This is a genomic window from Streptomyces sp. NPDC126503, from assembly GCF_040302405.1.
GTDB lineage: Bacteria > Actinomycetota > Actinomycetes > Streptomycetales > Streptomycetaceae > Streptomyces > Streptomyces gulbargensis.
Map to the genome: position 1 here is coordinate 336566 of NZ_JBEORS010000002.1, position 57531 is coordinate 394096.

A 57531-nucleotide genomic window follows, 5' to 3' on the forward strand; every position below is an offset into this window, starting at 1 on the left:
ACGAGCGAGCAGGGGTACGCCACCGACCGCGAGAAGATCAACGCCGAGATCGGCGTCCTGATCAAGGAGCGTCTCGCCCCGCGCGGCATCGACGTGACCACGGTCAACCTGCGGAACGTGAAGCCGTCCGACGCCCTGCAGAACCAGATCGACCGCAAGATCCAGCAGCAGCAGGCCACCGAGCGGGCCACCGAGGCGGCCCGTACCGCCAAGGCCGAGGCCGACCGGCGCCGGATCGAGGCCGAGGGCATCGCCCGCGCCAACAAGATCCTCAACGACTCGCTGACGGACAAGGTCCTGCTGAACCAGTGCATCGACGCCTACAAGGAGGCCGCGGCGAAGAACCCGGTGTACGCGGTGCCCTGCGGGAACGCCGGCTCCGCCCCGGTGATCGTGGACGGCACCAAGCGCTGACCGTCCTCCCCGCGGATGACGGAAGGCCGCCCCGGTCCTCGGACCGGGGCGGCCTTCTCGTGCGTGCGAGGCGTACGGCGCCGGGGCGCCGCGGCCGGTTACCGCGAGCGCTTCGCGAGGCGCTCCACGTCGAGCAGGATCACGGCGCGGGCCTCCAGGCGCAGCCAGCCGCGCTGGGCGAAGTCGGCGAGGGCCTTGTTGACCGTCTCGCGCGAGGCGCCGACGAGCTGGGCCAGCTCCTCCTGCGTGAGGTCGTGGACGACGTGGATGCCCTCCTCCGACTGCACGCCGAAGCGGCGCGACAGGTCGAGGAGCGCACGGGCGACACGGCCCGGAACGTCGGAGAAGACCAGGTCGGACATCTGGTCGTTGGTCTTGCGCAGCCGGCGGGCGACCGCGCGCAGCAGGGCGCTGGCGACCTCGGGCCGGGCGTTCAGCCAGGGCTGGAGGTCGTTGTGGCCGAGGCCGAGCAGCTTGACCTCGGTGAGCGCGGTCGCGGTGGCGGTGCGCGGGCCCGGGTCGAAGAGGGACAGCTCGCCGATGAGCTCGCCGGGGCCGAGGACCGCCAGCATGTTCTCGCGGCCGTCGGGGGAAGTGCGGTGGAGCTTCACCTTGCCCTCGGTGACCACGTACAGGCGGTCACCGGGGTCGCCCTCGTGGAAAAGCGCGTCGCCACGGGCGAGCGTCGCCTCACTCATCGAGGCACGCAGCTCGGCGGCCTGCTCGTCGTCGAGCGCCGCGAAGAGGGGGGCGCGCCGCAGAACGTCGTCCACGAGTTCTCTCCTACTTGTCGACCTGCTCCTGGGACCTCGTCCCATGATGCCGGACGTACAAAACAGTGCGATCAATCACAACAAGTTTGACGCACCGGACGGCCTTTCCGTACGTCAGGGGCCCGATTGGGGTCTGATCGGCCGTGCCCGGGGCGGATGTCGGCAGTGGCCCCTAGGCTGGCCGGGTGTCCAACTCGCCGGTGAGAGCGCAGGCCAAGGGGGCTGGAAGAGTGTCGGGCGAAGGTAATTCCGCTGTGGGCGAACGCGGCGTGTCGAAGCAGGCGAAAGCCGCGAAAGGTACGGAACGGGAGGCGGGTGCGGCGCAGGCGGAGCCGGCCAAGGCCGCCACGTCGGGCAAGACGGCCAAGGTCGCCAAGACAGCCAAGTCGGCCAAGGCGTCCGTGAAGCCGGTGGGCGGGCCCGCCGGGGCCGCCAAGCCCGAGTCGCGGCTCGCGATGGTGCGCCGGGCGCGGAAGATCAACCGGGAGCTCGCCGAGGTCTTCCCGTACGCCCATCCGGAGCTCGACTTCCGCAACCCGTTCGAGCTCCTCGTCGCCACGGTCCTCTCCGCCCAGACCACCGACCTGCGGGTGAACCAGACCACCCCCGCCCTCTTCGCGCGCTACCCGACGCCCGAGGACCTGGCCGCCGCCGTCCCCGAGGAGGTCGAGGAGCTCATCCGCCCCACCGGCTTCTTCCGCGCCAAGACCAAGTCGATCATGGGCCTGGCCGCCGCCCTGCGGGACGACTTCGGCGGTGAGGTCCCGGGCCGCCTGGAGGACCTGGTCAAGCTCCCCGGGGTCGGCCGAAAGACCGCGTTCGTCGTCCTCGGCAACGCCTTCGGCGTCCCCGGCATCACCGTCGACACCCACTTCATGCGGCTGGCCCGCCGCTGGCGGTGGACCGAGTCCGACGACCCCGTGAAGATCGAGGCCGAGGTCGCCGAGATCTTCCCGAAGAGCGAATGGACGATGCTCTCGCACCGGGTGATCTTCCACGGCCGCCGGATCTGCCACGCCCGCAAGCCCGCCTGCGGCGCCTGCCCCATCACCCACCTCTGTCCCTCCTACGGCGAGGGCGAGACCGACCCCGAGAAGGCGCGGAAGCTGCTCAAGTACGAGATGGGCGGCCTCCCCGGCCAGCGGCTCAACCCGCCCGCGGACTATCCCGGCCGCCCCGCCCCGCCCGCCCCGGGCGTCGCGCCCGGGGCCGGGGAATGACCACCCGCGAGCCGGGAACGAATCCGGGGAACGGAACCCGGCCGGGCGGGAAGCGGGCTCGCCACCGGGCATCCGGGCCGGTGACACGGCGGGCGAGACGGCTGGGAAGACGGCTGGGAACGATGGCGCACCGCGAGGGCGTTGGGAGACACGGGGGTGCCCATGACGCGCACTGACGAAGAGATCTACGGCCCCGGCACCGGCGGTCTGATCGACCGGGAAGGCCTGCCCGCCTGGCTCGACCCGGTGGACCGGGCCGCGCGCGCGGTCCGGCCCGAGCAGCTGAGCAGCTTCCTGCCGCCCGAGAGCGGCGCGGGCCGCCAGTCCGCCGTGCTCGTCCTCTTCGGTGAGGGGGAGCGCGGGCCCGAGCTGCTCCTCATGGAGCGCGCCGGAAGCCTCCGTTCCCACGCCGGCCAGCCGTCCTTCCCGGGCGGCGCCCTCGATCCGGAGGACGGGGCCCCGGCCGACGGCGGCCTGATCCGCGCCGCGCTGCGCGAGGCGGAGGAGGAGACCGGCCTCGACCCGGCCGGCGTCCAGATCTTCGGCGTACTGCCCCAGCTCTACATCCCGGTGAGCGGCTTCGTCGTCACCCCGGTCCTCGGCTGGTGGCGCGCCCCCAGCCCGGTCGGGGTCGTCGACCCCGCCGAGACGGCCCGGGTCTTCACCGTCCCCGTGGCGGATCTCACGGACCCGGCGAACCGGGCCACCGCCGTGCACCCGCGTGGCCACGCGGGCCCCGCCTTCCTCGTCGCATCCGCCCTGGTCTGGGGTTTTACCGCCGGAGTCATCGACCGGCTGCTCCACTACGCGGGCTGGGAGCGCCCCTGGGACCGCACGAGACAGGTCCCGCTCGACTGGCGCTCATGACAGGCTGACCCACGGGCGAGACAGGCCGATGACGGGCGACCGGCGACCGGAACGAATCTGCGAGGCTATTGACGGTGAACGTGCTGGACATCTTGTTGCTGCTCGCCGCCGTGTGGTTCGCGATCATCGGGTACCGCCAGGGCTTCGTGGTCGGCATCCTGTCGGTCATCGGTTTTCTCGGCGGCGGTCTGCTCGCCGTCCTGCTGCTTCCCGTCGTCTGGGACCAGCTGACGGACAACAGCGAGGTGTCGACCACGGCGACGGTCGTCTTCGTGATGGTCGTCATCATCTGCGCCTCCGTCGGCCAGGCCTTCACCACCCACCTCGGCAACGGACTCCGGCGGTACATCACCTGGTCACCGGCGCGCGCGCTCGACGCCACCGGCGGCGCGCTCGTGAACGTGGTCGCGATGCTGCTCGTGGCCTGGCTGCTCGGCTCCCTCCTCGCCCAGACCTCGCTGCCCACCGTGGGCAAGGAGGTGCGCGGCTCCAAGGTGCTGCTCGGGGTGAACGAGGTGATGCCGGATCAGGCCTCGCGCTGGTTCGACGACTTCAGCTCGACCCTCTCGCGCAACGGTTTCCCGCAGGTGTTCAGCCCGTTCGCCGACGAGCCCATCACCAAGGTCCTGCCGCCGGACCCGGCCCTCGCGGGCAGCCCCGTCGCCGCCCGCGCCAAGCGGTCCATCGTCAAGGTCGTCGGTACGGCCCAGAGCTGCGGCAAGGTCCTCGAAGGCACCGGGTTCGTCTTCGACGAGCGCAGGGTCATGACCAACGCCCACGTGGTCGGAGGCGTGGACGAGCCGACCGTCCAGATAGGCGGCGAGGGCAGGCTGTACGACGCCAAGGTCGTCCTCTACGACTGGCGGCGGGACATCGCCGTCCTGGACGTGCCCGACCTCGACGCGGCCCCGCTGCGGTTCGCCGAGGAGGACGCGCGCAGCGGTGACGGCGCGATCGTCGCCGGATTCCCCGAGAACGGCGCGTACGACGTGCGGTCGGCCCGCGTCCGGGGCCGGATCAGCCCGACGGGACCGGACATCTACCGGCGTGACGAGGTGCGCAGGGAGGTGTACTCGCTGTACGCGACGGTCCGCCAGGGCAATTCCGGGGGGCCGCTGCTCACCACGGACGGCGAGGTGTACGGCGTGATCTTCGCGCGCTCGCTCGACGACGTGAACACCGGTTACGCGCTGACCGTGGACGAGATCCGCGAGGACATCGAGCGTGGCCGCAGCGCCGTGCAGCAGGTCGACACGCAGGGCTGCGCCCTGTAGAGGTCCACCCCGGGCGGGGCGCCGCGCCAGGAGGGCCCGGCGTCCGAGTGGCCAGGTGGCCCGCGTCCGGTGGCTCGGTCTCAGTCGCGCGGATGCCTCAGCCGGGCCGACACCCAGCGGGCACGGCGGCGCAGCATGCGCGAGATACCGACGTCTTGCGCGGAGTACGCGGGACCCGGCTCCGGGGGCCCACCCCTCTCGCGGGAGCCCGGCGCCGTTGCCGAGCGGCGTTCGCGTGCCGTGTCACCGTAGTCGTGCGTCCAGCCCATACCTCGACGTGTGCCCGGGCCCCGAGGTCGGTAACCTCCCCGGCGCCCGCCAATTGGAGTATGCGCCGGGCACATGGCCGTTCGTCGCACGCGTGTGCGTGGCCGAAAGGTGACAGCCGGTCAGCGGTCCGGTTCGGGGTCCTTCAGCCAGTTGACGAGCTCGGCCGTGAACGCGACCGGGTCCTCCTCGTGGGGAAAGTGCCCGAGGCCGTCGAACAGCCGCCAGCGGTACGGCGCCTCCACGTACTGCCCCGAGCCCGCCGCGCTGCGGGTCCGCATCACGGGGTCCGTCGAACCGTGCAGGTGCAGCGTGGGAACCCGTACCGGCCGCTTCATCCGCCGGTTGAACTGGATGCCGTCCGGGCGGGCCAGCGAGCGCACCATCCAGCGGTACGGCTCGATGGAGCAGTGCGCCGTCGACGGCACCAGCATCGCCCGCCGGTAGGTCTCCACGGCCTCCTCGTCCACGGGCTTCGGCCCTGACCAGTCGCGGATCAGCTCGCCCACCAGGGCGGCGTCGTCCGCGACCAGCTGACGCTCCGGCAGCCACGGCCGCTGGAAGCCCCAGATGTGGGAGCCCGCCCGCGACTGCGCGAAGTCGGACAGCATCGCGGAGCGCCAGCGGCGCGGGTGCGGCATGGAGGAGACGACGAGCCGGCGCACCAGTTTCGGCCGCATGACCGCCGCCGTCCAGGCCAGATAACCGCCCATGTCGTGGCCGACGAGCGCCGCGTCCGGTTCGCCGAGCGAGCGGATGACACCGGTGACGTCCAGGGCCAGGTTGGCCGGGTCGTAACCCCGGGGCGTGCGGTCGCTGCCGCCGACCCCGCGCAGGTCCATCGCCACGGCCCGGAATCCGGCCTCGGCGAGCGCCGGCAGCTGGTGGCGCCAGGTCCACCAGAACTGCGGGAAACCGTGCAGCAGCAACACCAGCGGGCCGTCCCCCATCTCCGCGATGTGGAAACGCGCGCCGTTGGCGGCCACGTCGCGGTGGGTCCAGGGCCCGTCGAGCCGTACGGGCCCGCCGTTGCCGTTGCTCTCGGGAAGGGTCATACGGACGAGCGTGCCACAGACTCGGCCTTCTCCAGGGCGGTCCGGGGCGCGGGGCGCGGGTGCGGCTTCACGTTGCCCATGATCGCCGCCGTCTTCTTGGCGGAGGCGATGGACTTCTCCGGCGGCTTGACCTTGCGGAACTTCGCGTACGCGACCGTGCCGAGCAGCAGCGCCAGGAGCACGTTCGCGGCGAAGGACAGCAGGAAGCACACCGACAGGTGCCAGTGGCTCCAGGCCTGGATGCCGTACGCCAGCGCGAAGCTCAGCAGCGGCAGCGAGAACAGCAGCACCGCCGCGGCGGCGATGCCGGCCCCGCCGCCGATGGCCCCGCGCTTGACGTCCTGTCGGATCTCCGCCTTGGCCAGGGCGATCTCGTCGTGCACCAGCGCGGACATCTCGGCGGTCGCCGAGGCGACCAGCTGACCGAGGCTGCGCTCGGTTCCGTCGAACGGGTCGCTCATCGCTGATCCCTCTCCTCGTCCTCGTCTACGGTCCGACTCAGATCATGCCGGACGGTCGCCCTCATCGCGCGACGCCCCGCCAGTCGGGCGCGCTGCCGGTGTTCCGCGGCCTTCTTCTCGTAGATCTCGGCCATCCGGAGGTGGTACTCCGGGTTGTCCTGCTCGTACATGTCGGGGATGCCGTCCTGGTCGTCGTCGCGGGTCTCCTCGGCGTAGAGCGCCTGGTACTTCCGGACCCGCAGCTTCAGCAGGACCGAGGCGAGGACGGCCGCGATGAGCGAGCCGGCCAGGACCGCGGCCTTCACCTCGTCGGTGAGCTCCGCGTCGCCCGCGAAGGCGAGTTCGCCGATGAGCAGGGAGACGGTGAAGCCGATGCCGGCGAGGGAGGCGACGGCGAAGACGTCCGGCCAGGCCAGGTCCGAGTTGAGCTCGGCCCGGGTGAAGCGGGCGGCGAGCCAGGTGCCGCCGAAGATGCCGATCACCTTGCCGACGACGAGGCCGAGGACGACGCCGAGGGTGACGGGCTGGGTGAAGACGTCGCGCAGGGCCCCGCCGGACACGCTGACACCGGCGGAGAAGAGGGCGAACATCGGGACGGCGAAACCGGCGGAGAGCGGCCGGACCAGGTGCTCGATGTGCTGGCCGGGGGAGTCCGCCTCGCCGTCCCGGGTGGAGCAGCGCAGCATCAGCCCCATGGCGACACCGGCGATGGTGGCGTGGACGCCGCTGTTGTACATCAGGCCCCAGATGACCAGGGCGAGGGGGACGTACACGTACCAGCCGCGGACCTCCTTGCGGAGCAGCACCCAGAAGAGGACCAGTCCGGCGACGGCGCCGCCGAGCGCGGCGAAGTTCAGGTCGCCGGTGAAGAAGACGGCGATGATCAGGATCGCGAAGAGGTCGTCGACGACGGCGAGGGTGAGGAGGAAGGCGCGGAGCGCGGACGGCAGCGAGGTGCCGATCACGGCGAGGACGGCGAGCGCGAAGGCGATGTCGGTCGCGGTGGGCACGGCCCAGCCGTCGAGCGGGCCGCCGCCCGCGGTGTTGACCAGGACGTAGACGAGCGCGGGCGCGACCATGCCGCAGAGGGCGGCGATGACCGGCAGCAGAGCGGCCTTCGGGTCGCGGAGTTCGCCCGCGACGAGCTCGCGCTTGAGCTCGATGCCGGCGACGAAGAAGAAGACCGCGAGGAGTCCGTCGGCGGCCCAGTGCTGGACGGACAGGTCCAGGTGGAGGGAGGCGGGTCCGAAGTGGAAGTCCCGTACGGACGCGTAGCTGTCACCGGCCGGGCTGTTGGCCCAGACGAGCGCGACGACCGCGGCGAGGAGCAGCAGCACGCCGCCGACGGTCTCCGTGCGCAGGGCGTCGGCGAGGTAGCGGCTCTCGGGGAGCGGGAGACGGCCGAGGAAGGTGCGGCCGCCGGTGCCGCTGTCACCGGTCCGGGTGCTGCCGCCGGGGCGGTCGTCACGGTCGTCACGGTCGGTGGGTGAGGGCGCGGCCACGGGGGAGAACCTCCGGTCGGGTGGGCAGGGCGAAGCACATGCCGACCAGACTTCCCGGCGCACCTAGGTCTTGCGTCGCGCCGCGGACGATCTTCCGGTGTCGTCACGGGCGCGATCTTTACCCTACCTAACGAGCCCCGGGTGTGCCCGGCGAGGTTCACTTTAGGGAGATCTGCGGCGTTCGTCCCCTTGAGAGGGCAGGGGTACGGGGCGGTGGTGGACGCGCGGGGGCCCGCCCCGGTGGCCGTGCCAGGTCCGGGGCGGGCCCCACAGGGTGTGCCGGACTCAGTCCTCGGCGGCCGCCGACGGCAGCTGGTTCTGGATGAGGGCCATCACGGAGGAGTCGGTCAGGGTGGTGACGTCACCCAGCTCGCGGTTCTCCGCCACGTCCCGCAGCAGACGCCGCATGATCTTGCCCGAGCGGGTCTTCGGCAGCTCCGCCACCGGCAGGATCCGCTTCGGCTTGGCGATCGGGCCGAGCGTGGCACCCACGTGGTTGCGCAGCTCGGCGACGAGGTTCTCGCCCTCGCTCGCCGTCCCGCGCAGGATGACGAAGGCGACGATGGCCTGGCCGGTGGTCTCGTCGGCGGCGCCGACCACCGCCGCCTCGGCGACGGAGGGGTGGGAGACGAGCGCCGACTCGACCTCCGTGGTCGAGATGTTGTGGCCCGAGACGAGCATGACGTCGTCCACCCGGCCGAGGAGCCAGATGTCACCGTCCTCGTCCTTCTTGGCGCCGTCGCCCGCGAAGTACCTGCCCTCGAAGCGCGACCAGTACGTGTCGATGAAGCGCTGGTCGTCGCCCCAGATCGTGCGGAGCATCGACGGCCACGGCTCGGTCAGGACCAGGTAGCCGCCGCCCCCGTTCGGGACCTCGTTCGCCTCGTCGTCCACGACGGTCGCGGAGATGCCCGGCAGCGGACGCTGGGCGGAACCCGGCTTGGTCTCGGTGACGCCCGGCAGCGGCGAGATCATCATCGCGCCGGTCTCGGTCTGCCACCAGGTGTCCACGATCGGGGTCTTGCCGGCGCCGATGTGCTCCCGGTACCAGACCCAGGCCTCGGGGTTGATCGGCTCGCCGACCGAGCCCAGCACCCGGAGGCTGGAGAGGTCGAACTTCGCGGGGATGTCGTCGCCCCACTTCATGAACGTGCGGATGGCGGTCGGCGCCGTGTAGAGGATGGTGACGCCGTACTTCTGCACGATCTCCCAGAACCGGCCCTGGTGCGGGGTGTCGGGGGTGCCCTCGTACATGACCTGCGTCGCTCCGTTGGCGAGCGGGCCGTAGACGATGTACGAGTGGCCGGTGACCCAGCCGATGTCGGCGGTGCACCAGTAGACGTCGGTCTCCGGCTTCAGGTCGAAGACGGCGTGGTGGGTGTAGGCCGCCTGGGTGAGGTAGCCGCCGGAGGTGTGCAGGATGCCCTTCGGCTTCCCCGTGGTGCCGGAGGTGTAGAGGATGAACAGCGGGTGCTCGGCCGGGAAGGCCTCCGGGGTGTGCTCGGTGGACTGGCGGGCGACGAAGTCGTCCCACCACACGTCACGGCCCTCGGTGAAGGCGGTCTCCTGTCCGGTGCGGCGGACCACGAGGACGTGCTCGACGTCCGGGCACTTGGTGAGGGCCTCGTCGATGGCGGGCTTGAGCGCGCTCGGCTTGCCGCGCCGGTAGCCGCCGTCGGCGGTGACGACCAGCTTGGCGTCGGCGTCCTGGATGCGGGAGGCCACGGCGTCGGCGGAGAAGCCGCCGAAGACCACCGAGTGGGCGGCGCCGACGCGGGCGCAGGCCAGCATCGTGATGGCCGCCTCGGGGATCATCGGCAGGTAGACGGCGACCCGGTCGCCCTTGCGGACGCCCAGTTCCGTCAGCGCGTTGGCGGCCTTGGAGACCTCGTCCTTGAGCTCGGCGTAGGTGATCGCACGGCTGTCACCGGGCTCGCCCTCGAAGTGGAGGGCGACGCGGTCGCCGTGCCCGGCCTCGACGTGCCGGTCGACGCAGTTGTACGCCACGTTCAGCTCGCCGTCGGCGAACCACTTGGCGAAGGGCGGGTTCGACCAGTCGAGGATCTCGGTCGGTTCGGTGGCCCAGGTCAGGCGCTTGGCCTGCTCGGCCCAGAAGCCCAGCCTGTCCGCCGCGGCCTGCTCGTACGCCTCCGCCGTCACGTTGGCGTGCGCGGCCAGCTCGGCGGGCGGCGCGAATCGGCGTTCTTCCTTGAGCAGGTTGGCCAGGCTCTCGTTGCTCACGACATCTCCCTTTCCCAGGGCGTCCTCTGTGCGTATGTGTCCCGCGTCATAGCTCATCAGGCGGATGCCCGGGTGACAAGAGTCTCCAGCCAATTGGTTTAGACCTGTGAGCGTGCCGCGTGCGGTGGCCCCTTCGTCCCGAGCGGAGGGAGAAGGGGCCACACACTCTCACGGACGGCGTGACCGGCCGGTTCAGCCGCGCGGCGGCGAGGTGGGTGGGGGTGGGGGAGTCCTGGGTACGCGAGGGGGCCCGGGCGCGGGCGGGGCGCGGGCGCGGTGGCCCGCGCCGGTTCAGGAGGCTCGGGCCGGTTCCAGGACCGTCGGCGGGACCTGGACGAAGACGGCCTCACCGGGCCCGGACGTGCCGCCGGACTCCGTACCGTCCGGCTCCGTGGCTCTCGGTTCCGTACCGCGTGATCGCGTATCGCCCGACTCCGTGAGCAGGTAGGCCTGGGCCTCGCCCACGTGGAAGTACATGCCCTGCAGGGTGAGGCTGCCGTCGGCCAGGCGCCGCGCCACCGACTCGTACGCCCGCAGGTGCTCCAGCTGCTGGACCACGTTGGTCAGGCACAGTTGCTCGACCGCGTCGGCCGGCGGGCGGCCGGCGATCCGGGGCTCGACGGGATGGCGGCTCGCCATCCGCTCCAGGCTCGGCCGGCCGTGCCGCAGCCAGCGGTGCAGCGGGGACGGCGGGGCCGGAGGGTTCAGGGGGTCGTCGGGCGCGGCGCTCAGGAGGGCCTGCATCGCGCCGCAGCCGGAATGGCCGCAGACCGTGATCGACTCGACCCGCAGCACCTCCACCGCGTACTCGATCGCGGCGGCCACCGAGTCGTCCCCGCTCTCCTCGCCGGGGAGCGGGACGAGGTTCCCGACGTTCCGCACGGTGAAGAGGTCGCCCGGGCCGCTCGCGGTGATCATGCTGGTGACCAGGCGGGAGTCGGCGCAGGTGAGGAAGAGCTGCGACGGCCGCTGCCCCTCGCGGGCGAGCCGGGCGAGTTCGCCGCGGACCAGCGGGGCGGTGTTCCGCTGGAACGTGCCGATCCCGGTCGCCAGCTGATGCCGCGTCGGGGACGGTCGCGGACCCTTCGGGCCCTCCCGTTCGGCCGGCTCGGGCTGTCCGCACTGGTGGTTGTGCCAGGGGGTCCAGGGGCGGCAGCAGGGCTGCGTGGCGGCGGAACCCGGCTCACCGATCCGGCCGCCGGAACGCCCGGCCAGTTCCACGGTGCCGCCGTGCGCCTGGTGGCCGGAGATCCAGTCGTTCAGCGTCTCGTACGCGGCGTGGTCCATGAAGGAGCCGTCGAGCTCCACCACCACGTCGGAACCGGCCGGAACCTGGTGCAGCGCCCGGCTCAGCCGCGGAACGGCCAGGAAGGTCAACTGCCCGCGGACCCGCAGAAGCTGCTGCCCGTCCCGCTCCTCGCGCGTGATGCGCGTCCGGGCGAGGCGGTGCAGGGAGACCGCCACGGCCACGGCGATGCCGAGGGCCACGCCCTCCAGGATGCCGACGAGGACGACGCCGGTCAGCGTCACGGCGTACACGACCACCTCGCGGTGCCGGGTGACCGTGCGGATGTGCGTGATGCTCACCATCTGCACGCCGACCACCATGACCAGGGCGGCGAGGGCGGGCAGCGGGATGAGGTCGATCAGCGGCACGAGCAGGAGGGAGGCGAGCACCACCCACAGGCCGTGGAGCATGGTGGAGGCCCGGCTGACCGCGCCCGCCGAGACGTTGGCGACGCTGCGGACCGCGACACCGGCCACCGGCAGGCCACCGAGGGCGCCGGAGACGATGTTGGCCGCGCCCTGGCCCCGCAGTTCGCGGTCGAGGTCCGAGCGGGGGATGCCGAGCCCGCGGTCCTCGCGGGCGGCGATCAGCTTGTCGACCGCGACCGCCGACAGCAGCGACTGCACGCTGGTGACCAGGGTGATGGTGAGGACGCCGGCCGCGATGCCGAGGACGGGGCCCTCGGGCAGGCCGGGCAGGGCGTGGCTGCTCCACGACGGCAGGTCGACGCGGGGGACGGCGAGGCCGGCCACGACCGCGACGGCCGTCGCGCCGGCCACGGAGACCAGGGCGGCCGGAACGGCGCGGACGCGGCGGCCGATCCGGCCGGGCAGCCGGGGCCAGGCCAGCAGAACCGCCACCGTGAGGCCGCTGATCACGAGGGCCGCGGCGTCGGCGTTCGCCAACTGGGCGGGCAGCCCGGTCGCGTTGGCGACGGTGGAACTCTGCGGGGTGCCGCCCAGGACGATGTGGAGCTGGGCGAGGGCGATGGTGACACCGATGCCGCCGAGCATGCCGTGCACGATCGCGGGTGAGACGGCGAGCGCGGACCGGGCCACGCGCAGGGCGGAGAGGGCCAGTTGGCTCAGTCCGGCCAGGACCGTGATGGCGCAGGTGGTGCGCCAGCCGTACCGCTGGATGAGTTCGGCGGTGACGACGGTGAGGCCGGCGGCGGGGCCGCTGACCTGGAGCGGTGCGCCGCCGAACCGGCCGGCGACGATGCCTCCCACGGCGGCGGCGACCAGGCCCGCCTGGAGCGGGGCTCCGGTGGCGAGCGCGATGCCGAGGGAGAGCGGCAGGGCGATGAGGAAGACGGCCACCGACGCGGACAGGTCGGCGCCGGCGACGCGGAAGCGGCGCGGTCCGCCCGGCGGGCTGTGGGGCCGCTGGACTTCCGGGCGGGTCGTGGTGCGGGCAGGGGTGCAGAGGGTCATTCCCGTCTCCTCCGGGGCAGCGCTTTCGCGGCTCGTACGGGGTGTTGCGGCGGGATCGTCCGTGCGGGTCCTCCCGACGGAGGATCAACGCTGGGTAATGGAATCGTAATGGAGAGTAAAGACAGGAGCGGGATGTTCGGGGCAAATAGGGCAATGGTTCACCTGTTCCAGTGAACCGGTATGACTTCTCCGCTTGTCGTTTCATCTCTCTGGCCGCCGTGATGCGACGTTGACGCCGCTCGCAACAGGGGCTCCGTGCCCCGAGGCTCAGAGGAGAGGTGGGCGGATGTCAGCCGCCGGAAGAAGGTCTACGGCCCGAAGGACCACTGCCCGAAGGACGGCTGCCGGACGGACGGCCGCCGCGCGTACGACTGCCGGGGGTGCGGCCGTCGCCGTGCCCCGGAACACCGCCCCCGCCGCCCGCCGGGCCACGGTCCGGCGCAGGGCGCTCGCCGCCGGCGCCCTCGCCGCCGCGCTGGTCACCGGACTCGCCGGCTGCTCGGGCTCCGGCGACACCGGCGCCGGGCCCGCGCAGGGCGGCGCCGGTGCCAAGAAGGGCCCGGCCCCCGCTCCGCAGAGCCCGGTGCGCCTGATCGGCGACGGGTCCACCGCCTACACCGGCGCGCAGCCCCACCAGCCGGCGTGGCGGAAGCTCAAGCCCGGCGAGGCCCCGCCCCAGTTCGTGGTCTTCTCCTGGGACGGAGCGGGCGAGGACAGCCAGAAACTCTTCTCCCACTTCCGCAAGGTCGGCAAGAAGTACGACGCCACCATGACGTACTTCCTGAGCGGCGTGTACCTGCTGCCCGAGGACAAGCGGGCCCTCTACGAACCGCCCCGGCACGCCAGTGGCCGCTCCGACATCGGCTTCAACGACGTCGAGGGCATCCGCGCCACCGTCCGCGAGCTCCGCGGTGCCTGGCTCGAGGGCAACGAGATCGGCACCCACTTCAACGGCCACTTCTGCGGCAAGGAGGGCGGTGTCGGCACCTGGTCGGTGGAGGAGTGGAAGAGCGAGATCAACCAGGCCAAGTCCTTCGTCAAGAACTGGAAGACGAACGCCGGCCTGCGCGCCGAGCAGCCGCTCCCCTTCGACTACGACAAGGAACTCGTCGGCGCCCGCACCCCCTGCCTGGAAGGCCGCGAGAACTTCGTCCGGGCGGCGGCGCAGATGGGCTTCCGCTACGACACGAGCGGCGTCAACGACCAGATCTGGCCCGAGAAGGAGCAGGGCCTGTGGGACCTCTCCATGCATCTCGTGCCGGTCCCCGGCCGCGCCTTCCAGACCTTGTCCATGGACTACAACTTCCTGGTCAACCAGTCCCCCGGGACGACCCAGGGCGACCCCTCCATGCACCGGTACTGGGGCGACCAGATGCGGGACGGCCTCGTGCAGGCCTTCGAGCGGTCGTACCGGGGCAACAGGGCGCCGGTGATCATCGGCAACCACTTCGAGTCCTGGAACGGCGGCACGTACATGCGGGCCATCGAGGAGACCATCGCCACCGTGTGCGTGCAGAAGGACGTCGAGTGCGTCTCCTTCCGCCAGCTCGCGGACTGGCTGGACGCCCAGGACCCGGAGGTCATCGCCAAGATGCGGACGCTGAAGGTGGGTGAGGCCCCGCCCGGCGGCTGGAAGGCCTTCCTCGCCCCGCAGCCGGCGGCCCCCGTCGCCCCGGCGGCTCCCGCGGGCGCCCCTGCCGCCCAGCCGGCCGTACGGCCCTGATCCCGTACGGCCCTGATCCCGTACGGCCCTGATCCCGTACCGAGCGGGGCCCGGCTCCGGGCCCCGCTCGGCCGTGCGTCAGCTGGGCTGCGGAACGGCCAGGCGCTCGTCGAGGACGAAGCCGGGGTCGACCTGCGCCGCCAGGTCGGCCCCGGTCTTCGCGTTGCCCCAGCTCTCGGCGTTGCGCAGGTGGAAGTGGACCATCTGGCTCGTGTACCGCTTCCAGTCACGGTGGGCGTACGAGGCGTCCGCCGTCTCGCGCAGGGTCCGCAGGGCCGCCCGGTTCTCGGCCTCGAGGTGAGCGAACAGCGGCGGCCGGCCCTTCTCCATGGCCCGCACCCAGTCCGAGTGCCCCACCGTGACCAGCAGGTCGTCGCCGACCTCCTGGCGCAGGAAGTCGACGTCGTCGGGGCCCTGCACCTTGTTGCCGACGACCTTCAGGGCGACGCCGAAGTCCCGGGCGTACTCCTTGTACTGGCGGTACACGGACACGCCCTTCCGGGTCGGCTCGGCCACCAGGAAGGTCATGTCGAACCGGGTGAACATGCCGGAGGCGAAGGAGTCCGAGCCCGCCGTCATGTCGACGACCACGTACTCGTCGGGCCCGTCCACCAGGTGGTTCAGGCACAGCTCCACCGCGCCGACCTTCGAGTGGTAGCAGGCCACCCCGAGGTCCGACTCCGTGAACGGGCCGGTCGCCATCAGGCGGATCTCGCCGTCGTCGAGCCGTACGGGCCGGGCGCACGCCTCGTAGACGGGGTTGTCCTCGCGGACCCGCAGCAGGCGCGAGCCCTCCCCGGGCGGAGTCGTCTTGATCATCGTGTCGGCGGAGACGATCCGCGGGTTGGAACCCCTCAGGTACTCCTTGATGAGGGGCAGATGGGCGCCCATCGCGGGCAGCGCGGCCGCTTCCCCCTCGGAGAGGCCGAGCGCGGCGCCCAAGTGCTGGTTGATGTCGGCGTCGACGGCGACGACCGGGGAGGCGGAGGCGGCGAGATGGCGGATGAAGAGGGAGGACAGCGTCGTCTTGCCACTGCCGCCCTTCCCGACGAAAGCGATCTTCATGTTCACCTACGGTAGCGGTACGACTGCGCGGGGTGGTGGGAGCGCGTGAAGAAGACCACTCCTTCGTGGGGCGGGCCGCTCGGGCGCGTAGCCTCCCTACTTATGAGTACGCACGCCTCTGACCCCTTGGCCGCGCTCGGCTCCCTGCCCGGCGTCGCCGACGCGGTGGACTCCGTACGCAAGGCCGTCGACCGGGTCTACGGCCACCGCGTGATGCGGCGCCGCAGCAACGAGATCTCCTCCGAGGCGGCGCTGCGCGGGGCGCGCGGCTCGGCCGCCCTCTCGGGCGCGGACTGGGCTCTGGAGGAGGTCCGGCGGCGCACCGACTTCAGCGCCGACCCGGAGGCCCGCACGGTCGGTGCCGCGCTCCGGTTGAGTGCCGAGGCGGGGCAGCTTCTCTCCATCTGGCGCCAGTCGCCGCTGCGGGTGCTCGCCCGTCTCCACCTGGTCGCGGCGGGCGAACAGCTCGACTCGGTGGGCCGGCCCCGACTGGACGGCGAAGCGGTCGACGAGCCGCTCGTCGAGGCCCCGCTGCCGACGCCCGCCGAGGTCGCCGCCCGGCTCGACGGCCTGGCGGAACTGATCGTGGCGGGCGGCGACGCCCCCGCCCTGGTGACCTCCGCCGTGGTGCACGGTGAACTGCTGGCGCTGCGGCCGTTCACCTCGCACAACGGGCTCGTCGCGCGGGCGGCGGAGCGCATCGTCCTGGTCGGCAGCGGTCTCGACCCGAAGGCGATCTGCCCGGCCGAGGTCGGCCACGCGGAGCAGGGCCGGGCGGCGTACCTGGCCGCCTTCGAGGGGTATCTCTCGGGGACTCCCGAGGGCGTCGGAGCCTGGATCGCGCACTGCGGCCGCTCGGTGGAGCTGGGGGTCCGTGAGTCGACGGCGGTCTGCGAGGCGCTTCAGCGCGGCGCCGCCTGACGGCCCCCTGACAAGGGTTGCGGCGGTACCGAGGAGCGGTACCGCCGCTGGCACGTCCACCCAGTTACCAAGCGTCCTCGATATGTGCCCATCAGGCGGGGAACTTTGCCCTTCGCCTGGTGCGGCTGGCCCGTAATCGACGGGTCGACGTCGCGTGGGTGCCAGGTTTCTGTGCTCAGGTCCGTGGGGCCTTCATGCTCAACAGGTGATCCTCTCGGATGTCCCAGGTCTCGCGGGCCTGATTCCTTTCTACTCCTGTCCCGGTGGAAGCGAAAGTGCTGACTCCACTTCTTTGCCTCGGGGCCTTCGGGGGCCACATTTCCCCCGCCCGGCGGGTGCGTGCCGGCCCGGTCGGGCGCCGGGCGTGCCGGGCCGGCCGGCCCGTCGGTGGGGTGTCAGGGGGCGACGAGCGCCGCCGCCTGACGGCGGCGCGAGGCGTACCAGACGAGCCCGGCCGTCGCCGCCGCCGCACCGACGGCCGCCGCGGCGACCAGGGCGGGACGGGGAGGCATCCGGAACGCGGGAAGCCGCTGCTTGAGCCGTACCGGCTTCTCGAAGGCGAGCACCGGCCACTCCCGGGCGGCCGCCTCCCGGCGCAGCGTCCGGTCGGGGTTGACCGCGAACGGGTGCCCCACCGCCTCCAGCATGGGGATGTCGGTCGCGGAGTCGCTGTACGCGTAACAGCGGGAAAGGTCGTACCCCTCCGACTCCGCGAGCTCCCGGACGGCCTCCGCCTTCGTCGGGCCGTAGGCGTAGTACTCCACCTCGCCGGTGAAGCAGCCGTCCTCGCCGACGACCATCCGGGTGGCGACGACCCGGTCGGCGCCCAGCATCTCGCCGATCGGCTCGACCACCTCGGCGCCCGAGGTCGAGACGATCACGACATCACGGCCCGCGGCGTGATGCCCCTCGATGAGGGAGGCCGCCTCGTCGTAGATGATCGGGTCGATCAGATCGTGCAGGGTCTCGGCGACGAGCTCTTTGACCTGTGCGACGTTCCATCCTTTGCAGAGCACGGAAAGGTATTCGCGCATCCGCTCCATCTGGTCGTGATCGGCTCCGCCCGCGAGGAAGACGAACTGGATGTACGCCGTCCGCAGGGCGGCGCGGCGGCTGATCAGTCCGCCCCGGTAGAAGGACTTGCTGAAGGTAAGCGTCGATGACTTCGCAATGACCGTCTTGTCCAGGTCAAAGAAGGCGGCTGTGCGCGGCAAGGAGTGGTTTTCCACAAGCCCGAGCATAGGTGCCCGCCATTCGGCGTACCCTCCTGCGTGTGGGTTTGCCTGAGAGGGCTCTCGGGTACACCATGGAAGTCACGGATCGTTCGCGACCGTGCTAACCCGGACCGGCTCCTCCCCCCCCGAGTCGGCCGGAGAGACGACCCCCGCTCTCCCCCCCGGCGGGGGTCGTCGCATGTCCGGAGCCGTTTTGGCTCTCATTTTCATCCTCTTTCTCCCTTCGCCAGCGTGGCCGGCCGCCGCCCGCCCCTGCGGCAGTCGAACCCTTCGGTCGCTACACACGGTAATCGTCGGGTCGCGGTCCGGACAGCCCCCGAAGGGGTGGCCGAGATATTCACAGGCCTGTGGTTATCCACAGTTTTTTGGTGGGATCGGGAAGATTTTCCCCAGGGCCCCATGGTGATTCCAGCCGCGAAGTCCGCGGCGTCGGGAATCACCTGAGGGGTGTCGCGTCATGGAACAGACCAGGGCCGAGACGGCGGAGGCCGCCGCGCCGAGCGCGGTCGCGGCGAGCCGGGAAGAGCCACGCGGGACCGGGCCGCTGATCGTCACGGAGGACCTCGAGCTCCTCGACGACCTGTTGCGGCTGTGCGCGGCCGCCGGAGCGGACCCCGAGGTGCACCACGGGGTCCCGGAGCGCAGGACGGACTGGACCGACCCGCCGCTCGTCCTGGTCGGCGAGGACGCGGCCGTCCGCTGCCGGGGCGCGGTGCGCCGGCCCGGCGTCGTCCTCGTCGGCCGGGAGCCGGACGAGCCGGTGGTGTGGCGGCTGGCCGTCGAGATCGGGGCCGACAGCGTCCTGCGGCTTCCCGAGGCCGAGAACGTCCTCGTGGACCGCATCGCGGACGCTGCCGAGGGCGTGGTCCGCCAGGCACTGACGGTCGGGGTCGTCGGCGGGCGCGGCGGTGCCGGGGCGTCCACCCTCGCCTGCGGTCTCGCGCTCGCCGCCGCCCGCACCGGCCGCCGCACCCTCCTCGTGGACGCCGACCCGCTCGGCGGAGGGCTCGACGTACTGCTCGGCGGCGAGCGGGAGGGAGGCCGCAGGTGGCCCGACTTCGCCGCCTCGAAGGGGCGCCTGGCCGGCGGCGCCCTGGAGGAGTCGCTTCCGGCGGTCCGCGGGGTCCGGTTGCTCAGCTGGGGCCGGGAGCCGGCCGCCGCCGTGGCGCCGGAGGCCGTGCGGTCCGTCCTCGCCGCGGCCCGGCGGCGCGGCGGGGTCGTCGTGATCGACCTGCCGCGCGGCGCCGACGAGGCCACCGCCGAGGCGCTGGCCCAGCTCGACCTCGGTCTGCTGGTCGTCCCGGGCGAGTTGCGGGCCGTCGCCGCCGCGCACCGGGTCGCATCGACCCTCCGTTCCGTCGTCCGTGACCTGCGGGCCGTGGTCCGCGGCCCGTACGCGGTGGGACTCGACGACCGGTGGGTCTCCGAGGCCCTGCGGCTGCCACTCGCCGGGGAACTCCCCTACGACCCGGGAGTGGTGGCGGACCAGGACGTGGGCGCGCCACCCGGCGCCGAACCACGTGGCCCCCTCGCCCGGTTCTGCTCCGCCTTCTGGGACCGGGCGCTCACCCCCGGCGGTGCGCGATGACCGGGGCGGAAGGGCTCACCGGCGGGAGTCAGGGCGGCGGAGCAGGGCTGCTCGACGCCGTGCGGCAGCGTCTCGCCGCGAGCGGAGCGGAACCCACACCGGCCCGCGTGGCGGCGGCGCTCCGGGCCCAGGGCCGGCTCCTCGGCGACGCGGAAGTGCTCGGTGCGGCCGAACAGTTACGACGGGAGCTCATCGGCACGGGCCCGCTGGAACCCCTGCTCGCCGACCCCCGGGTCACCGACGTGCTGGTCTCGGCGCCCGACCGGGTCTGGGTGGACCGGGGCGCCGGGCTCGAACGGGCGCCGGTGTCCTTCCCCGACGCCGGTGCCGTCCGCAGGCTCGCCCAGCGGCTGGCGGCCGTCGCCGGGCGCAGGCTCGACGACGCACGGCCCTGGGTGGACGCGCGGTTGCCCGACGGGACGCGCATGCACGCCGTGCTGCCGCCCGTCGCGGTCGGCTCGACCTGCCTGTCGCTGCGGGTGATGCGGCCCCGCGCCTTCTCCCTGGAGGAGCTCGTCGAGGCGGGCACCGTGCCGCCCGGTGGCGCCGCGATCCTGCGCGCCTTGATCGAAGCGCGGGTCTCGTACCTGGTCAGCGGTGGTACGGGTACCGGCAAGACCACACTGCTCGCCACCCTGCTCGGGCTGGTGGGTGACCGGGAGCGGATCGTGCTCGCCGAGGACTCCGCCGAGCTGCGGCCCGACCACCCGCATGTGGTCCGCCTGGAGGCGCGACCGGCGAACCAGGAGGGCGCTGGACTCGTCACCTTGCGGGACCTGGTCCGGCAGGCGCTGCGGATGCGGCCCGACCGGCTGGTGGTCGGCGAGGTCCGCGGCGGTGAGGCCGTCGATCTGCTCGCGGCCCTCAACACCGGTCACGAGGGCGGCTGCGGAACGCTCCACGCCAATACGGCGGCGGACGTGCCGGCCCGCCTGGAGGCCCTGGGTACGGCCGCCGGGCTCGACCGGGCCGCTCTGCACAGCCAGTTGGGTGCCGGGCTGTCGGCCGTCCTGCACCTCGTACGGGACCGGGACGGGCGGCGGCGGATCGCCGAGGTCCACGTCCTGGAGCGGGACCGGGAAGGGCTCGTGCGCACGGTGCCCGCGCTGCGGTGGACCGCTACCGGTTTCGCGCGCGAGCGGGGCTGGACACGGTTGAGCGCGCTGATCGGAGGGGCCGGTGGTGACCGTGACGACCGGTGAGGCGGCCCGAGCGGGGCTGACCGTGGTGGCGGCCCTCTGCGTGGCGCTGGTCCTGTGGTGGGAGGTGGAGCGACGGCGCGGGCTGCGCAGGCTGCGCGGAGTGCTCGCCCTCGCCACGCCCGGTCCGCCGGGCGGCACGGTGGTCGGGGGAAGGGGCGCGCCGTGGGCGGCGGCCCTGCGGGACTGGGGCCGGGCGCGCGAGCACCGAGCATGGTTGTGCCTCCCCGTGGCCGTGGTCGTCGCCGTCCTGGGCGCGTCACCGTTGCCGCTGCTCCTCGGCGCCGTGGCCGTGCCGCTGTTGCGGCGCCGCCTGCGGACGGCCGCGCTCCGCAGGGAGAAGGAGGTGCGGGCGGGGCGTGTGGTGGACCTGTGTGCCGTGGCTGCGGGCGAGCTGAGAGCCGGATGGCAGCCGGTGCGGGCCCTGGAGTTCGCGGCCCGGCAGTCCGGCGCCCTGGGTGACCACGAGGCGAGCGTCCTGGCGGCGGCCCGGTTCGGCGGCGACGTGCCGGAGGCACTGCGCGGCGCGGCCCGCGCGGACGGTGCGGGAGGGCTCGCGGGACTCGCCGCCTGCTGGCAGGTGGCCGTGGACGGCGGCGCGGGTCTCGCCGCCGGCCTGGACCGGCTGGAAGGAGCGCTCCGCGACCACCACGAGCAGCGCGAACGGCTGCGGTCCGAACTCGCCGGCGCCTGGGCCACCGTGGCGGTCCTGGCCGTCCTCCCGGCGGCGGGGCTGGCCCTGGGCACCGCACTGGGCGCCGATCCCCTGTGGGTGCTGCTCCACACCCCGGCCGGGCTCGGCTGCCTCGCCGTGGGCGGCGCCCTGGAAGCGGCCGGTCTCTGGTGGGCCGCGCGGATCGTCCGGGGAGGTGAGCGGCCGTGACACCCACGACCACCCAGCAGGCCGGGGTGCTGGCCGTGCTGCTCCTCCTGGTCGGGGAGGCCCTGTACGAGATGGCGCGCGAGCGGCGGGCGCGCCGCGGCCGGCGGCGGCTCGGGTCCCTGCTCGGTGCACCGGCGGAGCGGCTGCGGCGCCCGGCGCGACCACCGCGCCCACGCGTGCCCTCGTGGGCGGCGGGAGGAGTGGTGGCGCTCCTGGCCGCGGCGGCGGGGTGGGCGCTTGCGGGTCCGCTCGCCGCCCTCGTCGCCGCGGGCCTGGCCCTGGGCGTGGCGCGGCTGCGCGCGGCGGGGCGCCGCAGGGCTCGAAGAGCGGCGGCCGACGAGGAGGTGGCCCGCCACCTCCCGCTGGCCGCCGACCTGCTGGCGGCCTGCGCGGCGGCCGGAGCGGGACCGGCCGAGGCGGCCCTGGCCGTGGGCCGGTCCATGGGCGGACCGCTGGGCGAACGCCTGACCAGAACCGCCGCCGAACTCCGCCTCGGTGGCGAACCGGCCGAGGTGTGGCGGAGGTTCGGCGCGACACCGGGCGCCGAGGGGCTCGCCCGCTGCATGGAGCGGGCGGGGGCGTCGGGAGCGCCCGCCGCCGAGGCCGTCGCCCGGCACGCGGCGGGCCTGCGGGCCGCCCGGGCCCGTACGGCGGCTGCCCGGGCCCGCCGGGCGCAGGTCCTGATCAGCGCGCCCGTGGGGCTCTGTTTCCTGCCCGCCTTCCTCGCGGTGGGAGTGGCGCCGGTGGTGATCGGCCTGGCGACGGAGCTCATGGCGCGGTGAACACGACGGCACGACACGCGGCACGACGACGAACCGCACGACCGCACGACACACGACACACGACGGGACAAGGAGAGCGGGATGACGAACGGCATGAGGGCACGGGTACGGCAGTGGGCGCGGGGATGGTGGCGTGCCCGGCGGGCGGCGGCGCGGTCCGACGCCGGCATGACGACGTCCGAGTACGCGATGGGGACGATCGCGGCCGCGGGGTTCGCGGCCGTGCTGTACAAGATCGTCACCAGTGGGGGAGTGTCCGGGGCCCTGGAATCGGTGATCGGGAAGGCGCTCGATGCGCCGTTCTGACCGGGGGTTCGTGACCGTGGAGGCGGCACTGGTCCTGCCGGTGCTGGCCCTCTTCACGGTGGCCCTTCTGTGGGGCCTGGCGGCCGCCGCCGCGCAGATCCGGTGCGTGGACGCGGCCCGAGCCGGGGCGCGGGCGGTGGCCCGCTCGGAACCGGTGGCCTCCGCCGAGGAGGCGGCACGGGCCGCCGCTCCCGGGGGCGCCCGGGTCACGGTCACTCGTGCGGGTGATCTGTGGCGGGTGTCGGTGGAGGCGGCGGCCCCCGGGCCGGGCGGCATGGGGCTCACCCTCCGCGCCGGCGCGGCGGCCCTCGCCGAGGACGCGCCCTACGGAGCCCCCTCATGAGGGCGCGCCGGGGCGACCGGGGTTCGGCGACGGTGTGGACGGCGTTCGCGGCCTGCGCGCTGTGCCTCGTGTTCGGGGCGGTGCTCGCGCTGGGGCAGGCGGTCACCGCCCGGCACCGGGCGGGCGCCGCGGCCGACCTGGCCGCCCTCGCCGCGGCCGACCGTGCCCTGTGGGGCGAGGCGGAGGCGTGCGCGGTGGCCACCCGGGTCGCCGAGGCCCAGGGTGCCGGGCTGGTGCGGTGCGAGGTGCGGGGCGAGGTCGCCGAGGTGACCGCCCGGGTGGCGGGTGGACCGTACGCGCCCGAGGTCAGGTCCCGTGCCGGCCCCGCCGGCCCTCCGCCGGGCCTTCCGGCTCCGCCGGGGCCGGGGGTTCCCGGCCCTCCTCCGGCGGGGACGCCGGAGGGTCCTGCGGGGCCGCGCGGAGGAGTTCCGTGAGGAGGCGGACGGCGCCCCGTTTGTGGAGCGGGTCGTTGCCGTTGCCGCACTTGGGGGACTGGATGCAGGAGGGGCAGCCGGCCTCGCACTCGCAGGCGGCGATGGCCTCGCGCGTGGCCGTGAGCCAGGCGCGGGCCGTGTGGAAAGCCCGCTCCGCGAAGCCCGCCCCGCCCGGGTGCCCGTCGTACACGAAGACGGTCGGCAGCAGCGTGTCGGGATGGAGGGGCACCGAGACCCCGCCGATGTCCCAGCGGTCGCAGGTGGCGAACAGCGGCAGCATGCCGATGGAGGCGTGCTCGGCGGCGTGCAGGGCGCCCCCGAGGATCTTCGGGGTGATCCGGGCGGCGTCGAGCTGGTCCTCGGTCACCGTCCACCACACGGCCCGGGTGCGCAGGGTGCGGGGCGGCAGGTCGAGTTTGGTCTCGCCGAGCACCTCGCCGGTGATCAGGCGGCGGCGCAGGAAGGAGACGACCTGGTTGGTGACCTCGACGGAGCCGTAGCAGAGCCGGCCGTCCCCCCACGGGATCTCCGTGTCGGTCTCCAGGACGGTGATGGAGGTGGTGTCGCGGGCGGTGGTGGAGTACGGCGGGACGGCCTCCTCGACGAGGGCGACGGAATCCTTGAGGTCCAGCTCCCGTACCAGGTAGGTGCGGCCCTGGTGGAGGTGGACGGCACCCTCGTGGACGGCGGCGTGCGAGGCCGCCTCGTCGACCGTTCCGAGGAGACGGCCGGTACCGGCCTCCACGATCCGTACGGGGCTGCCGCCGCCGCCCCGGATGTCGGTGAGGTCGGCGGCCCGCTCGCGGCGGGTCCAGTACCAGCCCGCGGACCGGCGGCGCAGCAGCCCGGCGGACTCCAGCTGCGGCAGCAGTCCGGGGGCCGCTGGGCCGAAGAGGGCCAGGTCTCCTTCGGTCAGCGGCAGCTCGGCCGCCGCCGCGCACAGATGGGGGGCGAGGACGTAGGGATTGTCGGGGTCCAGGACGGTCGACTCGACCGGCTGGTCGAAGATCGCCTCCGGGTGGTGGACCAGGAAGGTGTCCAGTGGGTCGTCCCGGGCCACGAGGATCGCGAGCGCGCCCTCGCCCGAGCGGCCGGCCCGGCCCGCCTGCTGCCACAGGGAGGCGCGGGTGCCGGGGTAGCCGGCGATCAGGACGGCGTCGAGGCCGGAGACGTCCACGCCCAGTTCCAGGGCGGTCGTGGCGGCCAGGCCGAGGAGCTCGCCGGAGTGCAGGGCCTGCTCCAGGGCGCGCCGCTCCTCGGGCAGGTAGCCACCGCGGTAGGCGGCGACCCGGCGGGCCAGGGCACGGTCGGTCTCGGCGAGCCGTTCCTGCGTGATCACCGAGATCAGCTCGGCGCCGCGCCGGGAGCGGACGAAGGCGACCGTGCGGACCCGCTGGCGGGTGAGGTCGGTCAGCAGGTCGGCGGTCTCGGCCGTGGCCGTGCGCCGGACCGGCGCGCCGCGCTCGCCGTGCAGCTCGGTGAGCGGCGGCTCCCACAGGGCGAAGACCATCTCGCCGCGCGGGGAGGCGTCGTCGGCGACCTCGACGACGTCCAGGCCGGTGAGCCGGTGGGCGGCGCGCGCGGGGTCGGCGGAGGTGGCGGAGGCGAGGAGGAAGACCGGCTCGGAGCCGTACCGGGCGCAGATCCGGCGCAGTCGCCGCAGGACCTGGGCGACGTGCGAGCCGAAGACGCCCCGGTAGGTGTGGCACTCGTCGACGACCACGTAGCGCAGGGCGCGCAGGAAGGAGGCCCACCGGGGGTGGGAGGGGAGTATGCCCCGGTGCAGCATGTCGGGGTTGGTGAGCACGTGATTGGCGTACTGCCGGACCCATTCGCGTTCCTCCACCGGCGTGTCCCCGTCGTAGACGGCGGGACGGATCCGGTTGCCGAGCGGGGCGGCCAGTTCCCGCACGGCGCGCCGCTGGTCGGCGGCGAGGGCCTTGGTGGGGGACAGGTACAGGGAGGTCGCGCCGCGTCCGTTGGGGGCTTCCGAGCCGTCCAGGAGGGTGGAGAGGACCGGGGCGAGGTAGGCCAGCGACTTGCCGGAGGCGGTTCCTGTGGCGATCACCACGGAACGGCCGTCCAGGGCGTGCTCGGCGGCCTCCGCCTGGTGGGCCCACGGATGGCCGATCCCGGCCTCTTGAATCGCGGCGATCACCTCGGGCCGGATCCGGTCCGGCCAGACGGCATGCCGGCCCTCCCGGGCGGGCATGTGCTCCGTATGAGTGATGCGCGAGGCCCGGCTCTCCCCCGAGGAGAGACGGCCGAGGACCGTGCCGGGGGAGGGGCGCTTGCCCGTGTCCCCGGCGGGACGACTGGGGCGGTGATTCTTGGCCATCGGCACCGAGTGTGTCACTGCCATGACGGACAATGCCTCCAAGGCGTCGTGCATGGCTGCTGGTAAGTGATTGAATGCCATCGCGGCTGGCGATCAGTCCTCTGGCTCCGACCGGGAGACCCGAGGGGGCAATCGCCCGATAGCAAGGTGCTGGAGGATCCGTGGACCTGTCCCTGTCGACTCGCACTGTGACCGGCGTTGGTGGCGACCGTACGGTCGTCGAGGTCGGTGGCGAGATTGATGTGTATACCGCGCCCAAGCTGCGCGAGCAGTTGGTCGAGTTGGTGAACGACGGCAGCTACCACCTGGTTGTCGACATGGAGGGCGTGGACTTCCTCGACTCCACCGGCCTCGGTGTGCTCGTCGGCGGCCTGAAGCGCGTCCGCGCGCACGAGGGGTCGCTGCGTCTGGTCTGCAACCAGGAGCGCATTCTGAAGATTTTCCGGATCACGGGTCTCACCAAGGTGTTCCCGATCCACACCTCGGTCGACGAGGCCGTCAACGCGGTCGACTGACCGGGGGGATCCCATGGCCACCGTTGAACTCCGCTTCAGCGCCCAGCCCGAGCACGTCCGTACGGCCCGCCTGGTGGCCGCCGCGGTCGCCCGTCGGGCCGGGGTGAACGAGGCGGTCCTCGACGAGGTGCGGCTCGCCGTCGGCGAGGCCTGTTCCCGCGCGGTGGGTCTGCACCGGAGCAACGGCGTCACCACGCCCATCCGGGTCGTGCTGACCGAGGAGGAGAAGGCGTTCTCCATCGAGGTCGGCGACGAGGTGCCCGGTGCGGGGGTGGCGGCGGCCGACGCCGTCGGTGTGCCCGGCGCGCGTTCCGCGGCTCCGGCCGAGGACTTCGACGACGCGGACGGCGAGGACGAGATGGGGCTCGCGGTCATCCGCGGTCTCGTCGACGACGTCGAGGTGTCCGCCGGCGAGGACGGCGGCACCATCCGGATGACCTGGCCGACGAGCCCGGCGGACATCCTGTCCTGACGAGCCCGACGCGACGCGCCCACGCGGCCGTCCCGTCGAGCGCGTGAAGAGGCCCTGCGTGCAGGGCCTCTTTCGCATGCCGCCGCGCCGGGGCGAGCCGCGCCCGTCACACCGATAGACCGTCCTCAGCCCGAGCCCGAGCCCGAGCCCGAGCCCGAGCCCGAGCCCGCGTCGCTCCCCAGCCGGCGGCCCGGAGCCTGCCGGGGCCCGTCTCCGCCCCCGTTGGTGCATCCGCGCGGGGCCGAGGGCAGATCCCGGTACGGCGGGGTTTGTCTCCCTATGATCCGTCCCCATGCACCCCACCTCTCTCGCCGCGGCGGTCCTCACGAGTGGGAACCGGACGATCGTGGTCGTCGTCGCGGCCGTCGCTCTCGCCGCGCTGGTCGTCGCGCAGCTGCTCGTCCGCCAGGTTCTCGCCGCCGGGCAGGGGACCGCGAAGATGCGGGAGATCGCCGCGGCCGTGCAGGAGGGGGCGAACGCCTATCTCGCGCGGCAGCTCCGCACGGTCGGAGTCTTCGCCGTCGTGGTGTTCTTCCTGCTGATGCTGCTGCCCGCCGACAGCTGGGCGCAGCGGGCCGGGCGATCGTTGTTCTTCCTGGTCGGCGCGTTGTTCTCGGCGGTCACCGGCTATGTGGGCATGCGGCTCGCCGTCCGGGCGAACGTGCGGGTCGCGGCGGCGGCGCGGGAGGCCACCCCGGGGCCGGGTGAGCCGGCGAAGAAGCTCTCGGAGGTCTCCCACCGGGCCATGAAGATCGCGTTCCGGACGGGCGGTGTGGTCGGCATGTTCACCGTCGGCCTCGGGCTGCTCGGCGCCGCGACCGTCGTGCTCGTCTACGCCGCCGACGCGCCGAAGGTCCTGGAGGGCTTCGGCCTCGGCGCCGCGCTCATCGCCATGTTCATGAGGGTCGGCGGCGGGATCTTCACCAAGGCCGCCGACGTCGGCGCGGACCTGGTCGGCAAGGTGGAGCAGGGGATCCCGGAGGACGACCCGCGCAACGCCGCCACCATCGCCGACAACGTGGGCGACAACGTCGGCGACTGCGCGGGCATGGCGGCCGACCTCTTCGAGTCCTACGCCGTGACCCTGGTCGCCGCGCTCATCCTCGGCAAGGCTGCCTTCGGGGACGTCGGCCTCGCCTTCCCGCTGATCGTTCCGGCGATCGGCGTCGTCACGGCCGTGATCGGCATCTTCGCGGTGTCCCCCCGGCGCACCGACGGCAGCGGCATGAGCGCCGTCAACCGCGGGTTCTTCGTCTCGGCGGTGGTCTCCCTCGTCCTCGTCGCCGTCGCCGCCTTCGTCCACCTGCCGTCCTCCTACGCCGACCTCCGCGGCGTCACCGAGCCCGGCATCCAGGACCAGGCGGGAGACCCCCGGGTTCTGGCCCTCGTCGCGGTCGCCATCGGCATCGTCCTCGCCGCGCTCATCCAGCAGCTCACCGGCTACTTCACCGAGCCGCGCCGCCGCCCGGTGCAGGACATCGGCCGGTCCGCGCTCACCGGCCCGGCCACCGTCGTCCTCGCCGGTGTCGCGATCGGTCTGGAGTCCGCCGTCTACACGGCGCTGCTCATCGGCCTGGCCGTGTACGGGGCGTTCCTGCTCGGCGGTGCCTCGATCATGCTGGCGCTGTTCGCGGTGGCCCTCGCGGGAACGGGCCTGCTCACCACCGTCGGGGTGATCGTCGCCATGGACACCTTCGGGCCGGTCGCCGACAACGCCCAGGGCATCGCCGAGATGTCCGGGGACGTCGAGGGCGCCGGGGCGCAGGTCCTCACCGATCTCGACGCCGTCGGCAACACGACGAAGGCCATCACCAAGGGCATCGCCATCGCCACCGCCGTCCTCGCCGCCGCGGCCCTCTTCGGTTCGTACCGGGACGCCATCGCCACCTCGGTCGCCGAAGTCGGGGCGAGAGCCGGGGAAGTGACGCTCTCGATGGACATCTCGCAGCCCAACAACCTCTTCGGCCTGATCCTCGGCGCCTCCGTCGTCTTCCTCTTCTCCGGGCTCGCCATCAACGCGGTCTCCCGGTCCGCCGGGGCCGTCGTCCACGAGGTGCGGCGGCAGTTCCGCGAGCATCCGGGAATCATGGACCGCACCGAGAAGCCGGAGTACGGGCGGGTCGTCGACATCTGCACCAAGGACGCCCTGCGTGAACTCGCCACGCCCGGCCTGCTCGCCGTGACCGCCCCGATCGCGGTCGGCTTCACCCTCGGGGTCGGCGCGCTCGGCGCGTACCTCGCCGGGGCGATCGGGACGGGCGCGCTGATGGCGGTCTTCCTCGCCAACTCGGGTGGGGCGTGGGACAACGCGAAGAAGCTGGTGGAGGACGGCCGGTACGGCGGCAAGGGCAGCGAGGCGCACGCGGCGACCGTCATCGGGGACACGGTCGGTGACCCGTTCAAGGACACCGCCGGACCGTCGATCAACCCGCTCCTGAAGGTGATGAACCTGGTCGCGCTGCTGATCGCCCCGGCCGTCGTCCGGTTCGGGTACGGGGACGACGCGAGCCCCTGGCTGCGGGCCCTGGTCGCGGGTCTCGCGCTGCTCGTCGTGGTGATCGCCGTCCGGGTCTCCAAGCGCCGTTCGGTGGCGGTCTCCTGACGTGGCGTCCGTCTCATTTCCGGGACCGTCCGGCCGTGTCGGCCTTGGTTCAAAAGGCTTCATTGTGGAATGAATCGGTCCCACGAACGGTGGATGCCGCCCGTGCGGCGTGTATGTTCCGGGGCCGAGAGCCTTGGAAGGGACCGATCCGGTGAACAAGAAGCTTGCGGCCGCACTGTCCGGCGGCGCGGTACTCATGCTCGTGCTGTCCGGCTGCAGCGACGACGAGGACAAGGTGGGCACCTGGGCGAAGACGTTCTGCGACCAGGCGAAGCCCCAGATCCAGAAGCGCGCCAACGCCCACCAGATCATCATTTCGACGGCCGCGGACAGCAAGCCCGCCGACATCCAGGCCGCCGACTCGAAGGCGTTCCAGGACATCGCCGACGCCGACCGGGCGCTCGCCAAGGCGGTCGAGAGCGCCGGGGTCCCGCCGGTGGAGAACGGTCAGAAGATCCAGCAGGACGCGGTACGGGAGCTCAACGCCACGGCCGTCTCCTACGAGGGCCTGAAGAAGCAGGTCGACGCGCTCGACCCGACGAACCAGCAGAAGTTCGCGGACGGCCTGCAGAGCGTCGCCGAGGGCCTGGAGAAGATCGAGAAGTCCGACCAGGCCGCCCTGGCCAAGCTGGAGAGCGGTGAGCTGGGCCGGGCCATGGCCAAGCAGCCGGGCTGCCAGAAGCCCACGGCGTCCACGCCGCCGGCCTCCGGCTCCGCCTCCCCCGAGCCGGGCGCCCCCGCGAGCACCCCGGCGCGCTCCACGAGCAGCGGGTCCCCGGCCACGCCGTCGGCGACGGCGAGCCGGGAGTAGTTCGGCGGGAGCACGGGCCTGGAGAGCGAAGGGGCCGAGTCCGGGGCCTGTCGGAAAGCGAGAAGCCGGCCATCACCGGCCGGGTGACCACGGGTCGGCGGCCCCGGCCGGGCGGCGGTGACCGGGTGACGTTCACCCGGGATGCGCCCGGGACCCGCCCGGCGCCCGTGCCCCGCCGCCCGGTGGCTGTCCGGCGCCCGGCACGTGCCCGTCCGGCAGCCGCCCGGCGTCCGTCCGGCGCCGTCCCGTGCCCGCCGACGGGCTCCGGTCCCCGCCGGTCTCCGCTGATCGGTCGTCACCGCCGGGTCGGCCGCCCCGATGTCGGTGGCGGCCGTCACAATGGGAAGCGTGAGTACGACCAGCCTGACCACCAGCCTCCCGGTGCCCGCGCACGCCGACCGACTGCGCGGGGCCCTGCTCGCCGCCGACTTCACCGCCGACGGCCTGCTCGACCTCCTCGGCGCCCCCGCGTACGCGGCGCTCGCCCGCAGCGAGACCGTGCCCGCCCTGCGCGCCACCCGCGGAGACTCCCCGCTGGAGACCCTCGTCCGGCTGTTCCTGCTCCAGGAGCCCGTCGCGTACGAACGGGCCGCCGCCGCGCTCCCGCTGACGGAGGCACTCGCCGACGGCTGGGCCGTCCGGGACGGCGACGCCGTGCGCGCGACCGTCGACGTGCGGCCCTATGGCGGCCCCGAGGGCGAGGACTGGTTCATCGTCTCCGACCTGGGCTGTGCCGTCGGCGGCGCGAGCGGCATCGGCACCAGGGACGAAGGGGTCGTCCTCGGCGTCGGCGGCGCCTCCACCACCCTCGCCGGCATCACCGTCCGTACGCCGGTGGGCGCGGCGCTCGACCTCGGCACCGGATCCGGCATCCAGGCCCTGCACGCCGCCCAGCACGCCACCCGGGTCACCGCCACCGATCTCAACCCGCGCGCCCTGGAGTTCACCCGGCTCACCCTCGCCCTGTCCGGTGCCCACGAGGCCGAGCTGCTCGAAGGTTCCCTCTTCGAGCCCGTCGGCGGCGCCTCGTACGGCCTGATCGTCTCCAACCCGCCGTTCGTGATTTCGCCCGGCAGCGGACTGACCTACCGGGACGGCGGGATGAGCGGGGACGACCTGTGCCGCACCCTCGTCCAGCAGGCGGGGGACCGTCTGGAGGACGGCGGGTACGCCCAGTTCCTCGCCAACTGGCAGCACGTCGAGGGCGAGGAGTGGCAGGACCGGCTGCGGTCCTGGGTGCCGCGCGGCTGCGACGCCTGGATCGTGCAGCGGGAGGTCCAGGACGTCACCCAGTACACCGAGCTGTGGCTCCGGGACAGCGGCGAGCACCGCGGCGACCCGGAGGAGTACCGGCGGGCGTACGACCGCTGGCTGGACGCGTTCGAGGCCAGTGGCACCAAGGCGATCGGCTTCGGCTGGATCACCCTCCGGCGCAGCGGGGCCGTGGCCTCCGGCGCCGTCGAGCCGTCCGTGGTGATCGAGGAGTGGCCGCACCCCGTCGAGCAGCCCCTCGGAGACACCGTACGCGCCCACTTCGAGCGCCAGGACTACCTGCGCGCACGGGACGACGCCGGCCTGCTCGCCGACCGGTTCACGCTCGCGCCCGAGGTCGTCCAGGAGCAGGTCGGCCTGCCGGGCGCCGAGGATCCCGAGCACGTCGTCCTCCGCCAGAACCGGGGCATGCGCCGCGCCACCCGGGTCGACCACGTGGGCGCCGGCTTCGCGGGCGTCTGCGACGGCACGCTCACCGCGGGCCGCATCCTCGACGCCATCGGGCAGCTCATGGGCGAGGACCCGGTCATGCTGCGGGACCGCACCCCGCAGGCGATCCGGCTGCTGGTCGAGGAAGGGTTCCTGATCCCCGAGTCGCTGCTGCCCCCCACCGAGGGCGGCACCGCCGTCTGACCGGACCGGCCGCGCCCGGCTCCACCCCGCCAGGCCCGACACGCCCCGGACAGCCGCTTCGGAAGGCCGCTCCGAAGGGCCGTTCCGAAGGTCGCCCGTGAGAGCCCGGGGACGTTCCGCTTCCGCTCCGCCGCCCGGTTCGTGCCCGGCGGCGGGACGGGGTTCCCCCAGGGGGCGTACGACCGGCGCGACCACCCCCGCGCCGTACGACGCCGCTGGTCGGGACGCTGTCGCGGGTGACCTCCGCCGTCCGCCCCGGCGCGGTACGGGGGGCCGCCGAGGGTCGGCGCCGCCCGGCAGGGAACCCGTGCCCGCGCCTTCCACCTCGGGGCCTGCGGCCGGGACCCGGCCGCAGGCCGCGCCGCCCCGGCGTGAGGTGACACACCCGTGCACCGGAGGAGCAGGTCCGCCCCTACCGGCCATCTTCGTGAAACCGCGCGCCCCCGTCCGCGTCGTTCACCCGGAATTCGCGTCCCTGACGCCCGGAGGTGCCAGCCTCGCCCGGGGAGACGAACGTCGCACGGGGAACGGAACGGGGTACGGGCATGGAGAGCGGGCCGGCGATCTTCGCGGGAGCGGCGTTCACGCTGTTCGGAGCGGCGCTGCTGCTGTGGACCACGGTGCGGCTGAGGCACCGGGAGCCCGTGGTGTACGGCGTCGGCCCGGGGGCCGCGGCGACCCTGACGACCTTCTCCGGCACCCTCTTCCTCCTGCTCGGCGTCTGGTGCTTCGGCCGCCTCTGAGACGGCCCCCACCCCTCTCCGGGCGCGCCCCGCGCGCCGCCCCCGGCACGGCCCCGCCCCGCCGGTACGGGAGTCCGGGCGGCAGGAATGCCTGGACTCGGGTTACCGTTCGAGTGGCCGTTGCGGGCTTTTGCCGTTTGACACGGGGGCGGGTTGTACCGTCACACTCCGCAGCGACGGGAGCGTCACCGTCCGTGCCGCTGTCGTGCCGTGCGTGCCGGCGCCGCGCGCCGAGCGTGCCCGCACGGGCCTAGAGAGTGCCGACCGGAGAGAAGAGCGAAGTTGTCCCCGACCAGCGAGACCGCACACGGCGGCCGCCGACTCGTCATCGTCGAGTCGCCTGCCAAGGCGAAGACGATCAAGGGTTACCTCGGCCCCGGCTACGTCGTCGAGGCGAGCGTCGGGCACATCCGCGACCTTCCCAGCGGTGCCGCCGAGGTGCCCGAGAAGTACACCGGTGAGGTGCGCCGCCTGGGTGTCGACGTCGAACACGACTTCCAGCCCATCTACGTCGTCAACGCCGACAAGAAGGCGCAGGTCAGGAAGCTCAAGGAGCTTCTCGCCGAGTCCGACGAACTCTTCCTCGCCACCGATGAGGACCGCGAGGGCGAGGCCATCGCGTGGCACCTTCAGGAAGTCCTGAAGCCCAAGGTCCCGGTCCACCGGATGGTCTTCCACGAGATCACCAAGGACGCCATCCAGCAGGCCGTGGCCAACCCGCGCGAGCTCAACAAGCGCATGGTCGACGCGCAGGAGACCCGCCGCATCCTCGACCGGCTCTACGGCTACGAGGTGTCGCCGGTCCTGTGGAAGAAGGTCATGCGCGGCCTCTCCGCGGGCCGCGTCCAGTCCGTGGCCACCCGGCTCGTCGTCGAGCGGGAGCGCGAGCGCATCGCCTTCCGTTCCGCCGAGTACTGGGACCTCACCGGCACCTTCGCCACCGGCCGGGCCGGCGACCCCTCCGACCCCTCGTCGCTGACCGCCCGCCTGGCCACCGTGGACGGCAAGCGCGTCGCGCAGGGCCGTGACTTCGGCGCCGACGGCCGGCTCAAGTCCGAGAGCGTCCTGCACCTGGACGAGGAGAAGGCGCGGGCGCTCGCCGCCTCGCTCGCCGACACCTCGTTCGCGGTCCGCTCGGTCGAGTCGAAGCCGTACCGCCGCTCCCCGTACGCACCCTTCCGGACGACCACCCTCCAGCAGGAGGCGAGCCGCAAGCTGGGCTTCGGCGCGAAGGCGACCATGCAGGTGGCGCAGAAGCTGTACGAGAACGGCTTCATCACCTACATGCGTACGGACTCCACCGTGCTCTCCGAGACCGCCGTCGCCGCCGCCCGGGCGCAGGTCACCCAGCTGTACGGCGCCGACTACCTGCCGGAGAAGCCGCGCGTCTACGCGGGCAAGGTGAAGAACGCGCAGGAGGCGCACGAGGCGATCCGCCCCTCGGGCGACCGTTTCCGCACCCCCGCCGAGACCGGTCTCACCGGCGACCAGTTCAAGCTGTACGAGCTGATCTGGAAGCGGACCGTCGCCTCCCAGATGAAGGACGCGACCGGCAACTCGGTCACCGTCAAGATCGCCGGCACCACCGCCGACGGCCGGGACGCCGAATTCTCGGCCTCCGGCAAGACGATCACCTTCCACGGCTTCATGAAGGCGTACGTCGAAGGCGCCGACGACCCGAACGCCGAGCTCGACGACCGCGAGCGGCGGCTGCCCCAGGTCGCCCAGGGCGACGCGCTCACCGCCGACGAGATCACCGCCGACGGCCACGCGACCAAGCCGCCGGCCCGCTACACCGAGGCCAGCCTGGTCAAGGAGCTGGAGGAGCGCGAGATCGGCCGCCCGTCGACGTACGCGTCGATCATCGGCACCATCCTCGACCGCGGCTACGTCTTCAAGAAGGGCACGGCCCTCGTGCCGTCCTTCCTCTCCTTCGCCGTGGTCAACCTCCTGGAGAAGCACTTCGGCCGGCTCGTCGACTACGACTTCACGGCCCGGATGGAGGACGACCTCGACCGCATCGCCCGCGGCGAGGCCCAGGCCGTGCCGTGGCTGAAGCGTTTCTACTTCGGCGAGGGCGCCTCCGCGGGCGCCGGGGCGGCGGGCGGCGCGGCCGACGCGGGCAACGGCGACGGCGACCACCTCGGCGGCCTCAAGGAGCTCGTCACCGACCTCGGCGCGATCGACGCCCGGGAGATCTCCTCCTTCCCCGTCGGCAACGACATCGTGCTGCGCGTCGGCCGCTACGGCCCGTACGTCGAGCGCGGCGAGAAGGACCAGGACGGCCACCAGCGGGCCGACGTGCCCGAGGACCTGGCCCCCGACGAGCTGACCGTGGAGTACGCGGAGGAGCTGCTCGCCAAGCCGAGCGGCGACTTCGAACTCGGCGTCGACCCGGCCACCGGCCACCAGATCGTCGCCAAGGACGGCCGCTACGGCCCGTACGTGACGGAGATCCTGCCCGAGGACACCCCGAAGACCGGCAAGAACGCGGTCAAGCCGCGCACCGCCTCCCTCTTCAAGTCGATGACCCTCGACACGGTCACCCTCGAGGACGCGCTGCGGCTCATGTCGCTGCCCCGCGTCGTCGGCACCGACCCCGAGGGTGTCGAGATCACCGCGCAGAACGGCCGCTACGGCCCGTACCTGAAGAAGGGCACGGACTCGCGGTCGCTGACGGACGAGGAGCAGCTGTTCTCCATCACCCTGGAGGAGGCGCTCGCGATCTACGCCCAGCCCAAGCAGCGCGGGCGGGCCGCGGCCAAGCCGCCGCTGAAGGAGCTCGGCACCGACCCGGTCAGCGAGAAGCCCGTCGTCGTCAAGGACGGCCGCTTCGGCCCGTACGTGACGGACGGCGAGACCAACGCCACCCTGCGGACCGGCGACAGCGTGGAGACGATCACGCCGGAGCGCGGCTACGAGCTGCTCGCCGAGAAGCGGGCCAAGGCCCCGGCGAAGAAGACCGCCAAGAAGGCCCCGGCGAAGAAGACGGCGGCCAAGAAGACCGCCACCAAGACCGCGGCGAAGAAGACCACGGCCGCCAAGAAGACCGCCGCGAAGAAGACGGCGACGGCCGGCACGGCGACCGCGAAGAAGACCGCGGCCAAGAAGACGGCGGCCCAGCCGGAGTAGACGACACCGCGCGGAAGCACGGTTCACGGGCCGGGGGAAGGGGCGGGAGCGGTGCTCCCGCCCCTTCCCCCAGCCCCCGTCCTCCCCGGATTCGGTCCGGCCACGACGTCCCGGGCCGTCCGGATAGGGTGGACGGATGACGCGAGCAGAGCAGCAGCCAGACCGCCTGGGCGACTCCGACGCCGCACTCGTCGCGGATTCCCGGGAACGTGCCGTACGGGCCCTCTTGCGCCATCAGCCGTTGCGCCGGCTGTGGGGCGCCCACGCCGCCGGTGGGACCGGGGACGCCCTCGCCCTGCTGGTCCTGGTCCTCCTCGGCCTCCAGGCGGCCGTGGCCGGGGACGCCCTCGGCGGCGGAGAGCGGGGCGCCGCCCTCGCCGTGGCCGCCGTCGTCGGCGCCCGGCTGCTGGCCTCGCTCCTCTTCGGCGCCGTCCTCCTCGGACCGCTCATCGCGCTCACCGCGCCCGGCGGTCCCCTGGACCGGCGCTGGACCATGATCGGTGCCGACGGGCTGCGGATCGCCCTGCTCGTCGTCGCGCCCCTGTGGATCGACTGGACCCCCGGCAGCGCCCTGTGGCTCCTGCTGGGCACCGTCTTCGTCATCGGGGCCGCCGAGCGCCTCTGGACCGTCTGCCGCGAGAGCGCCGCGCCCGCGCTGCTGCCCGCGCCGCCCGTGGAGGGCGACGCCGTGCGGCCCCTGCCCGACCACCTCGGTGCCCTGCGCCGGCTCTCCCAGCGCACCGGCTTCCTCGCGGTCCCGGCCGCCGCGGCCGCCCTGCTCCTCGCCACCCTCGTCGGCAACCTGCTGGGCGCCGGGATCGACTGGTTCTCCCGGCACCAGGCCGCGCTCGGCTCGTACGTCGCCGCCGGCCTCCTCGCCGCCTCCGCCGGCGTCCTGTACGCCATGACGCTGCCCGGCGGCCAGACCCCCCGGCCCCGTTCGCCCCTGGAGGGCCTGCGCCGCCCGGCCGCCGAGAAGGGCCGCACCGGAGCCGTACCGCTGCTCGTCCTGACCTGCGCCACCGTCGCCGGAGCCGTCGCCGCGGCCGCCTCCGTCGCCGCCCTCCACGCCTACGACCTCGGCGGCGGCCCCGTCACGTACGCCCTGCTCGTCCTCGCGCTCAGCGGCGCCACCGCCCTCGGCATCCGCACCGCCCGCTCGGTCCTGCCCGTGCTCTCCCGGCGCCGGCTGCTCGCCCTCGCGACCGCCGTCACCGGGGTCGCGCTCATCGCCATGGGCCTGGTGCCGGACACGGCGACCGTGCTGTTCCTCGCCGTCCTCACCGGGTACGCGGCCGGGGTCGCCGCCCACACCGGCCACGCCCTCGTCGACCAGGAGACCGAGGAACCCCGCCGGGACCGCACCACCGACCACCTCCAGGCCTCCGCCCGCGTCGGCGTCGCCCTCGGCGCACTGGCCGCCCCGCTGCTCGCCGCCGCGATCGGCCCGCACCGCCTCGCGTCCGGGAGCTTCGTCTTCGCGCACGGCGGCGCCGCCTTCACCCTGATCCTCGTCGGCGCCCTGCTCCTGCCGGTGGCCGCGCTCGTCCTCGCCAAGGCCGACGACCGGGCGGGCGTCCCGCTCCGCCGCGACCTGCGCGACGCGCTGCGCGGCGCCGACCCGGCCCAGGCCCCCTCCCCGACCGGCTTCTTCATCGCCGTGGAGGGAGGCGACGGCGCCGGGAAGTCCACGCAGGTCCAGGCCCTGGCGGAGTGGATCCGCGCCAAGGGCCACGAGGTCGTCGTCACCCGGGAGCCCGGCGCCACCCCGATCGGCAAGCGGCTCCGCTCGATCCTGCTCGACGTGTCCTCGGCCGGACTGTCCAACCGGGCCGAGGCCCTGCTGTACGCGGCCGACCGGGCCGAACACGTCGACTCCCTGGTCCGGCCGGCCCTGGAACGGGGCGCCGTCGTCATCTCCGACCGCTACATCGACTCCTCCGTCGCCTACCAGGGCGCGGGCCGCGACCTGTCCCCGACCGAGATCGCGCGCATCTCGCGCTGGGCGACCGACGGTCTCGTCCCGCACCTGACGGTGCTGCTCGACGTCTCCCCGGCCACCGCGCGGGAACGGTTCACCGAGGCGCCCGACCGCCTGGAGTCCGAGCCGCCCGAGTTCCACGCGCGCGTGCGGGCCGGTTTCCTCGCCCTCGCGGCCGCCGACCCGAGCCGCTACCTCGTCGTCGACGCCGGCCAGGAGCCGGAGGACGTCACCACCGTGGTGCGCCACCGTCTCGACCGGGTCCTGCCGCTCTCCGAGGCCGAGATGAGGGCCGCCGAGGAGGCCCGCCGCAAGGCCGAGGAGGAGGCCCGCAGGAAGGCCGAGGAGGAGGCCGCCCGCAAGGCCGAGGAGGAGCGCCTGGAGCGCGAGCGCCAGGAGCAGCTGGCCCGGCTGCGCGCCGAGGAGGAGGAGCGCAAGCGGCGCGAGGAGGAGGAAGCCCGCCGCCTGGAGGCCGAACGCCAGGCGGAGGAGGCCCGCCGGCGCGCCGAGGAGGCGCGGATCGCCGCCGAGGAGGAGCGCAGGCGGCGCGAGGCCGAGGAGAAGGCCCGCCGCGAGGAGCAGGAGCGCCTTCGCAAGCAGGCCGAGGAGGAGGCCCGGCTCCGTGCCGAGGCCGAGGCCCGCCGCCTGGAGAAGCAGCGCAAGGCCGAGGAGGCCCTGCTGCGCGCCGAGGAGGCCCGCCGGGAGGCGGAGGCCGCGGCGGCGGCGAAAGCGGCCGAGGAGGCTGCCGCGAGGGCGGCGGCGGAGGCGGTCGCCAGGGCGGCGGCGGAGAAGGCCGCCGCGGAACGGGCCGCGGCCGAGCGCCTCGCCGCCGAGCGGGAGCAGGCCCGGCGCGAGGCCGAGGCCCGCGCGGCCGAGGCGCGGGAGACCGAGGCGCGGCGTACGGCGGAGGCGGCGCGAGCCGCCGGTTCCGGCGGCCCGGCGGACGACGTCACCGTGGAGACCCCGGTCGTCCGGCCGGCCGCGTCCGGCACCCCGACCGTCTCGCCCGAGGAAGTCACCGTCGCCACGCCGATCGTGCGCCCCGAGGACGCCCGGCGCGACGCCGGACGGTCCGACGACGAGACGGCGGTGCTGCCGCAGATCCGGGACCCGCGTGCGGCGGACGAGACGGCGGTGCTGCCGCCCGTGCGCGACGAGCGGGCCGCGGACGAGACGGCGGTCCTGCCGCCGGTCCGCGACGAGCGGGCCGGCTCCCGGGACGTACGGGGCGGTGGCGTACGGGACCCGCGGACGGCGCCGGTCCCGGATCCGGTCGACCGGGTGCCGCCGGGCATCTTCCGCGACGAGCGGCCGGACACCGCCCGGCCCGACGACGCCACCCGCGAACTGCCCCAGCTCGACGAGCAGGGCCGGCCGCGCCGCCGCTCCGACTGGGCGGAGGAGACCCCGCTCGACGACCTGCCGACCCTCGCGGACGAGCTGCTCGGCCCGCACGAGGACGGCGACGCGGACGGGCCGGACGGCCGCCGGCGCCGCCGCTGACGGGGACTCCCTCCGGACGGGGGGTGGAGCTGGCTCCACCCCCGGTCGGGCAGCCAGCTCCATACCGTTGTGACCTGCGCTTTCCTAGCGTTGTTCCCATGATGAGGACAGCGGTGGCGGAGAGCGGGACCCCTACGGGGAGCGGCGGGGCGGCGCTCGCCCTGGAGGGGGTGGTCCGCGCGTACGGACGGCGGCGCGGGAGCGCGGAAGGCACGGTTCCGGCGCTCGGCGGGGTCAGCCTCGTCGTGCCGCGCGGCCGGTTCGTGGCGGTGATGGGGCGGTCGGGCTCCGGCAAGTCCACGCTGCTGCGGTGCGCGGCCGGGCTCGAACGGCCGACCTCGGGGACGGTACGGATCGGTGGCACCGACCTCGCCACCCTGAAGCCCGCCGCCCTCACCCGGCTGCGCCGCGACCGGGTCGGCTTCGTCTTCCAGTCGCTCAACCTGGTCTCCGCCCTGAACGTCCGCGAGAACGTCACCCTGCCGCTGCTCCTCGCCGGGGCCCGCGGCGGCCCGGAGCTCGACGCGCGCGCCCGCGCCGGCCTCGCGGCGGTGGGTCTCGCGGACCGCGCCGAGGAGCGGCCCGAGAACCTTTCCGGCGGTCAGCGGCAGCGCGTCGCCGTGGCCCGGGCGCTGCTCAACGATCCCGAGGTCGTCTTCGCCGACGAGCCGACCGCCGCGCTCGACCCCGTCACGGCGGCCGAGGTGCTCGCCCTGCTGCGGCGGGCGGTCGACGAGCGCGGCCGCACGGTCGTCCTCGTCACCCACGACCCGGTGGCCGCCGCCTGGACGGACGAGGCCGTCTTCCTCGACGGGGGCAGGATCACCGGCCGGCTCGACCGGCCGGACGAGGCCGCGGTCCGCGCGATGCTCACCGGCGGGATCACCGGCCGCGCGGCGGCGCACGCCGTGGCGGTGGCGCGATGAGCCGGGCGGTACGGCTCCTCGCCGCCCGCTCCCTGCGCGCCCACCGCTCGGCCTGGACGGCGGTCTTCGTGGCCGTCGCCGTCACCTCGGCCCTGCTCGGCGCGCTCGCCCTGGCCCTCGGCTCGGCCGGGCTCGGGCACGCGCGCGTGGACCGGTACGCGGCGGCCCCCGTCGTCGTCGCGGGCGACCAGGAGGTCCGCTGGACCACCACCCCCTGGGGCGACGGTCCGGCCACCGTTTCGACGGAGCTGACCGAACGGGTCCGGGTCCCCCGCACGGCCGTCGACGTGGTCCGGGAGGTGCCGGGCGTGCGCGCGGCGGTGCCGGACGAGACCTTCACCGTACGGCTCGCCGGCACCGCGGCCGTACACCCGGCGGACCGTACCGCCGACCGCCCGGACGGGGGCGTACGGACGTACCCCGGCCGCTCGTGGGAAGCGGCGGCTCTCGCCCCGTACGGCCTGCGCGAAGGCCGGGAGCCCCGCACGGCGGACGAGGCGGTCGTCGGGGCGGGCCTCGGGCTGCGGGTCGGCGGGACGGTACGGGAACCGGGCCGCGGGTCCGCCGGGTACCGGGTCGTCGGCGTGGCCGAGGGGCCCGCCGCGCTGTACGTCACCGGCGCGGAGGCGCGGGCACGCGCCGGGCGGCCCGGAGCCGTGGACGCCGTGGGGGTCCTGGCGGAACCGGGCGTCCCCGCGGACACCCTCCACGCGCGCGTGCGGGCCGCTCTCGACCGCGCGGGACTCAAGGACACCGCCTCCGGGCAGCCGCTGCGCGCGCTGACCGGGGACGGACGCGGCGGCGCCGAACACCTGGGCGCCGCACCCGCGCGGTCCGCGCTCCTGGAGATGCTCGCCGCCGTCTCCGGGACCGTCGTCCTCGTCGCCGTCCTCGTCCTCGCCTCCCTCGTGGCGCAGGCGCTCCGGCAGCGCGCCCCCGAGCGGGAACTGCTGCGGGCCGTCGGCGCGACCCCGCGCCAGGTGCGGGCCGCCGCGGGGCGGGAGGTGACGCGGGTCGCCGGTACCGCCGCGGTGCTCGGCGCGCTCGGCGCCGTACCCCTGTTCCTCGGCCTGTGGGAGGCCCTGGGGGCGCGTCCCGGGGTCGTACCGGACGGCCTCGAACTGCCCGTCCCGGCGTGGCTGTTCGCCGCCGTGCTCGCCGCCGCCGCGGTGACGGCCGGGGTGACCCGGCTCGTGGTGCCCTTCGCCGTGGGCCGGCCGGGTTCGGCCGGCGGCGACCGGTCCGGCCGGGGCAGGGTCCGGCCCACCGTGGGGATCGTGCTGCTCCTGGCCGGTCTGGCCTCGGCGGGCGCGGCCTCCCTGCAGGGCGGTGAGGCCGCCGCGGCGGCGGCCGGCACGGCCACGGTGACGCTCGTCGCCGGCTGCGCGGTCCTCGGACCGTGGCTCGCCCGGGCCGCCCTGTGGGTCCTGGCCCGGCCGATGCGCCGGCTCGGAGGCGCGCCGGGCCGGCTCACGGCCGCCGGCGCGGACGCCCACGCGCGCCGCCTCGGCGCCGCGCTCACCCCGGTCGTCCTCGTCACCGCGTTCGCGCTGGTACAGCTCACCGCGGGTACCACCGTGGGACGCGCCGCCGAGACGCAGGCCCGGGCCGCCACCACCGCGCGGCTGGAGTTCACCGGTACGACGGCCGAGGAGGTACGGACGCGGCCCGGGGTGGGCGCGGCCACCGACGTGCTGCGCTCGACGGTCGTCCTGGCCCGCCGCGCCGCCGGTGAACCGCGACTCGACCGGCTGCCGGTCCTCGGTGTCGACGCCGCGGGGCTCCGGGGCACGCTCGACCCCGGGGTCGTCGCGGGCGACCTCGCCGGTCTGGCGGCCCCCGGCACCGTGGCGGTCGGGGCCGCCACGGCCGACTCCCTGGACCTGAGGCCAGGTTCGGCGGTCGCCCTCCGGTACGGCGACGGGGCCGAGGCCGAGCTGCGCGTGGTCGCCGTGTACGAACGCTCCCTGGCCCTCGGCGACTTCCTGCTCCCGAAGGAGGCGCTCGCCCCCCACATGACCGACCCGGCCCCCTCCCGCGTGCTGGCGGCGGGGCTCCCCGGCGCCCTCCCCGGCCGGGCCGCGGTTCCCGCGCCGGAACGCGTGGAACTGCCCGGGGCCGAGCTGAACGGCATCGTGTCGGCCTCCGTGGTCTCCGCGATCGGCGGCCTCACCCTGCTCTCCGTCCTCAGCACGCTCGCCCTCATCGGCGCGGGCCGGCGCGGGGAACTGCGGCTGCTGCGGCAGGTGGGTGCCACGGCCGGCCAGCTGCGCCGGATGTTCGCCCTGGAGGCGGGCTTCCTGACCGGCACCGGTCTGCTCGTCGGCCTCGTGGTGGCGGCACTGCCCCTCACCGCCTTCGCCCGGTCCTTCACCGGCGGCCTGCCCTACCTGCCGCCGGCCTGGGCGGGACTGGTCGCCGGCACGGTGGCGGTCACGGTCACGGCGGGCGTGCTCCTCTCCCACCGGGCGCGCGGCACGAACGGGTGAGGGAGGTCAGGCGTTGAGGCAGGCGAACCCGGCGCGCCCGGCGGCAGGCTCGGCTCGGCTCGGCGAGGACGTACCCGCTGTGTCGGCGCACGGCCCGCTCGGTGCCCACCGGCGGTGGGCCCGACGGTCGGAGGTGGAGCAGGCTCCACCTCCGACCGGGGTGCGGGCCCCGCTGCGCGGGGGTGGCGGTGCGGCGGAGGATCGGACCGTCACCGATCCACGATCCCGGAGGTTCTTGATGCGATTCCTGTTCTGGCCGCTGCTCGCCGCGAGTGTCCTGGCCAACGTCTACGTGAACACCTTCTCGGGCTGGGATGACGGGGGGCGGATCGCGGGCGGGGTGGCGACCGGCGCGGTCCTCCTCGGCTCGGCGACGGGCCTGTGGCTCACCCGCGCGCGCCGGGACGCCTGACGGCCTGCCGGGCGGGACGCCGGGGCGGCTCCGGTCCGCGGGGGCCCGAAGGCCCGGCCCGTCGCCGCCGCCGTCCGGGATTGTCGGAGGGCTGCCCCACAATGGAGGACGTACCTGAGGAGGGGCACAGAGATGGCCGTATGGGACGACCTGGTCGGGCAGGCGAAGGTGGAGGAGCAGCTCGCCGCCGCGGCGCGCGACGCCGACGCCTTCGTGACCGCCCATGACGCGGGCGAGCCCGTACCTCCCTCCTCCAAGATGACCCACGCCTGGCTGTTCACCGGCCCGCCCGGGGCCGGCCGGGTGGACGCGGCGCGGGCGTTCGCCGCGGCCCTGCAGTGCGTGAGCCCGGACCGGGCGCTGGGCGGGACGCCCGGCTGCGGCTTCTGCACCGGCTGCCACACGACCCTGGTCGGGACCCACGCCGACATCACCACCATCAGCGCGGTCGGCACCGAGATCCTGGTCCGCGACATGCGGGACACCGTCCGGAAGTCCTTCACCGCCCCGGCTAACGGCCGCTGGCAGGTCATCCTCGTCACCGACGCCGAGCGGCTCAACGAGAAGTCGGGCAACGCCGTGCTGAAGGCCGTGGAGGAGCCCGCGCCGCGCACCGTCTGGCTGCTGTGCGCCCCGTCCATCGAGGACGTGCTGCCCACCATCCGTTCGCGCTGCCGCCACCTGAACCTGCGGACCCCGCCGGTCGAGGCGGTCGCCGACATGCTCGTACGGCGGGACGGCATCGAGCCGGAGGTCGCGGGGGCCGCCGCGCGCGCGGCCCAGGGCCACATCGCGCGGGCCCGGCGGCTCGCCACGGACGAGCGGGCGCGCGCCCGCCGGGCGGTCGTGCTCAAGCTCCCGCTGCGGGTGGCCGACATCGGAGGCTGCTTCAAGGCGGCCCAGGAGCTGGTCGACGCGGCGGCGGAGGACGCCAAGCAGGTCGCCGAGGAGGTCGACACCAAGGAGACCGAGGAGCTGAAGGCGGCGCTCGGCGCGTCGCAGGGCGGGCGGATGCCGCGCGGCACGGCCGGGCTGATGAAGGAGCTGGAGGAGAAGCAGAAGCGGCGCGGGCGGCGCACCCAGCTCGACAGTCTGAGCCTCGCCCTCACCGACCTGACGGGCTTCTACCGGGACGTCCTGGCGCTCCAGCTCGGCTCCCGCACCCCGATCACCAACGAGGACGTGCGGGACGCCCTGGAGCAGGTCGCCCGCGACAGCACCCCGGAGCGGACCCTGCGCCGCATCGAGGCCGTCCTCGCCTGCCGCGAGGCCCTCGACCGGAATGTGGCGCCGCTGCTGGCCGTGGAGGCGATGACCATGGCCCTCCGCGACTGACGGCCGGAACCGCCGTCCGGCGCTTCGGGTGATTGGACACGATACGTACCGGTGCGGATACGCTCCGGGGATGGACTCCAGGCGTTTGCTCCGTACGTCCGCCACGGCCCTCGCGGCCGCCGGACTGATCCTCTCCGGTTGCTCGGGCGGAAGCGACGCCGCCGCACCCGCCCCGCACGCGGCCGCTGCCGCGCCCTCCGCCTCCCCGGAGGCGCTGAAGAAGTTCTACGGCCAGAAACTGACCTGGCGGGACTGCGGGGCCCCCGGTTTCCAGTGCGCCACGCTCCGCGCCCCGCTGGACTACGCGAAGCCCGGGGCGGGCGATATCGACCTCGCCGTCTCCCGGGTGCGGGCCACCGGCCCCGGCAAGCGGCTCGGCTCGCTCCTGGTCAACCCGGGCGGGCCCGGCGGCTCGGCCGTCGGCTACCTCCAGGGATACGCGGGCATCGGCTACCCGGCGCCGGTCCGCGCCCGCTACGACATGGTGGCCGTCGACCCGCGCGGCGTGGCGCGCAGCGAGCCCGTCGAGTGCCTGACGGGCCCCGAGATGGACACGTACACCCAGGTCGACCAGACCCCCGACACGGCGGCCGAGACCGGCGCCCTCGCCACCGCCTTCCAGCGGTTCGCGGCCGGCTGCGCGAAGCGCTCGGGCGAGGTCCTTCCGCACGTCTCCACCGTCGATACGGCGCGTGACATGGACATCCTGCGCGCCGTCCTCGGCGACGAGAAGCTGACCTACGTCGGGGCGTCGTACGGCACCTTCCTCGGCGCCACCTACGCCGAGCTCTTCCCCGGCCGGGTGGGCCGCCTCGTCCTCGACGGGGCCATGGACCCGTCCCTGTCGGCCGTCGACCTCAACCGCGACCAGACCGCCGGCTTCGAGACGGCCTTCCGCGCCTTCGCCGCCGACTGCGTCCGCACCCCGGACTGCCCGCTCGGCACCGGGTCGGTCGAGGAGGCCGGCGAGGCGATGAGGAAGTTCTTCCGCGACGTGGACGCCGAGCCGGTGCCGACGGGCGAACGCCGCGCGCTCGGCGAGTCGCTCGCCACCACCGGGGTGATCGCGGCGATGTACGACGAGGGCGCCTGGCCCCAGCTCCGCGAGGCCCTGACCCGGGCGATGGGCGGCGAGGGATCGGCCCTGCTGGCCCTGGCCGACAGCTACTACGAGCGCGGGACCGACGGCAGCTACGCCAACCTCATGTCGGCGAACGCGGCCGTGAACTGCCTCGACCTCCCCGCGGCCTACGGCGGTCCCGCCGACGCCGCGAAGGCGGTGCCCTCCTTCGAGAAGGCCTCCCCGGTCTTCGGCAAGGGCCTGGCCTGGGCGGCCCTGAACTGCACCTACTGGCCCACCCCGCCGACCGGCCGCCCCCACCGCATCACCGCCGAGGGCGCCGCCCCGATCCTGGTCGTCGGCACCACCCGCGACCCGGCGACCCCCTACAAGTGGGCCCGGTCCCTCGCCGGCCAGCTGGCGTCCGGCAGCCTCCTCACCTACGACGGCGACGGCCACACCGCCTACGGCCGGGGCAGCGACTGCGTCGATACCGCGATCAACGCCTACCTCCTGGAGGGCACGGTCCCCCCGGACGGAAAGCGCTGCTCCTAGCCCCTCTCCGGGGGTGTGCGGAGCACCCCCGGAACCTGTGTAGACTTGGCGACGCTGCTGCACCCGCCATGGGTCCGCACGGCACGCCGCCTTAGCTCAGTTGGCCAGAGCAACGCACTCGTAATGCGTAGGTCTCGGGTTCGAATCCCGAAGGCGGCTCAGAGGAAGGCCCGGTCGGACATCGTCCCGACCGGGCCTTTTCTGTTGTGTTCCTTATCGGACAGCGACGACATAGACGCTGCCCCACTCCCGCTTCGGGTTGGCCATTGTCCGATCGAACTCCCACGGCTCGACACTCGCGAAGCCGGCCTCCGTGAACAGCTGGCGGAGCTTGTCCAGGTCATAGGCCCATAGGTGGGGGGTGTACGTCGGGTCATCGTCCTGGTCGCGGAAGACGTAATTGATCAGGTCGAGGTAGGTGTCGATGTCCTCGCGGCACGTCCGCTTCGCGTACCAGCGCTCGATCATCTCCTGGGCCTCCCCCGCATCCGCCGGGTAGGGAGTGAGAACGAACGCCGCGTCCGGCACGCCGGTGATGAGCCGGCCGCCGGGGGCCAGGACGCGGTGCGCTTCGCTGGCGTACCGCTTGGCGGACACCGGGTAGTCGACGTGCTCCAGGAAGTGCTCGGAGAACAACGTCTCCACCGAGCCGTCGTGCAACGGCAGCCCTTCGCGGACGTCCCACAGGACGTCGGCCGGCGGGACGAGGTCGATGTTGAAGAAGCCGTCGATGCGGTGGGCGCCCCCGCCGACCTGGACATGTTTCGGGGTGGAGTCGATCCGGCCGCTGGGGTATGTCTTCTGGCTGGCGCGGTGGTAGCGGCTGAGATCGATCTCTTTGGCCGCGGCGCGGAGAGTCCGGGCAAGACCGTGGGTGGTGGCGGGGTCAGCGAGGAGAGCGGTGACCTGCTCGCCGAGGTGGTCGACAGAAGTGCCGTTCGGGCGGGACTGGTTCATCGCGCGTTGGGTCCTCTCGGGTCAAACGGAGGCGGAGGCCGGGGCGGTCCACTGGTTGTTGCGCATGAGCGTGTACTTGATGTCGACCAGGCGTGGGGCGATCGTCAGGTCCAGCTGCTCGACAGGATGCAGGTGGCCCGCCTCGTCCTGCTCGGCCCTCCAGACCCGGTACTCAAGGTCGGGGTAGGCGGGGTTGATGCCGATCTCGCCCTTGGGGATCGTGCCGTTGAAGGGCGCGATGATGTCCATGTGGTTCCAGTAGTTCCACGCCTGGAGCGCCTTGTGCTGGTCGTAGTAGAAGTAGAAGTCCGGGTACCGGCCGAAGGTGCGGAGCTCTCGGTGGATGAGGTGGCCGAGGAGCGGTCCGAGCTGGGTGGAGAGGCCGTCGAACTCCCAGCGGGTGCGGTGCCAGGCTTCGGGGACCTGGCCGGGGGTGAAGAGGCGGGCCGCGACGAGGTGGCTGATCCGCTCGGTCAGGTAGGCGCGGGCGTGGCGCACGTCGAGGCTCGGGTCGATGCGGGCCAGGAGCGTGGCCAGGCCGGTGGGCGAGGGCCGGAACCTCGCGAGATCGAACTTCCCGGCCATGTCCGGGAAGGACGCGAACAGCATGTCCTTGTAGAGCCAGTTGTTGAACTCGCCGTGCTCGGCCCGCTCGCGGGTGTCGTCCGTGGTGGAGTGCAGCATCAGGTACTCGGCCAGGGCCTCGAAGTACACGTAGCCGAGGATCGGTAAGCGGGGGATGGTCTCGTCCAGGAGCCGGAGGAAGTTCTCCGGCGAGACCGTGGCGCCCTGGTGGGCGACGGCAGCCGCCGGGGCGAGGAAGGCCGCGGAGTTCTTGATCCGGCTGACGATCGTCTCGCGCAGCTGGTGGCGTTCGGCCTTGGAGAGCAGGTACTCCAGGCGGCTGTAGATCTGCAGGTGGATCGAGCCGAGACGGAGGTAGTCCACGCCGGCCAGGCCCCGATACGCCTGCGGCGGGAGGGAGACCTCGAAGATCAGCGGCGTCGGCTCCCGCCTCGGCGCCTCGGCCTTCGCCACGAAGGCCGGGGCCTCCTTGGTCAGGATGTACTCGCCGAGGTTGTGCATGCGGAAGCCGCGCTCGGAGGCCGTGAGGGGCGCGCAGTAGACGCTGCCGACCAGGCAGCCTCCAGAGGGGTAAAGCGCGCCGTGCTCGCTGATCTGCTCCAGGGCGTGCGTGACGTGGAGCAGGTGGAGCTTGTTGCCCGTCCCCAGGGCCCGGAACATCGCGTTGTCCCGCAGGAGCCGGCCGTTGGGCGTGTCGGCCAGGCGCTGGTCCCAGGCCGCGGTCTGCGCGGCGAGAGGGTCCTGGCTGTCGGTGGGGCTGGGGATGAGGGTGGTGTCGAAGAAGGAGTGGGCGTCGGCCCACTGCTCGTAGGCGTCGAGGAAGTCCATCAGCCGATCAGCTCCATGCTTGCCAGGCTGCTGAGGACGGCTTCCGCGCTGTCGGCTCCGGCCAGCCACTCGGACTCGGATCGGACGACGAGTTCGAAGGCGGTGGTGCGCAGGTCGGCGAACGCCTCGGAGCGGACACGGGTGGGGTCGGGCCACCAGGTGAGTTTGGGCAGGCGGTAGCGGTCCAGGGCGTCGGCGGCCTTGAGGAGGTCGGTGATCGTCCTCGTACGGGCGTGGTCGGCGTGGTCGTCCGGCGAGAAGTTCTCGTACGGCAGGTCGTGTAGCCGGACCGCCGTGCCGGCTGCGGTGACGCGGCTGGGCGTCGGGGTGAGGCCGAAGCGGTCCCAGACGTCGCTGGCGTTGTCCGTGAGCCAGATGGCGGCGCGGGCGCCGTGGCCGATGTCGTCCTTGTCGTGGAGCCGGCGGCAGTCGTGCACGGCCGCGGCCAGGACGAGGGTGGCGGTGTCGTCTTCGCCGAGACCGGTGGCCTCGGCGAGGAGGGCGGCCATGGCGGCGGTCCGTACGGCGTGCCGGATGCCGTGGAGCGAGTCGTGGCACCTGGCCTCGGCCAGCCAGTCGGCAGGCAGGGCCGCGCGGGCCACGAGCTGCCGTGAGCTCGGTCGCAGGGTGGGAGGAGGCGGGCCGTCAGGGAGGTCCGGCCGGTTGGCGGCGATCCAGCGGACGGTGGCGGTATCGGTGTACTGGTGGTGCGGAAGCTGCTTGCGCGCGGCCAGCTCGACCAGACTGTCGGTCGGCAGGGTCGTGCTCATCGGGCCCACCCCCTCATGGTGGTCTGCGACAGCGGATGCCTAGCTGGCGGTGGCGGCGGTCGCCGCCTCCTTCTCTTTGCGCTCCTGCTCGGCGGCCTCGAAGGCGGCCGTGAAGTCGGCGAGCTCCTGCTCGGTCATCAGGTGGATACCGAGCTCGTCGGCGACGCCGCGGATGCGGGCGGTGGCCTCCTCCTGAGCGGTGGCGCCGGCACCCTCGTCGAGGAGGACCTCGAACTCGGCGTGGTGCCCCCACGCCTCGCTCCACTTCACGGCGATCTCGACCCCACGGAAGCGGAAGTTGTGCCGCTGGTTGAACGCCTGGTGCATGGTGCCCTCGAAGCCGAGGGCGTTGAAGATCCGCACGGCGGCCGGCACGTCGTCCCGGGCGATGGTGAACTCCGTCTCGGGGAAGGCGGCGCCCTGGCCGATCTTGCTGGCCTTGAGCGTGATCTTCGCCGAGCCGGCGGCCGTGTTGTCGGTGACCTTCAGCAGCTGGTCGGGCAGCACGTAGAAGTAGATGTTCTTGTCGTCGCAGCCGAGGTCCTCGGCCTCCGCCGCGAGGCGGACGAGGAGCTTCTCGTACGTCTCCTCGTCGAACCGGGCACGCATCTCGATCTCGATGGCCACAGGGGCTCCTTTCCGGAATGAGGCATGGGTGGTCCGCCCGAGCCGTCCCGCGCATGGGGGCTAGCTCGGTTGGACGTGATGTGTGGTTGGTCAGCGGCCGGCGGGGTGCGGCCCGTCGCCGGGTGCCGCACCGTCGCCGGGGTCGTACGTCAGTCGAAGTCGCCGAAGCGGTCGCGCAGGACGCCTTCGTGCAGGTAGTTCGGCAGGAGGACGCCGCCGACCGCCACCCTCTTGGTGGCGACGTCGCCCTCGGTGTCGCTGGGGAAGCCGGCGAGCAGGGTCATGCACTGCCTGGCCCACTCGCGGGACTTGTCCCAGTCGCCGGCATCACGGCTCTGGATGGCGAGGGTGAAGGCGGTCTCCGCCGCGGCCCAGCGGTCGGTGGCCAGCTCCTGCTGGAAGACGCTCTCCAGCTCGGCTGCGGAGGCGACGCGGGTCGGGTTGGTCATGGGTCTTCTCTCCTACGTTGGTGCTGGGTGGTGTTCAACGCGTCGGCTTCCGAGAGGTGACCTCAGTGCGGGTCAGTACGTGAAGATCTCCGCGAGGGTGCGGTAGTCGTGGAGCTCGTCCTTGTCGAACCAGAGCGCCACCTCCTGGTCGGCCTCCTCCTTGTTGCCGGAGGCGTGCACGAGGTTCGCCACGGCCTTCCCGGAGGCGGTGCTGGCACCACGGCTGTAGTGCGAGAAGTCGCCTCGGATGGTGCCGGCCGGGGCCTCGTTCGGGTACGTGCTGCCGACGATCTTCCGTACGGTCGCGACCGCGTCGAAGCCCTCCAGGACGAGCGCGATGACGGGGCCCTGCTGCATGAAGGTCGCGGTGAGGTTGTAGACCTCCGGGCCGAGCCGCTCCTCCAGGTCGAAGTAGTGGCGCCGGGTGAACTCGGCGTCCATCTGCTTCATCTTCACGCCGACGATCTTCAGCGCGGCGTCCTCGAACCGGCTGATGATCTTCCCGCCGAAACCGCGGACCAGAGCGTCGGGCTTGAGAAGGACGAGCGTGCGCTCCACGGTGTTTTCCAGATCCTGGGCCATCGATTCCCTTTCAGCTTTCAGGCAGGCCAGATGGCGGGCGCTCGGCGCCTCGCCCGCCCGAGGTTACCGGCGGCGTAACCCCGTTCCGCGCAAGGCAGTTGAGCGATTGAAGGCTTATCGGCCAAGTGGCCGAGACCATCGCCTGATGGGGTCGGCCGGCCAGTGGTGAGTTCGGCTGTCGCCCCTCGTGCCAGGTCACGTCGCACGGGCATGGGCGGTATCAGCGAAGAGGAGGGTGGGTTCGGCAAGCACGTTGCGCCTGGTCGCGTTCAGGTAGACCTGCTCGACGCTCCCGGCTTGGGCATCGCCGAAGTCGAACCCGATCAAAGCCGCCGCCTGCCGGACGGACGCCTCATCGGGGCCGGCGACCGCGACGAGCACGGGGAGGTCGGGCCACGCCTCGATCGAGAACGCCGCTTCCCCCAGCCGCCACTCCTCGCGGAAGTGCTCCTGATAGCGGGTCTCGCGCAGGCCCAGCTTGCGAAGGATCTCCACCGCGGACACGCGGTCGGACACCACGGTCTCGACGACCGCACTGCCCTGCAGCGCCGAGGAGGCACAGGACGAACCCAGCGCGAGGCTGACGCGGGCGCCCTGTCCACAGAGGCGCAGACAGAGACCGGGGTCCAGAACCTCCCCCTCGAAGATCCAGCACGTACGCAGCGCCCAGGGGACCCTCTGGACGGCCCCAACCCGGCCGAGCCTGGTGCGGATGTCGGCGGCGTCGACATCCAGGAACCGGACTTCGCACTCGCGCTTCATGGCCCCCTTCTCCCCTCGTGAGGCCAGCGACCGTCCCTTCGGGCGATCGCTGACTTGCGATCCGTGCTGAGACAGATGATGGGGAAGGAGAAGGGGACATCGTCACCGCGTCTGCGGACGCCAGGCAGGACGTCCTGGGACGTTTCATCGCTGTGCGGCGCGCTCCAGCAGATCCAGCACCCGAGAGGTCTCGGACAGGTCCCTCAGGACCACGGAGGCTCCCGCCGCTCGCAACTCTTCTTCGCTGTGGATACCGGACGCGACCGCGATGATTTGCGAGCCGGTCGTGAGCGCGGCTTCGACGTCCCGAGGCGTGTCACCGACGAGCACCACCGGGACGTCCGCTCCAACGCCTCGGAGCCGACGGGCCCGCTCACGAGCCACTTCCACGAGGTCCGGTCGCAGATCCGCGTCGGCGCCGTACGCGCCCACGGACAGGTCGAGGAGCGTGTCCAGCCCGAAGGCGGAAAGCTTCACGACGGCGTTGGCCGCGATGTTCCCCGTCAGAACGGACGAGATCCAGCGATGCCGGTCAGCCGCTGCCGCGAGAGCCTCACGCACCCCAGGCAGGGCGCTTCCGCGACGGCGCAGATCCTCCGCACGCCCTTCCCCCGCCTTGGCGAGAGCCGCTTCCACGACGGTCCAGTCCGGCACGGGGACACCGTGCCGGACAATCAGCTCCCGCATGATCAGGCGATCCGTACGGCCCTCCGTCCGCGCCGGCCCATCCGGATCCCGCCCCGCGAGGAAGGAGAACGCGCTCGCGTAGATCTCCTTGCTCACCCCGGCGTTCTCGATGAGCGTGTGGTCGATGTCCCACAGAACAATGAGCTGCATGGCGCCAGCGTAGGGAGACGGCCGAGAGTGACCCGGTGAAGACGTCCCAATACGTCCTTGCCCCGCCTCCCCGTCCCACGCTTGCATGACCAGCGTGAACGAGCGACTGCATTCCGTACTCGCCCAGCGAGGCGTCTCGATCGAGTCGCTCGCCGAGATCTGCGAAGTGGACCCCAAGACCGTAGGCCGCTGGCTCGGCGGGCGCGTTCCCCACCGGCGCCACCGATTCGCCGCGGCCCAGCACCTGCGCGTCGAGGAGTCCTTCCTCTGGCCCCCGCAGCAGTCCCGCGCGACGCGGACAGCGCCGACTTCCGACGGTGAACTCGTCGGCACCTACGCGAACCGGGCGAGCGTGCCCCGGGAGATGTGGATCTCGCTGCTTCGAGGAGCGCAGAAGGAGATCAGCGTGCTCGTCTTCTCGGGCACCTTCTTCGCCCAGTCCAACCCCGACGTGGCCCGGATGCTCGCCGAGCGTGCGCAGGCCGGCGTCCGCGTACGGCTGTGCTTCGGCGACCCCACCGGCGGGGCGGTCGCCGTCCGGGGCCGGGAGGAAGGCATCGGCGACACGCTCGCGGCGAAGATCCGCGCCTCCCTGACCTACTACCGTCCCCTCCTGGGGAAGTCGGGGTGCGAGGTACGACTGCACGACACCACCCTGTACACCTCGCTCTTCCTCTACGACGAGAACCTGCTGGTCAACCCCCACGTGTGGGGACGCCCCGCCAGCGCCAACCCGGTGCTCCACCTCAAGCAGGGCACCGAAGGCGGCTGGTTCGACAACTACGCTCAGAGCTTCGACGCCGTCTGGGCCGGCGCACGGCCGTGGACACCCGATCAGGAGGGGACCGCCGCACGTGGGCAGGACTGAGTACTACAACGACCCCGACGCCCCCAAGGCCAACACCCTCATCCCCGCCAGCAACCTCCTGGTCGTCGACGACAGCGGCGCCATCCTGCTCCAGCGCCGCCGTGACACGGGCCAGTGGGCGCTACCCGGAGGCGCCCAGGACATCGGCGAGACCGCCGCCGAGTGCGCGGTACGCGAGTGCCTGGAGGAGACGGGGATCGTCGCCGAGATCACCGGCTTCCTCGGCGTCTACACCAACCCGAACCACATCGTGGCGTACACCGACGGCGAGATCCGCCAGCAGTACGAGAACACCTACATCGGCCGACCCGTCGGCGGCGAGCCCACGATCAACGACGAGGCCGACGGCGTCCGCTTCGTCCAGCCGGCCGACCTCGACCAGTACGACATCCACGCCAGCATGCGCCAGCAGATCGGCGACTACCTCGCCGGCACCTACCCCTACCTCGGCTGAGCCGCCAGCTCGGCTTCCACCCGCCCCACGGCGGCGAAGATGTCCGGCGCCGCCCGACGGATGAACCGCCCGACCACGCTGTCGTCCCCGTAGCGGCCAAGGATCTCCGCGACCCGTTCCTCAGTGGTGGTCCGGCCGCCGTCGGGTGTGGTCGTCATGTCGCAGTAGACGAGCGCGTCCACCAGCAGGGGTTCCTCCAGCAAGGGGAACTCGCCTGCGAGCTCCTCCCGCAGCCCCCGCTCCTCGGCCTCCAGGAGCGCGAACGAGTGGTTCGCGACCAGTCGCGTCAGCCGCTCGTCGGCCCCGTGCTCATCGCGGAGGAACCGGGCACCGTCCAGCGGATGGAACCCGGTCGTGGCCAGGCGCGGTACGTACCCGACGTCGTGCAGCGTGGCAGCGGCGACGAGTAGGCCGGCCTCCTGGCCGAGAACCTGACTTATTTCGACCGCGCGTCTGGCCACTCCCTGCGTATGCGCCCACCTGCGTGGAAGCGTGCTGCTGAGCGCGGCTTCCGCGACCTGCGTCGCCCACTCTTCGATCTGATCACCCATGCCAGCTCTCTGCCCCGGGCTTGGCTCGCACAAGCCTGACCAGATATGCGATTGGACTTGGCTTCGACTGGCACTGGCCATCCCCGTGTCACCACAGGTCAGTAGATCAATTTTCTACTTCCCGCTGCCCGTTCCGCTTCTAGACTTGTGCCGATTCGACACAGCAGGGACGCATCACGGCCGGTGCCACGAGGACGGAGTAGCTGGTGGGGGACATGGACGAGCGGCTGCAGAAACTGGCGAAGTCCTCTCCGAACTTCGGCATCCTCTACCCACTGAAGCCTCTGCTGTCCCTCTACGGCGCGCAGGCCGAGGCCACGGTCTTCACGAACCCGAACTCCTCGCTCGTCCAGGCGGGCCAGTTCGGCGAAGTCCTTGCAGAGGAGCTCATTACTCGGATCGGCATGCGGGTGGACGGCGATCGGCAGATCGACCGGTTGACCGCCCTGACACGGGCCGGCGTCCTGATTCCTGAGACGCGGCGGGATTTCGATCAGTTGCGGGTGGACCGCAACAAGGCTGCCCATGCCCACCTGTTCGATACGGCACGGGCGCTGGACGCCGTCCGGGTCTGCTACAAGCTCGGCCTGTGGTTCCACGACGCGATCTCCGGGCGTCGCACGGTCGTGGAGTTCGTGCCTCCTACAGATCCGCAGGCGGTTGAGCGCCTCTCGGATCCGGAGGAGGCCGCGGAACTGAATGAGGCCCTGGACGGGCACCGCCAGGCCCTGACCGACGCGCGCACGCGTCTCACGGAGTCCACGAGCGAGCTGGAGGCCGAGCGGAAGGCCCGGGCCGAGGCGGAGCGCCTCATCGCCAGTGCCAGCGCGAACAACGCGGAGCTCCTCGCGCGAATCGAGCAGCTGGCAGCACAGGTCGCAGAGATGCGCGTTGCTCAGACTTCCGCGTACGAAGAGGCCCGCCAGGCCCCGCGGAAGGTCGATCCGGCGGCTCGCGACGCGATTATCCATCGTGCGCAGCGGAAGGCTCCGCTGAACGAGATTGAAGCGCGTAAGGAGATCGACAAGCTGCTGCGCGCTGCCGGCTGGGTGGTGCAGGACCGCAGCGAGGTTAACCCCATGGCTGGTAGTGGCGTGGCCGTGCGAGAGTTCACGCTCGCCACGGGACGGGCCGACTACGTCTTGTACGTGGACGGACAGATCGCCGGCGTCATCGAGGCCAAGCGTGAGGGCACGCACCTGGCCAGTGCGGTCGCGCAGAACGACCGCTACGCAGGCGGAGTACTCAAGGAGCACCGGCTCGCCGTGTGGCGCGAGGAGGAGCCGTTCGCGTTCCGGTACGCGACCACAGGCACGGAGACGTACTTCATCAACCGGTTGGATCCCGAGGCGCGATCTCGTGAGGTGTTCGCGTTCCACAAGCCGGAGACCATCGCCGACTGGATGCGCCGCGCCGAGGAGCACCCGGCGGCCCCGACCTTCCGCGCCGCACTGCGTAGTGTTCCGGAGCTGCACCGTAACGCCCTGCGGCCGGCGCAGTTCGAGGCGATCAAGGAGCTGGAGAAGTCGCTTGCCCTGGACAAGCCGCGGGCCTTGATTCAGATGGCGACCGGCGCGGGCAAGACCTACACCGCCGTCTCCCAGACGTATCGGCTGCTCAAGCACGCTCGAGCTCGGCGCGTGCTGTTCCTGGTGGACCGAAACAACCTCGGTAAGCAGGCGCTGGACGAGTTCCGGAAGTTCACGACCCCGGACGACGGCCGCAAGTTCTCCGACATCTACAACGTCGAGCGCCTGGGTGCAGCGGGACTGCAGGACAGCAGCTCGGTAGTGATCTGCACGATCCAGAAGATGTACCGCCTGCTGACCGGCGAGCGGCTCATCGACGACGACCCGGTAGACGAGGCGAACGACGATACGGCGTACGAGGAGTCCTACGCCGCCGAGCGGCCCATTGAGGTGGGCTACAACCCGGCCGTGCCGATCGAGTCCTTCGACTTGATCATCGTGGACGAGTGCCACCGCTCGATCTACGGCCTCTGGCGCGCGGTGTTGGAGTACTTCGACGCTCACCTCGTGGGGCTGACCGCCACCCCGACCCTGCAGACCCTCGGCTTCTTCGGCCGGAACCTGGTCTCGGAGTACACCTATGCCCAGGCAGTAGCCGACAGTGTCAACGTCGACTTCGATGTCATCCGCATCCACACAGATTTGCGGGAGAACGGCGGCGCGACCATAGAAGAGGGCACGACGGTCAAGATCCGTGACCGGAAGACCCGCTACCAGCGCTACGAGCAGCTGGCCGACGACTTCACCTACACCACCCGCCAGATCGGACGCTCGGTGGTGGCCGTCGACGAGATCCGAGCCGTCCTCGCTGCCTATCGGGACAACTGGCAGCGGTGGTTCCCCGGCCGCAAGGAAGTCCCCAAGACGCTGATCTTCGCGGTCGGCGAGGACCACGCTGAGGACGTCTTGGCCCAGGCCAAGGAGGTCTTCGGACGGGGCGATGAATTTGCCAAGAAGATCACGTACAAGAGCCGCAAGGCCGGCGAGGACCCGGACGAGCTGATTCGTGCCCTGCGGACGTCCCCGCGCCTCCGGATTGCCGTGACCGTCGACATGATCGCGACCGGCACCGACGTCAAGGCGCTGGAGTGCGTGATCTTCCTGCGGGAGGTGCGCAGCGCGGTCCTCTTCGAGCAGATGAAGGGACGTGGCGCTCGCACCATCGACCCGACTGAGCTCCGCGAGGTGACCCCTGGCGGGGATGAGCGGGTGCGTAAGGAGCGCTTCGTTCTTGTGGACGCCGTGGGCGTCACCGACTCACCGCTCGTAGACGCCCGCCCGCTCGTCCCGGCTGGGGAACGCCAGGTCTCCTTGGCCAAGCTTCTCGACAAGGCTGGTACCAAGTCGATCAGTGCCTCCGAGGCGGAGATCCTCGCTGGCCGTCTGGCGCGTCTTAATCAGCAGCTCAACGACGGCGAGCGCGACCAGATCGCGAAGGCTGCAGGTGGCCGCTCCCTCTCGGAGATCGCGAGCGCCATCGTCAAGGCCGTCGACCCCGACAGGCAGGACCAGGCCAAAGCCGAGGGTGGCGAGAAAGCGGCCCACGCATTGGTCGTATCGGCAGTGGCTCCGCTCACGGGCAGCCCGGACCTGCGAAAGCTGATCATCGAGATCCGTCGGGACAAGGATTACGTAATGGACGAGACCACCGCGGTCTCGGTCACCGATGTCCACGCGAT

At 72.8% G+C, this 57531-nt stretch carries 47 protein-coding genes, 1 tRNA gene and 1 pseudogene (2 of these 49 only partly in view); 30 read left to right on the forward strand and 19 right to left on the reverse strand.

Annotated elements, in window-relative coordinates; all coding sequences use genetic code 11:
• Positions 1–414 carry the 3' portion of a prohibitin family protein gene (locus ABTY40_RS04385; protein WP_345279914.1) on the forward strand. Its footprint begins 471 nt before the window's first position, so 414 of the gene's 885 nt are visible here — the last part of the coding sequence; its start codon lies off the left edge, out of view; its stop codon occupies positions 412–414.
• Between the two features lie 98 nt (positions 415–512).
• Here ABTY40_RS04385 and ABTY40_RS04390 read toward each other — a convergent pair whose 3' ends face one another.
• Positions 513–1187, reverse strand: a complete 675-nt coding sequence (locus ABTY40_RS04390; protein WP_345279912.1) for a Crp/Fnr family transcriptional regulator — start codon at positions 1185–1187, stop codon at positions 513–515.
• A gap of 254 nt (positions 1188–1441) precedes the next feature.
• Here ABTY40_RS04390 and nth point away from each other — a divergent pair, with 254 nt between their 5' ends.
• From nth to ABTY40_RS04405, 3 genes are all read left to right on the forward strand, one after another.
• Positions 1442–2407 (forward strand): endonuclease III, encoded by a 966-nt coding sequence (gene nth / locus ABTY40_RS04395; protein WP_502990486.1) that lies wholly within the window; start codon positions 1442–1444, stop codon positions 2405–2407.
• A gap of 162 nt (positions 2408–2569) precedes the next feature.
• Positions 2570–3274: an NUDIX hydrolase gene (locus ABTY40_RS04400; protein WP_352058089.1), complete on the forward strand. Its 705-nt coding sequence runs from the start codon at positions 2570–2572 to the stop codon at positions 3272–3274.
• 74 nt (positions 3275–3348) lie between these two features.
• Positions 3349–4548 (forward strand): MarP family serine protease, encoded by a 1200-nt coding sequence (locus ABTY40_RS04405; RefSeq protein WP_352058090.1) that lies wholly within the window; start codon positions 3349–3351, stop codon positions 4546–4548.
• Between the two features lie 80 nt (positions 4549–4628).
• On the opposite strand, the gene ABTY40_RS04410 is transcribed toward ABTY40_RS04405, so the two are convergent.
• The 6 genes from ABTY40_RS04410 to ABTY40_RS04435 all read right to left on the reverse strand — a co-directional run bounded on the left by ABTY40_RS04410 (position 4629) and on the right by ABTY40_RS04435 (position 12795).
• On the reverse strand, positions 4629–4817 hold the full coding sequence (locus ABTY40_RS04410) for a hypothetical protein (protein ID WP_345279904.1): 189 nt from the start codon (positions 4815–4817) through the stop codon (positions 4629–4631).
• A 120-nt stretch (positions 4818–4937) separates the two neighbouring features.
• The gene (locus ABTY40_RS04415) at positions 4938–5870 is read right to left on the reverse strand and encodes an alpha/beta fold hydrolase (protein ID WP_352058091.1); all 933 of its coding nucleotides are present in this window, start codon (positions 5868–5870) and stop codon (positions 4938–4940) included.
• On the reverse strand, positions 5867–6331 hold the full coding sequence (locus ABTY40_RS04420) for a phage holin family protein (protein ID WP_352058092.1): 465 nt from the start codon (positions 6329–6331) through the stop codon (positions 5867–5869). Before ABTY40_RS04420 ends, ABTY40_RS04415 begins: the two co-directional genes overlap by 4 nt.
• Positions 6328–7833: a Na+/H+ antiporter NhaA gene (gene nhaA, locus ABTY40_RS04425; RefSeq protein WP_352058093.1), complete on the reverse strand. Its 1506-nt coding sequence runs from the start codon at positions 7831–7833 to the stop codon at positions 6328–6330. The genes ABTY40_RS04420 and nhaA overlap by 4 nt, the downstream gene beginning before the upstream one ends.
• A gap of 285 nt (positions 7834–8118) precedes the next feature.
• The gene (acs, locus tag ABTY40_RS04430) at positions 8119–10074 is read right to left on the reverse strand and encodes an acetate--CoA ligase (RefSeq protein ID WP_352058094.1); all 1956 of its coding nucleotides are present in this window, start codon (positions 10072–10074) and stop codon (positions 8119–8121) included.
• 291 nt (positions 10075–10365) lie between these two features.
• Positions 10366–12795: a SulP family inorganic anion transporter gene (locus ABTY40_RS04435; RefSeq protein WP_352058095.1), complete on the reverse strand. Its 2430-nt coding sequence runs from the start codon at positions 12793–12795 to the stop codon at positions 10366–10368.
• Positions 12796–13189: 394 nt separating this feature from the next.
• Here ABTY40_RS04435 and ABTY40_RS04440 point away from each other — a divergent pair, with 394 nt between their 5' ends.
• Positions 13190–14518 (forward strand): polysaccharide deacetylase family protein, encoded by a 1329-nt coding sequence (locus tag ABTY40_RS04440; RefSeq protein WP_352058096.1) that lies wholly within the window; start codon positions 13190–13192, stop codon positions 14516–14518.
• A gap of 78 nt (positions 14519–14596) precedes the next feature.
• Here ABTY40_RS04440 and ABTY40_RS04445 read toward each other — a convergent pair whose 3' ends face one another.
• Complete coding sequence (locus ABTY40_RS04445) at positions 14597–15583, reverse strand: ATP-binding protein (RefSeq protein WP_352058097.1); 987 nt, start codon at positions 15581–15583, stop codon at positions 14597–14599.
• A 102-nt stretch (positions 15584–15685) separates the two neighbouring features.
• Between ABTY40_RS04445 and ABTY40_RS04450 the strand changes: the two genes are divergently transcribed.
• Positions 15686–16504, forward strand: coding sequence for a Fic family protein (locus ABTY40_RS04450; protein ID WP_352058098.1), 819 nt, complete (start codon positions 15686–15688; stop codon positions 16502–16504).
• A gap of 395 nt (positions 16505–16899) precedes the next feature.
• Here the strand turns inward: ABTY40_RS04450 and ABTY40_RS04455 are convergent, their stop codons facing one another.
• The gene (locus tag ABTY40_RS04455; protein ID WP_352058099.1) at positions 16900–17745 is read right to left on the reverse strand and encodes an HAD family hydrolase; all 846 of its coding nucleotides are present in this window, start codon (positions 17743–17745) and stop codon (positions 16900–16902) included.
• Between the two features lie 451 nt (positions 17746–18196).
• On the opposite strand from ABTY40_RS04455, the gene ssd reads away from it, so the two are divergent.
• From ssd to ABTY40_RS04490, 7 genes and pseudogenes are all read left to right on the forward strand, one after another.
• Entirely contained in the window at positions 18197–19327 is a 1131-nt protein-coding gene (ssd, locus tag ABTY40_RS04460; RefSeq protein ID WP_352058100.1) for a septum site-determining protein Ssd, read from the forward strand.
• On the forward strand, positions 19324–20529 hold the full coding sequence (locus ABTY40_RS04465) for a TadA family conjugal transfer-associated ATPase (RefSeq protein WP_352058101.1): 1206 nt from the start codon (positions 19324–19326) through the stop codon (positions 20527–20529). The genes ssd and ABTY40_RS04465 overlap by 4 nt, the downstream gene beginning before the upstream one ends.
• Positions 20510–21409 carry a type II secretion system F family protein gene (locus ABTY40_RS04470; protein ID WP_352058102.1) on the forward strand — a complete coding sequence of 300 codons (900 nt, stop codon included), beginning with the start codon at positions 20510–20512 and terminating at the stop codon, positions 21407–21409. Before ABTY40_RS04465 ends, ABTY40_RS04470 begins: the two co-directional genes overlap by 20 nt.
• Positions 21406–22191 (forward strand): type II secretion system F family protein, encoded by a 786-nt coding sequence (locus ABTY40_RS04475; RefSeq protein ID WP_502990488.1) that lies wholly within the window; start codon positions 21406–21408, stop codon positions 22189–22191. The genes ABTY40_RS04470 and ABTY40_RS04475 overlap by 4 nt, the downstream gene beginning before the upstream one ends.
• Before the next feature lie 81 nt (positions 22192–22272).
• Positions 22273–22497, forward strand: a complete 225-nt coding sequence (locus ABTY40_RS04480; RefSeq protein ID WP_352058103.1) for a DUF4244 domain-containing protein — start codon at positions 22273–22275, stop codon at positions 22495–22497.
• Positions 22484–22840: a TadE family type IV pilus minor pilin gene (locus ABTY40_RS04485; RefSeq protein ID WP_352058104.1), complete on the forward strand. Its 357-nt coding sequence runs from the start codon at positions 22484–22486 to the stop codon at positions 22838–22840. The genes ABTY40_RS04480 and ABTY40_RS04485 overlap by 14 nt, the downstream gene beginning before the upstream one ends.
• Positions 22837–23106: pseudogene (locus tag ABTY40_RS04490) on the forward strand (Rv3654c family TadE-like protein); the annotation flags it as partial. The gene ABTY40_RS04485 and the pseudogene ABTY40_RS04490, both read left to right, overlap by 4 nt.
• 40 nt (positions 23107–23146) lie before the next feature.
• Here ABTY40_RS04490 and ABTY40_RS04495 read toward each other — a convergent pair.
• A complete protein-coding gene (locus tag ABTY40_RS04495; protein WP_352058105.1) occupies positions 23147–25693 on the reverse strand; it encodes a DEAD/DEAH box helicase in 2547 nt (848 codons plus the stop codon).
• A gap of 80 nt (positions 25694–25773) precedes the next feature.
• Between ABTY40_RS04495 and ABTY40_RS04500 the strand changes: the two genes are divergently transcribed.
• The 14 genes from ABTY40_RS04500 (at position 25774) to ABTY40_RS04565 (ending at position 46212) form a co-directional block, all read left to right on the forward strand.
• Positions 25774–26127 (forward strand): STAS domain-containing protein, encoded by a 354-nt coding sequence (locus ABTY40_RS04500; RefSeq protein WP_309049367.1) that lies wholly within the window; start codon positions 25774–25776, stop codon positions 26125–26127.
• A gap of 13 nt (positions 26128–26140) precedes the next feature.
• Positions 26141–26599 (forward strand): ATP-binding protein, encoded by a 459-nt coding sequence (locus tag ABTY40_RS04505; protein WP_345279871.1) that lies wholly within the window; start codon positions 26141–26143, stop codon positions 26597–26599.
• A 292-nt stretch (positions 26600–26891) separates the two neighbouring features.
• Positions 26892–29201, forward strand: coding sequence for a sodium-translocating pyrophosphatase (locus ABTY40_RS04510; protein WP_352058106.1), 2310 nt, complete (start codon positions 26892–26894; stop codon positions 29199–29201).
• 151 nt (positions 29202–29352) lie between these two features.
• Complete coding sequence (locus tag ABTY40_RS04515; RefSeq protein WP_352058107.1) at positions 29353–30012, forward strand: small secreted protein; 660 nt, start codon at positions 29353–29355, stop codon at positions 30010–30012.
• 339 nt (positions 30013–30351) lie between these two features.
• Positions 30352–31917, forward strand: a complete 1566-nt coding sequence (locus tag ABTY40_RS04520; RefSeq protein ID WP_352058108.1) for a DUF7059 domain-containing protein — start codon at positions 30352–30354, stop codon at positions 31915–31917.
• 545 nt (positions 31918–32462) lie between these two features.
• Positions 32463–32660, forward strand: coding sequence for a hypothetical protein (locus ABTY40_RS04525; protein ID WP_352058109.1), 198 nt, complete (start codon positions 32463–32465; stop codon positions 32658–32660).
• Positions 32661–32942: 282 nt separating this feature from the next.
• A complete protein-coding gene (gene topA / locus ABTY40_RS04530; protein WP_352058110.1) occupies positions 32943–35792 on the forward strand; it encodes a type I DNA topoisomerase in 2850 nt (949 codons plus the stop codon).
• Positions 35793–35928: 136 nt separating this feature from the next.
• A complete protein-coding gene (gene tmk, locus ABTY40_RS04535; protein WP_352058111.1) occupies positions 35929–39276 on the forward strand; it encodes a dTMP kinase in 3348 nt (1115 codons plus the stop codon).
• 101 nt (positions 39277–39377) lie between these two features.
• Positions 39378–40202, forward strand: coding sequence for an ABC transporter ATP-binding protein (locus ABTY40_RS04540; RefSeq protein ID WP_502990494.1), 825 nt, complete (start codon positions 39378–39380; stop codon positions 40200–40202).
• A complete protein-coding gene (locus tag ABTY40_RS04545; RefSeq protein WP_352058113.1) occupies positions 40199–42691 on the forward strand; it encodes an FtsX-like permease family protein in 2493 nt (830 codons plus the stop codon). Before ABTY40_RS04540 ends, ABTY40_RS04545 begins: the two co-directional genes overlap by 4 nt.
• Positions 42692–42929: 238 nt before the next feature.
• Positions 42930–43103 carry a hypothetical protein gene (locus tag ABTY40_RS04550; RefSeq protein WP_352058114.1) on the forward strand — a complete coding sequence of 58 codons (174 nt, stop codon included), beginning with the start codon at positions 42930–42932 and terminating at the stop codon, positions 43101–43103.
• A gap of 132 nt (positions 43104–43235) precedes the next feature.
• Entirely contained in the window at positions 43236–44438 is a 1203-nt protein-coding gene (locus ABTY40_RS04555) for a DNA polymerase III subunit delta' (RefSeq protein WP_352058115.1), read from the forward strand.
• A 70-nt stretch (positions 44439–44508) separates the two neighbouring features.
• The gene (locus ABTY40_RS04560; protein WP_352058116.1) at positions 44509–46053 is read left to right on the forward strand and encodes an alpha/beta hydrolase; all 1545 of its coding nucleotides are present in this window, start codon (positions 44509–44511) and stop codon (positions 46051–46053) included.
• An 85-nt stretch (positions 46054–46138) separates the two neighbouring features.
• A tRNA-Thr gene (locus ABTY40_RS04565) sits at positions 46139–46212 on the forward strand.
• 54 nt (positions 46213–46266) lie between these two features.
• Here ABTY40_RS04565 and ABTY40_RS04570 read toward each other — a convergent pair.
• From ABTY40_RS04570 to ABTY40_RS04605, 8 genes are all read right to left on the reverse strand, one after another.
• Complete coding sequence (locus ABTY40_RS04570; RefSeq protein ID WP_352058117.1) at positions 46267–47010, reverse strand: class I SAM-dependent methyltransferase; 744 nt, start codon at positions 47008–47010, stop codon at positions 46267–46269.
• 21 nt (positions 47011–47031) lie between these two features.
• Entirely contained in the window at positions 47032–48423 is a 1392-nt protein-coding gene (locus ABTY40_RS04575; protein ID WP_352058118.1) for a hypothetical protein, read from the reverse strand.
• Positions 48423–49193, reverse strand: coding sequence for a hypothetical protein (locus tag ABTY40_RS04580; protein ID WP_352058119.1), 771 nt, complete (start codon positions 49191–49193; stop codon positions 48423–48425). Before ABTY40_RS04580 ends, ABTY40_RS04575 begins: the two co-directional genes overlap by 1 nt.
• Positions 49194–49232: 39 nt before the next feature.
• Positions 49233–49820, reverse strand: a complete 588-nt coding sequence (locus tag ABTY40_RS04585) for a CYTH domain-containing protein (RefSeq protein WP_352058120.1) — start codon at positions 49818–49820, stop codon at positions 49233–49235.
• 149 nt (positions 49821–49969) lie between these two features.
• Entirely contained in the window at positions 49970–50269 is a 300-nt protein-coding gene (locus ABTY40_RS04590; protein WP_352058121.1) for a hypothetical protein, read from the reverse strand.
• A 72-nt stretch (positions 50270–50341) separates the two neighbouring features.
• Positions 50342–50851 carry a nucleoside-diphosphate kinase gene (locus ABTY40_RS04595; protein WP_352058122.1) on the reverse strand — a complete coding sequence of 170 codons (510 nt, stop codon included), beginning with the start codon at positions 50849–50851 and terminating at the stop codon, positions 50342–50344.
• 195 nt (positions 50852–51046) lie between these two features.
• Entirely contained in the window at positions 51047–51613 is a 567-nt protein-coding gene (locus ABTY40_RS04600) for an adenylyl cyclase (protein ID WP_352058123.1), read from the reverse strand.
• Between the two features lie 144 nt (positions 51614–51757).
• The gene (locus tag ABTY40_RS04605; protein WP_352058124.1) at positions 51758–52450 is read right to left on the reverse strand and encodes an HAD family hydrolase; all 693 of its coding nucleotides are present in this window, start codon (positions 52448–52450) and stop codon (positions 51758–51760) included.
• 94 nt (positions 52451–52544) lie between these two features.
• On the opposite strand from ABTY40_RS04605, the gene ABTY40_RS04610 reads away from it, so the two are divergent.
• A complete protein-coding gene (locus ABTY40_RS04610; RefSeq protein ID WP_352058125.1) occupies positions 52545–53318 on the forward strand; it encodes a DUF5919 domain-containing protein in 774 nt (257 codons plus the stop codon).
• Positions 53305–53772, forward strand: coding sequence for an NUDIX hydrolase (locus ABTY40_RS04615; protein ID WP_352058126.1), 468 nt, complete (start codon positions 53305–53307; stop codon positions 53770–53772). The genes ABTY40_RS04610 and ABTY40_RS04615 overlap by 14 nt, the downstream gene beginning before the upstream one ends.
• Here ABTY40_RS04615 and ABTY40_RS04620 read toward each other — a convergent pair.
• Complete coding sequence (locus ABTY40_RS04620; protein ID WP_352058127.1) at positions 53760–54323, reverse strand: HD domain-containing protein; 564 nt, start codon at positions 54321–54323, stop codon at positions 53760–53762. The two genes, ABTY40_RS04615 and ABTY40_RS04620, sit on opposite strands and share 13 nt — an antisense overlap.
• Positions 54324–54538: 215 nt before the next feature.
• Between ABTY40_RS04620 and ABTY40_RS04625 the strand changes: the two genes are divergently transcribed.
• On the forward strand, positions 54539–57531 hold the 5' portion of the coding sequence (locus ABTY40_RS04625) for a type I restriction endonuclease subunit R (protein WP_352058128.1). 568 nt of this gene lie beyond the right edge of the window; 2993 of the gene's 3561 nt are visible here — the first part of the coding sequence; the start codon lies at positions 54539–54541; the stop codon falls past the right edge of the window.

Coding starts and splice junctions, on each gene's coding strand:
- ABTY40_RS04400 (WP_352058089.1), top strand. CDS start 2,570: ATGACGCGCACTGACGAAGAGATCTACGGCCCCGGCACCGGCGGTCTG.
- ABTY40_RS04410 (WP_345279904.1), bottom strand. CDS start 4,817: ATGGGCTGGACGCACGACTACGGTGACACGGCACGCGAACGCCGCTCG.
- ABTY40_RS04415 (WP_352058091.1), bottom strand. CDS start 5,870: ATGACCCTTCCCGAGAGCAACGGCAACGGCGGGCCCGTACGGCTCGAC.
- ABTY40_RS04420 (WP_352058092.1), bottom strand. CDS start 6,331: ATGAGCGACCCGTTCGACGGAACCGAGCGCAGCCTCGGTCAGCTGGTC.
- ABTY40_RS04435 (WP_352058095.1), bottom strand. CDS start 12,795: ATGACCCTCTGCACCCCTGCCCGCACCACGACCCGCCCGGAAGTCCAG.
- ABTY40_RS04445 (WP_352058097.1), bottom strand. CDS start 15,583: ATGAAGATCGCTTTCGTCGGGAAGGGCGGCAGTGGCAAGACGACGCTG.
- ABTY40_RS04450 (WP_352058098.1), top strand. CDS start 15,686: ATGAGTACGCACGCCTCTGACCCCTTGGCCGCGCTCGGCTCCCTGCCC.
- ABTY40_RS04455 (WP_352058099.1), bottom strand. CDS start 17,745: ATGCTCGGGCTTGTGGAAAACCACTCCTTGCCGCGCACAGCCGCCTTC.
- ssd (WP_352058100.1), top strand. CDS start 18,197: ATGGAACAGACCAGGGCCGAGACGGCGGAGGCCGCCGCGCCGAGCGCG.
- ABTY40_RS04465 (WP_352058101.1), top strand. CDS start 19,324: ATGACCGGGGCGGAAGGGCTCACCGGCGGGAGTCAGGGCGGCGGAGCA.
- ABTY40_RS04480 (WP_352058103.1), top strand. CDS start 22,273: ATGACGAACGGCATGAGGGCACGGGTACGGCAGTGGGCGCGGGGATGG.
- ABTY40_RS04485 (WP_352058104.1), top strand. CDS start 22,484: ATGCGCCGTTCTGACCGGGGGTTCGTGACCGTGGAGGCGGCACTGGTC.
- ABTY40_RS04495 (WP_352058105.1), bottom strand. CDS start 25,693: ATGGCATTCAATCACTTACCAGCAGCCATGCACGACGCCTTGGAGGCA.
- ABTY40_RS04505 (WP_345279871.1), top strand. CDS start 26,141: ATGGCCACCGTTGAACTCCGCTTCAGCGCCCAGCCCGAGCACGTCCGT.
- ABTY40_RS04510 (WP_352058106.1), top strand. CDS start 26,892: ATGCACCCCACCTCTCTCGCCGCGGCGGTCCTCACGAGTGGGAACCGG.
- ABTY40_RS04520 (WP_352058108.1), top strand. CDS start 30,352: ATGGGAAGCGTGAGTACGACCAGCCTGACCACCAGCCTCCCGGTGCCC.
- ABTY40_RS04525 (WP_352058109.1), top strand. CDS start 32,463: ATGGAGAGCGGGCCGGCGATCTTCGCGGGAGCGGCGTTCACGCTGTTC.
- tmk (WP_352058111.1), top strand. CDS start 35,929: ATGACGCGAGCAGAGCAGCAGCCAGACCGCCTGGGCGACTCCGACGCC.
- ABTY40_RS04540 (WP_502990494.1), top strand. CDS start 39,378: ATGAGGACAGCGGTGGCGGAGAGCGGGACCCCTACGGGGAGCGGCGGG.
- ABTY40_RS04545 (WP_352058113.1), top strand. CDS start 40,199: ATGAGCCGGGCGGTACGGCTCCTCGCCGCCCGCTCCCTGCGCGCCCAC.
- ABTY40_RS04550 (WP_352058114.1), top strand. CDS start 42,930: ATGCGATTCCTGTTCTGGCCGCTGCTCGCCGCGAGTGTCCTGGCCAAC.
- ABTY40_RS04555 (WP_352058115.1), top strand. CDS start 43,236: ATGGCCGTATGGGACGACCTGGTCGGGCAGGCGAAGGTGGAGGAGCAG.
- ABTY40_RS04560 (WP_352058116.1), top strand. CDS start 44,509: ATGGACTCCAGGCGTTTGCTCCGTACGTCCGCCACGGCCCTCGCGGCC.
- ABTY40_RS04570 (WP_352058117.1), bottom strand. CDS start 47,010: ATGAACCAGTCCCGCCCGAACGGCACTTCTGTCGACCACCTCGGCGAG.
- ABTY40_RS04575 (WP_352058118.1), bottom strand. CDS start 48,423: ATGGACTTCCTCGACGCCTACGAGCAGTGGGCCGACGCCCACTCCTTC.
- ABTY40_RS04580 (WP_352058119.1), bottom strand. CDS start 49,193: ATGAGCACGACCCTGCCGACCGACAGTCTGGTCGAGCTGGCCGCGCGC.
- ABTY40_RS04590 (WP_352058121.1), bottom strand. CDS start 50,269: ATGACCAACCCGACCCGCGTCGCCTCCGCAGCCGAGCTGGAGAGCGTC.
- ABTY40_RS04595 (WP_352058122.1), bottom strand. CDS start 50,851: ATGGCCCAGGATCTGGAAAACACCGTGGAGCGCACGCTCGTCCTTCTC.
- ABTY40_RS04600 (WP_352058123.1), bottom strand. CDS start 51,613: ATGAAGCGCGAGTGCGAAGTCCGGTTCCTGGATGTCGACGCCGCCGAC.
- ABTY40_RS04605 (WP_352058124.1), bottom strand. CDS start 52,450: ATGCAGCTCATTGTTCTGTGGGACATCGACCACACGCTCATCGAGAAC.
- ABTY40_RS04620 (WP_352058127.1), bottom strand. CDS start 54,323: ATGGGTGATCAGATCGAAGAGTGGGCGACGCAGGTCGCGGAAGCCGCG.